This is a genomic window from Njordella aestuarii (assembly GCF_056494165.1).
In genome coordinates this window covers 3,056,583-3,114,253 of the sequence record NZ_CM151397.1, presented here as the reverse complement: position 1 = coordinate 3,114,253, position 57,671 = coordinate 3,056,583, and the positions used below count along the sequence as shown (strand labels likewise).

General features: G+C 51.1%; 42 protein-coding genes (2 of these 42 cut by a window edge). 17 read left to right on the top strand and 25 right to left on the bottom strand.

From position 1 onward, the window contains the following. Together SH451x_RS12185 and SH451x_RS12180 are read left to right on the top strand one after the other, a co-directional pair. Window positions 1–1,297, top strand: the 3' end of a protein-coding gene (locus SH451x_RS12185) for a transglutaminase family protein (protein ID WP_479362730.1). Its footprint begins 2,171 nt before the window's first position; 1,297 of the gene's 3,468 nt are visible here — the last part of the coding sequence; its start codon lies beyond the left edge, outside the window; the stop codon is at window positions 1,295–1,297. A gap of 305 nt (window positions 1,298–1,602) precedes the next feature. After that, a complete protein-coding gene (locus tag SH451x_RS12180) occupies window positions 1,603–2,418 on the top strand; it encodes a glycosyltransferase family 25 protein (RefSeq protein ID WP_479362729.1) in 816 nt (271 codons plus the stop codon). Between the two features lie 52 nt (window positions 2,419–2,470). On the opposite strand, the gene SH451x_RS12175 is transcribed toward SH451x_RS12180, so the two are convergent. Next, window positions 2,471–2,992, bottom strand: coding sequence for a hypothetical protein (locus SH451x_RS12175; RefSeq protein ID WP_479362728.1), 522 nt, complete (start codon window positions 2,990–2,992; stop codon window positions 2,471–2,473). A 427-nt stretch (window positions 2,993–3,419) separates the two neighbouring features. Here SH451x_RS12175 and SH451x_RS12170 point away from each other — a divergent pair, with 427 nt between their 5' ends. Beyond that, entirely contained in the window at window positions 3,420–6,524 is a 3,105-nt protein-coding gene (locus tag SH451x_RS12170; protein ID WP_479362727.1) for a S8 family peptidase, read from the top strand. 142 nt (window positions 6,525–6,666) lie between these two features. Beyond that, window positions 6,667–7,566 (top strand): 5'-nucleotidase, lipoprotein e(P4) family, encoded by a 900-nt coding sequence (locus tag SH451x_RS12165; protein WP_479362726.1) that lies wholly within the window; start codon window positions 6,667–6,669, stop codon window positions 7,564–7,566. A gap of 38 nt (window positions 7,567–7,604) precedes the next feature. On the opposite strand, the gene SH451x_RS12160 is transcribed toward SH451x_RS12165, so the two are convergent. After that, window positions 7,605–8,336, bottom strand: a complete 732-nt coding sequence (locus SH451x_RS12160) for a pyridoxine 5'-phosphate synthase (RefSeq protein WP_479362725.1) — start codon at window positions 8,334–8,336, stop codon at window positions 7,605–7,607. 190 nt (window positions 8,337–8,526) lie between these two features. Between SH451x_RS12160 and deoC the strand changes: the two genes are divergently transcribed. Together deoC and SH451x_RS12150 are read left to right on the top strand one after the other, a co-directional pair. After that, window positions 8,527–9,252: a deoxyribose-phosphate aldolase gene (gene deoC, locus SH451x_RS12155; protein ID WP_479362724.1), complete on the top strand. Its 726-nt coding sequence runs from the start codon at window positions 8,527–8,529 to the stop codon at window positions 9,250–9,252. Window positions 9,253–9,634: 382 nt separating this feature from the next. Beyond that, window positions 9,635–10,483, top strand: a complete 849-nt coding sequence (locus SH451x_RS12150; protein WP_479362723.1) for a hypothetical protein — start codon at window positions 9,635–9,637, stop codon at window positions 10,481–10,483. Between the two features lie 51 nt (window positions 10,484–10,534). Here SH451x_RS12150 and hydA read toward each other — a convergent pair whose 3' ends face one another. Continuing rightward, the gene (gene hydA / locus SH451x_RS12145; protein WP_479362722.1) at window positions 10,535–11,914 is read right to left on the bottom strand and encodes a dihydropyrimidinase; all 1,380 of its coding nucleotides are present in this window, start codon (window positions 11,912–11,914) and stop codon (window positions 10,535–10,537) included. A gap of 469 nt (window positions 11,915–12,383) precedes the next feature. Between hydA and SH451x_RS12140 the strand changes: the two genes are divergently transcribed. From SH451x_RS12140 to SH451x_RS12125, 4 genes are all read left to right on the top strand, one after another. Next, window positions 12,384–13,868: a DUF3375 domain-containing protein gene (locus tag SH451x_RS12140; RefSeq protein ID WP_479362721.1), complete on the top strand. Its 1,485-nt coding sequence runs from the start codon at window positions 12,384–12,386 to the stop codon at window positions 13,866–13,868. Further along, window positions 13,865–14,563, top strand: coding sequence for a DUF4194 domain-containing protein (locus SH451x_RS12135; protein ID WP_479362720.1), 699 nt, complete (start codon window positions 13,865–13,867; stop codon window positions 14,561–14,563). Before SH451x_RS12140 ends, SH451x_RS12135 begins: the two co-directional genes overlap by 4 nt. Further along, window positions 14,547–17,927, top strand: a complete 3,381-nt coding sequence (locus tag SH451x_RS12130; RefSeq protein WP_479362719.1) for an ATP-binding protein — start codon at window positions 14,547–14,549, stop codon at window positions 17,925–17,927. Before SH451x_RS12135 ends, SH451x_RS12130 begins: the two co-directional genes overlap by 17 nt. A 165-nt stretch (window positions 17,928–18,092) precedes the next feature. Next, complete coding sequence (locus SH451x_RS12125) at window positions 18,093–19,109, top strand: Gfo/Idh/MocA family protein (RefSeq protein WP_479362718.1); 1,017 nt, start codon at window positions 18,093–18,095, stop codon at window positions 19,107–19,109. Window positions 19,110–19,127: 18 nt separating this feature from the next. On the opposite strand, the gene SH451x_RS12120 is transcribed toward SH451x_RS12125, so the two are convergent. The 6 genes from SH451x_RS12120 to SH451x_RS12095 form a co-directional block, all read right to left on the bottom strand. Continuing rightward, the gene (locus SH451x_RS12120) at window positions 19,128–19,706 is read right to left on the bottom strand and encodes an ECF-type sigma factor (protein WP_479362717.1); all 579 of its coding nucleotides are present in this window, start codon (window positions 19,704–19,706) and stop codon (window positions 19,128–19,130) included. 330 nt (window positions 19,707–20,036) lie between these two features. After that, complete coding sequence (locus tag SH451x_RS12115; RefSeq protein WP_479362716.1) at window positions 20,037–21,608, bottom strand: alkaline phosphatase D family protein; 1,572 nt, start codon at window positions 21,606–21,608, stop codon at window positions 20,037–20,039. Window positions 21,609–21,859: 251 nt separating this feature from the next. Then, the gene (locus SH451x_RS12110) at window positions 21,860–22,222 is read right to left on the bottom strand and encodes a DUF3467 domain-containing protein (RefSeq protein WP_479362715.1); all 363 of its coding nucleotides are present in this window, start codon (window positions 22,220–22,222) and stop codon (window positions 21,860–21,862) included. Window positions 22,223–22,435: 213 nt separating this feature from the next. Beyond that, window positions 22,436–24,682, bottom strand: a complete 2,247-nt coding sequence (locus SH451x_RS12105) for a hemolysin D (protein ID WP_479362714.1) — start codon at window positions 24,680–24,682, stop codon at window positions 22,436–22,438. A 96-nt stretch (window positions 24,683–24,778) separates the two neighbouring features. Then, entirely contained in the window at window positions 24,779–26,080 is a 1,302-nt protein-coding gene (locus SH451x_RS12100; protein WP_479362713.1) for an efflux RND transporter periplasmic adaptor subunit, read from the bottom strand. Window positions 26,081–26,092: 12 nt separating this feature from the next. Continuing rightward, window positions 26,093–28,135 carry an efflux RND transporter periplasmic adaptor subunit gene (locus SH451x_RS12095; RefSeq protein ID WP_479362712.1) on the bottom strand — a complete coding sequence of 681 codons (2,043 nt, stop codon included), beginning with the start codon at window positions 28,133–28,135 and terminating at the stop codon, window positions 26,093–26,095. A gap of 324 nt (window positions 28,136–28,459) precedes the next feature. On the opposite strand from SH451x_RS12095, the gene SH451x_RS12090 reads away from it, so the two are divergent. Continuing rightward, entirely contained in the window at window positions 28,460–29,383 is a 924-nt protein-coding gene (locus SH451x_RS12090) for a hypothetical protein (protein WP_479362711.1), read from the top strand. Window positions 29,384–29,586: 203 nt separating this feature from the next. Beyond that, window positions 29,587–30,624, top strand: a complete 1,038-nt coding sequence (locus SH451x_RS12085) for an NAD(P)-dependent alcohol dehydrogenase (RefSeq protein WP_479362710.1) — start codon at window positions 29,587–29,589, stop codon at window positions 30,622–30,624. A 13-nt stretch (window positions 30,625–30,637) separates the two neighbouring features. Here the strand turns inward: SH451x_RS12085 and SH451x_RS12080 are convergent, their stop codons facing one another. Continuing rightward, window positions 30,638–32,053, bottom strand: a complete 1,416-nt coding sequence (locus tag SH451x_RS12080) for a c-type cytochrome domain-containing protein (protein WP_479362709.1) — start codon at window positions 32,051–32,053, stop codon at window positions 30,638–30,640. A 583-nt stretch (window positions 32,054–32,636) separates the two neighbouring features. On the opposite strand from SH451x_RS12080, the gene SH451x_RS12075 reads away from it, so the two are divergent. The 4 genes from SH451x_RS12075 to SH451x_RS12060 all read left to right on the top strand — a co-directional run bounded on the left by SH451x_RS12075 (window position 32,637) and on the right by SH451x_RS12060 (window position 41,281). Next, window positions 32,637–35,057 carry a DUF1553 domain-containing protein gene (locus SH451x_RS12075; protein WP_479362708.1) on the top strand — a complete coding sequence of 807 codons (2,421 nt, stop codon included), beginning with the start codon at window positions 32,637–32,639 and terminating at the stop codon, window positions 35,055–35,057. Between the two features lie 45 nt (window positions 35,058–35,102). Continuing rightward, window positions 35,103–36,488, top strand: a complete 1,386-nt coding sequence (locus tag SH451x_RS12070) for a DUF1501 domain-containing protein (RefSeq protein ID WP_479362707.1) — start codon at window positions 35,103–35,105, stop codon at window positions 36,486–36,488. Between the two features lie 96 nt (window positions 36,489–36,584). Further along, window positions 36,585–39,839, top strand: a complete 3,255-nt coding sequence (locus tag SH451x_RS12065) for a DUF1553 domain-containing protein (RefSeq protein ID WP_479362706.1) — start codon at window positions 36,585–36,587, stop codon at window positions 39,837–39,839. Window positions 39,840–39,847: 8 nt separating this feature from the next. Further along, window positions 39,848–41,281: a DUF1501 domain-containing protein gene (locus SH451x_RS12060; RefSeq protein WP_479362705.1), complete on the top strand. Its 1,434-nt coding sequence runs from the start codon at window positions 39,848–39,850 to the stop codon at window positions 41,279–41,281. On the opposite strand, the gene SH451x_RS12055 is transcribed toward SH451x_RS12060, so the two are convergent. From SH451x_RS12055 to SH451x_RS12040, 4 genes are all read right to left on the bottom strand, one after another. Beyond that, window positions 41,261–42,490, bottom strand: coding sequence for an ISL3 family transposase (locus SH451x_RS12055; RefSeq protein WP_479360537.1), 1,230 nt, complete (start codon window positions 42,488–42,490; stop codon window positions 41,261–41,263). The two genes, SH451x_RS12060 and SH451x_RS12055, sit on opposite strands and share 21 nt — an antisense overlap. An 80-nt stretch (window positions 42,491–42,570) precedes the next feature. Beyond that, the gene (gene surE, locus SH451x_RS12050) at window positions 42,571–43,362 is read right to left on the bottom strand and encodes a 5'/3'-nucleotidase SurE (protein WP_479362704.1); all 792 of its coding nucleotides are present in this window, start codon (window positions 43,360–43,362) and stop codon (window positions 42,571–42,573) included. A gap of 20 nt (window positions 43,363–43,382) precedes the next feature. Next, window positions 43,383–44,921: a phytoene desaturase family protein gene (gene crtI, locus SH451x_RS12045; protein ID WP_479362703.1), complete on the bottom strand. Its 1,539-nt coding sequence runs from the start codon at window positions 44,919–44,921 to the stop codon at window positions 43,383–43,385. 94 nt (window positions 44,922–45,015) lie between these two features. Then, complete coding sequence (locus SH451x_RS12040; RefSeq protein ID WP_479362702.1) at window positions 45,016–46,128, bottom strand: beta-ketoacyl-ACP synthase III; 1,113 nt, start codon at window positions 46,126–46,128, stop codon at window positions 45,016–45,018. Window positions 46,129–46,589: 461 nt separating this feature from the next. Here SH451x_RS12040 and SH451x_RS12035 point away from each other — a divergent pair, with 461 nt between their 5' ends. Continuing rightward, window positions 46,590–47,138, top strand: coding sequence for an NUDIX domain-containing protein (locus SH451x_RS12035; RefSeq protein WP_479362701.1), 549 nt, complete (start codon window positions 46,590–46,592; stop codon window positions 47,136–47,138). 34 nt (window positions 47,139–47,172) lie between these two features. On the opposite strand, the gene SH451x_RS12030 is transcribed toward SH451x_RS12035, so the two are convergent. From SH451x_RS12030 to SH451x_RS11980, 11 genes are all read right to left on the bottom strand, one after another. Next, window positions 47,173–48,621, bottom strand: coding sequence for a SpoIIE family protein phosphatase (locus tag SH451x_RS12030; protein WP_479362700.1), 1,449 nt, complete (start codon window positions 48,619–48,621; stop codon window positions 47,173–47,175). A 35-nt stretch (window positions 48,622–48,656) separates the two neighbouring features. Further along, window positions 48,657–49,730 (bottom strand): protein-glutamate methylesterase/protein-glutamine glutaminase, encoded by a 1,074-nt coding sequence (locus SH451x_RS12025; RefSeq protein ID WP_479362699.1) that lies wholly within the window; start codon window positions 49,728–49,730, stop codon window positions 48,657–48,659. Window positions 49,731–49,749: 19 nt separating this feature from the next. Beyond that, on the bottom strand, window positions 49,750–50,130 hold the full coding sequence (locus SH451x_RS12020) for a response regulator (protein WP_479362698.1): 381 nt from the start codon (window positions 50,128–50,130) through the stop codon (window positions 49,750–49,752). A gap of 8 nt (window positions 50,131–50,138) precedes the next feature. Further along, window positions 50,139–50,633 carry a chemotaxis protein CheD gene (locus SH451x_RS12015; RefSeq protein WP_479362697.1) on the bottom strand — a complete coding sequence of 165 codons (495 nt, stop codon included), beginning with the start codon at window positions 50,631–50,633 and terminating at the stop codon, window positions 50,139–50,141. Then, window positions 50,630–51,238 carry a hypothetical protein gene (locus SH451x_RS12010; RefSeq protein ID WP_479362696.1) on the bottom strand — a complete coding sequence of 203 codons (609 nt, stop codon included), beginning with the start codon at window positions 51,236–51,238 and terminating at the stop codon, window positions 50,630–50,632. The genes SH451x_RS12015 and SH451x_RS12010 overlap by 4 nt, the downstream gene beginning before the upstream one ends. 47 nt (window positions 51,239–51,285) lie before the next feature. Next, window positions 51,286–53,688 carry a chemotaxis protein CheA gene (locus SH451x_RS12005; protein WP_479362695.1) on the bottom strand — a complete coding sequence of 801 codons (2,403 nt, stop codon included), beginning with the start codon at window positions 53,686–53,688 and terminating at the stop codon, window positions 51,286–51,288. A 16-nt stretch (window positions 53,689–53,704) separates the two neighbouring features. Further along, entirely contained in the window at window positions 53,705–54,535 is an 831-nt protein-coding gene (locus tag SH451x_RS12000) for a CheR family methyltransferase (protein ID WP_479362694.1), read from the bottom strand. Window positions 54,536–54,612: 77 nt separating this feature from the next. After that, window positions 54,613–56,055, bottom strand: coding sequence for a methyl-accepting chemotaxis protein (locus tag SH451x_RS11995; RefSeq protein WP_479362693.1), 1,443 nt, complete (start codon window positions 56,053–56,055; stop codon window positions 54,613–54,615). An 80-nt stretch (window positions 56,056–56,135) separates the two neighbouring features. After that, window positions 56,136–56,627 (bottom strand): chemotaxis protein CheW, encoded by a 492-nt coding sequence (locus SH451x_RS11990; RefSeq protein ID WP_479362692.1) that lies wholly within the window; start codon window positions 56,625–56,627, stop codon window positions 56,136–56,138. A 342-nt stretch (window positions 56,628–56,969) separates the two neighbouring features. Next, entirely contained in the window at window positions 56,970–57,623 is a 654-nt protein-coding gene (locus tag SH451x_RS11985) for a CPBP family intramembrane glutamic endopeptidase (RefSeq protein WP_479362691.1), read from the bottom strand. Between the two features lie 12 nt (window positions 57,624–57,635). Further along, window positions 57,636–57,671: the end of a hypothetical protein gene (locus SH451x_RS11980; RefSeq protein WP_479362690.1), read on the bottom strand. Its footprint extends 522 nt past the window's final position; the window shows 36 of its 558 coding nt (coding positions 523–558); the start codon falls outside the window, past its right edge; its stop codon occupies window positions 57,636–57,638.

Genomic DNA, 57,671 nt, shown 5'->3' with positions numbered 1-57,671 from the left:
TGTTCAACCCGCATCGACTTGGGACGAACTGTGCGAAATTGTAAATGGGGTCTACGAAGACGCTCGACAATGCCGGCTTGGGACCGAAAAATTCGACTTGGACGGCAAGCATACTGGGACAGGTGGTGGAAATCATATCGTCATGGGCGGTGCAACTCCGTCCGACAGTCCATTCTTGCGTCGCCCTGATTTACTGCGCAGCATGATCGCTTATTGGATTAATCACCCATCATTATCGTACGTTTTTGGATCACGTTTTTGTGGCCCAACCAGCCAATCTCCCCGCGTCGATGAAGGTCGACGCGATGCGATCTACGAACTTCAGATTGCGCTTGAGACGCTGCCTGATCCGAATATGAACGTGCCGCACTGGTTGGTTGACCGCGTGTTGCGAAACTTGCTGATCGATTTAACAGGTAATACGCACCGGGCGGAAATCTGCATCGACAAACTATTTTCACCGGACAGCTCAGCTGGGCGATTGGGTTTGGTTGAATTGCGAGCCTTTGAAATGCCACCGCATGCTCAAATGAGCTTGACGATGCATTTGCTGTTGCGATCCCTGATGATCATGTTCTGGAAACGTCCTTACCGAGAGCGAGTAGTTGAATGGCGTGAGCAACTCCACGACCGTTTCATGTTGCCGCACTACCTGAGAGAAGATCTCTTTGCCGTTATCAACGATCTGCAACGAGATGGCTTGGCAGTCGATCCAACTTGGTTTGAACCACATTATGAGTTCCGCATGCCGATCATAGGAACTGTGACTTACGATGGCGTTCAGATCGAATTACGACAAGCGATCGAGCCGTGGTACGTGCTGGGCGAAGAGCCGACCGGTGGTGGAACCGTGCGCTATGTCGACTCGTCAGTTGAACGCTTGCAGGTAAAGGCAACTGGGCTCGATCCTTTGCGGCACCAGATTTTGGTCAACGGTTTTGTTTCACCGCTACAAAACACCTCGGTGCCTGGACAATATGTCTGCGGAGTTCGCTATCGAGCTTGGCAGCCACCAACTTGTTTGCATCCAACTATTCCAGTGCATACGCCATTAGTCGTCGATTTGTTGGATATCCGTTCGGGAACTTCGTTAGGTGGTTGTACATATCATGTCGCGCATCCGGCTGGTCGAAACTATAGTACGTTTCCGATTAATGGACTCGAGGCAGAGGCTCGCCGAGCGGCCAGGTTCAGTACGTTCGGGACACCCGTCCCAACGCTGGTGGGGCGTCTGCCGCGTCCCAACCCGGACTTTCCGATGACGATCGACTTGCGACGCGAGTGGTCCAGTCGCTAACGTCGCCGAGCTGTTATCGTTTCGGGTTCCAATCGCGTTCCGCGAGCGTCTGTCCCGCAGGAATTTTGGCTCGATGAGAACGATAGACCTTCATTTCGATGATGGCACTTCATTCTAATGCAAGATTCGAGCTGCAGCGAGCGGGGCAATAGCCTGGCTACTCGCTAGTCGGGAAAGTACGTTCGCAGCGTAAGTTTCAGAGATTCTGGTCTGTCTCCCGCCTGCCTAGCTTGCTAAGTTCTCGCCGTGAGGTGAGAAGGAGAGCGTTTAACTGCTCAGGGCTGTTCGCTAGCTAAAACAGACGCATGAAAACTTACATAATCAATTTGGATTCAGCCACCGCGCGTTGGGATCGTGTCGCCCGGTTGATGGACGCCACACAGCTACCATATGAACGCGTATCTGCGGTTGTTGGCCGCGAACTCTCGCTTCCCATCCCAGAATTTTCAGCGGGTCAGTATCGGCTATTCCACGGTAAACGACCAAATCTAGGTCAAATCGGTTGTTATTTAAGCCATATCAAAGTGTTACGTGCATTCCTTGAAACGGATGACGCACACGCCATGATCTGCGAAGACGACATCACGCCCGAGCCTCATCTCGCCAGTGTCATCAAGTCAGCTATGAAACATCAGGACCAGTGGGATATTTTGCGTTTGTGTGGTTTTCACAACGCACATCCATTGACGGTTGCCAAGCTGAATGGTGGATATTCGCTGGCGATCAATATTACACGTTTATGCGGAACTGGTTGTTACGTTGTAAGCCGCCGCGCCGCAGAAGTGCTAGTCGAACAGATGCTGCCCATGCGAGTCCCCATCGATCACGCACTTGATCGCGAGTGGTTCTACGGACTCCGCGCAGTCGCCGTAGATCCGTTGCCTGTCGAGCAGAATCCGCCAGATATCCCGACGTCACTGCCGGCTGCATCGAATGAGAAATTGCCCGTCTGGAGTAGGTACTGGGGAGTTTTCCCGTACCGTACTTTCAACGAGACCACGCGATTTACTTTTCGATTGCGCCAGTATCTTCGCACACGCCGAAATGTAGCCAAACAACGGCACGATGCCGAACACGCAGAAGGCGTTGAGTCGAACGGCGCCTACCCAAACGCAGCGTAATGGCCGCGTAGTTTTATTGTCGGCGGTGAGTTTCTTTGCGCAATGTCGATCGTTAAGCCGCGTGCCGCACTTGGCATGTCGAAGCTATCTCAAGAACTTCAAGCTTGCCGTTTAGAGCCGAGCGCTGAAAAACGACAGACTGTGGATGAATCAGGCGTGGTAGCCAAGTGTTTACTGCGACTGCGTCGGCTCCATTCTCTTCGCAAGTTGAATTCACGACGACCAAGTCGCTCGGCAGAATCGTGACGGCGGCGCGTGGCAAAGCGGATTTAAGTTCGCCGGGAATCAAGTGAGCTTTGACGCCTGCTTCTGCACACATGCGATGCGCGTCTTTGAGTCGCATGTGGCGACTGCTATCTGCGGCCGATTCGAATAAATCAATCGCGGCAAATCGCATCACAGCAAACTGATCCCCTTTTTGAGCCAGCTTGAGAATTGTTTGCGTTTGCACTCCGTCCGACACACCAAGTTGCAGGATGGAGCCGATCGGATTTTCGAGAAGGTAAGCCCACAGAGATCGATCTCCAGCAGGCTTTGACAGTTTTCGCCAGTAAAACTTTTGGAACCAGTTCATCGCAAGGCCGAAAGTTGAGCGGGAGTTGATGTTTAAAGATCGCTGGGTCGTCACCGTGCAGACGGATGATCTATGTAGCAACGACGCTGTTTTCTTACTTCGGCATATTCGATGCGATCAAATCATACGATTACTCCAACCCGAAAACCCTTGTGCTTATCACCTAAACCTCCACGCTTACCCAATTTTCAAGATCACGATGAGGCCTGATTGTTTGCAGTAAAACGATTCGCAGTTCGAGAAACTCGTTGAGTTTAAAGACTTGATGGGTTTTGCCGGTTGGCGCGGTTCTAACTAATGCGTGGTTTGTATGTTGTCCAGCGCAAGCGATCATCCGTTGGAGCTGCTATTTCGAAGCGCCTGGTGTCCGCCATAACCTAGCGTTCACATGTCGACTACAGTTTCAGCCTCGCTTCCGCAATAACACATGTCCGTTCGCCTCCACATACAGCAAATCGTTCGTTGGATCGCACCGGAAATTGTGCGGTCGAAGAGCATGGTGCAGATTTTCCGATGCGAACGTCGGCTTGCCTATTCTGCCGTGCCTTTATTGGACGGTCTGCAGGACTTAATCGAAGCCCACGGGGAAATCGACGCTAACCATTCGTCGCAAACTCCTACCAATTTTTGTGAGCCCGTGGCGGCTAGCCTGCTTGCACCATCCACCGCATATACCGACATCTATTCGCAGCAGATGCCGTTTCAGCACGTGGTCGATGAAGTGTACGCACAGTCGACCGCCGCTCACAATCTTACAGGCCTTACGCAAGCTCGACAAACTTTTGGGCTTACCGGAGCCGGCCAAACAATTGCGGTAATCGATAGTGGAATCGCTTACGATCATATCAATCTAGGCGGCGGCTACGGTCCGGGCTATCGCGTTGTTGGGGGATATGATTTTGCGGAGAATGACGCTAATCCTTACGACGATGCGCCCGCCGGCTATCATGGCACCGCCGTAGCAGGAGTAATCGGATCCGACAGTTCGCAGTATCCTGGCGTCGCCAGCGGCGTTGACCTAGTAGCACTGCGAGTGTTCAACGACATGGGCAGCGGTTCCTTGCAGTCGGTTGAGAATGCGCTTCGTTGGATACACGACAATCGCAATAGTTTTGAACATCCGATTACAACGGTCAACTTATCACTCGGAACAACTTGGAATTCGACGCTCGTACCTAACTGGGCGACTTTAGAAGACGAACTTCTTGCGCTTCAAAATGATGGAATCTTAGTCGTTGCGTCGGCCGGGAACTCCTTCAAAACATACCAAACGCCTGGCTTGTCCTATCCCGCTGCTAGCCCGTATGTTCTGCCAGTTGCCTCGGTAGACAATAACGGCCAACTATCTCATTTCAGTCAACGTAGCGACAGCGTGATTGCCGCGCCCGGACGCGCAGTAACCACGACCGTACCCGATAGTTTGTTAGGAGCCGACGGGCGTCATGACGATTATTCGACCGTCAGTGGGACAAGTTTTTCTTCACCATATGTTGCTGGCGCCACGGCGTTGATCCGCGAAGCTTTCCAAATAGTAGGCGTCAACACTGCTAGTCTGGATGCTATCAAGAACGTGTTGTTCGATACGGCCGACAGTGTCTACGACGCGGCGACGAATGCGTACTACGACCGGCTGAACATTTCTCGTGCCCTTGATTCGATCATTCCGGACGACGTTGTAGGCAACACGGCAGTCGCAGCTCAACCACTTACAAACTCGCAAACCAGCGGCAGTGTCGACGGTTTCGTAAACTTTCTGGGCGACCAGGACGTTTATAAATGGCAAGCCACGCAGAGTGGCACGCTCGAACTGGATTTAGAGTCATCGCGACTTTCCAATTCTCAGTGGCTGGTTTTTAACAACGATGTAGCGACGATCACTTCTGCCAGTGGCAATTTGACCTTCGAAGTCCAAGCAGGACAAACCTATTCGTTCGGAGTTACAAACGCCGCTCAAATAGGTGCATACTCCGTCAACTGGGCCTTCACCAGCAATGGCGAAGGCGAAGGCGGCAGCGTCTCCCCGGCTGATGCAGTAAACCTGGGCCTTGCCATGACTTCCTCGCTACCGGTGGACGGCAGTGATTTACACGCGGTCACGACAATCAATGAAGGTACACTTACTTTTCAGTTGGACCAAGTGAGTTCTAACGCGACGTTACGTGTCTTCAATTCGTCCGGTCAAGAAATCCAAGCTGATTCGACGGTTTCGAATGGACAGCTGCGAATTGATATAGACGTTCTCGCGGGTCAGACTTATCTCGTTCAGACCAACGTCGGGAGCAGCGTAGCAACGTTGAGCTATGCGAACGCGATTGATGTAGATGGATCATCCTTGAGCGTTCAAGGTTCCATTGCGACGGATCAATGGGAGATATCGCTGAGCAATGGAATTACGGTTGACCTCGGAACGATCGAATATTCATGGCCGCAGGGCACTATCACCAATGTAGATGTATATCAGTCGGGCGGGGCTGACTCGCTGGTCGTTCACGGCAGTCAGTCGACTGAGGTTGTTTACATGTGGGCGAGTCATGGATCGCTTTCCTCAAGTGGAGTTGCACTTGAGTGGACCGGCACGGAACGCGTCGAATATAGTGGTGGTGGCGGTTTCGATCGTGTCTACGCTTATGATACCGACGGTGACGACGAACTGACGATTCGGCCAAATGAGTTTAGGCTGAATGGTGCTGGCTATGAATTTATCGTGAGCAACGCAGATCGGTTGTACGTCGACGCGTCGCGCGGCGGTAATGACCGAGCCTACATGTACGATTCGGCAGGCGATGATCGGCTAAGCATACGGCCGCAGTTTTCTAGCATGTCGAGTTCCGGATACTTTAATTATGTTACTGGTTTCGAGCGAGTGTATGCATACGCAACATCCGGTGGCAATGATACTGCTTTGATCTATGATTCGGTTGGAAATGATACTTTCAGCACCAATGGTGATATCGCTTCGATTGTAGGAAGCGGCTACTACTCGTATACGCGATACTTTGAAACAGTAGAAGCCATTTCGTCGGCGGGTGGGAATGATACCGCTGCGATATATTCACCATCGAACGCGACGAACTTCGTCGGTTCAGATTTTGTAACATTCCGTCAGAACAATTGGTCGCGCACAGCACGCGGTTTTGACGCGACGACCACTACTTTAGTAGCTGCCAGCACTTCTTCGCCTATCCCGTTGTCGACTTCTGTTGAAGTCACAGCCTATGAAACGCTGGTGGCGCAGAATGCAAACGTCGATGACAAGGCAGTGGAACAGCAATACCTTTCAAGTCCAGTGCCTCCGGTCGCAACGAACTCCGCAGGATATTCAGTTTCAGCTGATCCGGTAGATTCAGGTCTGGGAAGAGGTACTCTCGAATCGGGATCAGACGCTTATCACCAGGCCTGGGTGAATGAGACCGACGAAAATTGGTCGAATCTTCAGCAAGTTGATCTGTTGACGATCGCCTTGATGGACGAGGATCGGGAACAATTCAGCCTCGAGCAGTTCTTCGGCGAACTCGGAGCGGACGAGACTTGATGAGTTTCGATCAGTTCAGCTCCGTTCATTGTGGACGCAGCGAATTTCGAGTCTTGTTAGCCGATTGCTTGTTACTATACTAACTTTCATCCTCTCGATTCCTCGGTTTTAAGAACTCCGACTGGCTTGGAACACATCTTTGATGAACAACCTGCGTGTATTTGGGCTAAAGTTTTGCCTTCCTGTTCTGGCTATCGCATATACGTCATCCTTATTCCCATCAGAGGTCCGCGCTCAGGATTCAGCCCAAGCGAGTGTGATTGCGGATGGACTGGCGGTGATGGACACAACCGACGAGCGTCTGGATGCGACGCTGTGGATTCAGGGATCGCTTGAGTATTCGTTTGCATGTCGGCAAGCGTACACGTTGGCCAAACTGTGTGTCGACGAGCGTCTGGAAGATACTCAACGCACAGCTGCCATTGAGCAGTCAGGAGATTTCTCGGAACTGCCACCGGCGATTATTATGGACGTTGACGAGACAGTGCTCAGCAACGCTCCGTTTCAGGCTCGATTGATTGAACGCGGAATTGAGTACAACGAAACCGCGTGGGCAGAATGGGTTTTGGAAGCGAAAGCGGAAGTTATGCCCGGCGCTTCGCAATTCATTCAGTACGTTCAGGAGCGCGGCATTAAGATTTTCTTTATAACGAATCGAACTGCCGATTTGGAAGAAGCGACTATCAAGAATCTCGCGTATGAACTGCGGATCCCGGTCAGCGAGGAAGTGGTCATGTGCAAAGGCGAACGTCCAGAATGGGGTTCAGACAAGAGTTCTCGCCGCGCATTAGTATGCGGGAGTCATCGCGTCGTCTGCATGATCGGCGATGAATTCAATGACTTTGCATTTATTGGCAAGCCAGCTAGCAGCGAGCGAGTACGGCTGGGAATGCATTTGACCGAACGTTTTGCAACCGCCTGGATACTCTTGCCGAACCCCTTGTACGGCGACTGGGAAAGATCGCTTTACAACTACGACTTTGAACTGTCGACTGACGAAAAGCGTTATCTGAAATACAAAGCATTGCAAACTGCAGAGTAGCATTCACGTCTTTGCATCTGTACCATTCGTACGCTGCCTTAGCAGCCGCGTGTTGCATCGAGCATTATGCGTTTCATTTCGGCAACAGCTTGTTGCATTCCAACCATTAACGCACGAGCGACGATGCTGTGTCCGATGTTCAGCTCCTGCATTTTAGGAAGCTGCGCGACCGGTATAACGTTCCTATAAGTCAGACCATGCCCCGCATGTAGCCGTAGTCCATGGTCATTGATCGCAGCCGAAGCCTCGCGCAGTCGCCGGAGTTGAATTTCTTGCTCGTCTCGCCCGGTTGCCAGGGCGTACTGCCCCGTATGAAGTTCAACAGCACAAACGCCCAATTTTGCGGCGGCGGCGATTTGCCTTAAATCTGGATCGAGGAACAAACTCACTTCGATTCCAGCCGCATGCAATTTGTCGATCGCGGCTCGAACGCGAGTGGAATCCAAAAGCAAATCAAGGCCGCCTTCGGTAGTGACTTCTTCGCGGCGTTCTGGCACCAAAGTCGCTTGTTGCGGCAATGTATCGCAGGCAATGTCGACAATTTCAGGTGCACAAGAGAGTTCAAAGTTGTACTTAACTACAACGGTTTCTTTCAAGACACGAATATCTCGATCTTGGATATGGCGGCGATCTTCGCGAAGATGAACCGTGATGCAATCGGCTCCGCCAAGCTCTGCGAGCATCGCGGCCGCCGCGGGATCGGGTTCGTACGTCCTTCTCGCTTGCCGAACTGTTGCGATATGGTCAATGTTGACGCCTAATTCAATCATTTTCAAGCTTTTCCCGCCCAGAGTGCCATCACAAAATGCGTTGTTCGTTATATCATGTCGGCTGAAATCCGAAAGTCACGCATGCATCTTGTTTAATTCAAACGCAGTGCTGTCGGAAATGAACGACGCGGAAAGGTCGAACCTTTCCTTTTACACTTTAACCTGCTTGCAAGCTCCCGAGGTATTATCGATGGCTTACGATTATCGTCGCATTTCGAAACTGATAGATCATTCTTTGCTCGTTCCGACGATGACTCAGCAGCAGATCGATGCGGGAATTGATCTTGCAATCGCATATGACGTTGCGAGCATCTGCATCATGCCAGCGTATCACAAGCACTGTGTAGAAAGACTCAAGGGAACCGATGTCGTGCCTAGCAGTACGGTGGGCTTTCCCCATGGTGCAAATCTTACGAAGACAAAACTGTTTGAAGCAGAGCAGCTGATTGAGGAAGGCTGTATCGAGCTGGATATGGTCGTTAATATCTCGGCGGTCTTGAGCGGCAATTACAAGTTAGTCGAATCAGAGATACGGCAAATCGTAGAAATGTCGCATGCAGCAAGTCGCAAAGTCAAAGTGATTTTCGAGAACTGCTACCTGCAGGATGAACATAAAATTCAACTTTGCAAGATCTGTTGTGATTGCGATGCCGATTGGGTAAAGACGAGCACTGGCTACGGAACGTCTGGTGCGACGATTCCCGACTTGCAGTTGATGCTGGACAATGTCAGTGCTCCGGTGCAAGTCAAGGCCGCCGGGGGCGTGCGGGACTATGAGACATTGGTGAAAGTGATGGAGATGGGTGTGACGCGTGTTGGAGCTTCGCGTACGGCTGAAATGCTCAATCCAGCACGCGAGCTCGCTGGACTTCCCGCCGTGACGGTGGGTGCGGCGTCGCCTGCAACCTCGTATTAGTCGACTATCCTTTCCAGTCAGTTCTTTCCAGTCAGTGCCTCAGACTTATTTGTTTGAGGCACTGCTTGCTCGGCAAGCGTGTAAGTGTCCATAACGAACATTCGCGGTTACCCTCAAGGCTGCGGCTGTCAAACTCTGGAACTTGAGTGTAATTAACGCTTCTCGCTGATTTTTTAAAAGGCGTACGTCGCGATCGTTTGAGCTGTGAATCGTTCGCGAATCAGCACCTTCTTGCGAGATGTAAAATCCTTCCAAATTAGCGATCTACTGCCAAAACGCTACTTAGGCTGCACTTTGGGGTATAATGAGATTGAAGTCTGTTGGCGGTTTTGTCGCGACCAGACCGTTCCATTGCCGCGAACAAGTCCTTTGCAGGTGCCTTATGAGGAAGAACTCAAGATTTCATTGTCTTAAGATTTTAGTGCTCTCCGGTTCACTATGTATGATCGGAAGCGCCGAATTGCTGGCCCAAGGTACGGGTGGTGGATTTGGCGGCGGCACTGGTGGTGGCACGGGCGGAGGCTTTGGCGGCGGGACTGGTGGCGGCACGGGGGGTGGTTTCGGCGGCGGCACGGGTGGCGGCTTTGGCGGAGGAACAGGCGGCGGAACAGGTAGTTTTGGCGGCGGCACCGGCAGCGGTTTCGGTGGCACGGGCGGCGGCCAAGGCGGAAATTCCGTCTTCCAACCTTCGACCAGCGGCTTTGTCGGCAGCGTCAGCCTTGGACGACTACCATTTGGCGCAACAAGCAACTTGCGTGGACCGACTTCGGGAGCGGGCGGGACGACAGGGTTTGGCACAAGCACTCGAGTTGGTGGCGTTGGCGGACTTGGTACCGGGCTCGGCGGTATTGGAGGCCTTGGCGGCTTGGGCGGAAACCGGCTTAACAACAACCGCATGAATCAAAATCAGACGGCGACCAATTCCCAAGTAAGGACCACGTTGAGTGCGACACAGTTAAGAGATGAGCTGTCGCTGAACACCGTTCCTGCTCCGCAATTGATGTCGCGGATCTCCAAGAGCCCGCGTGCTGACCTCTATCAAGCCACTCAGGTTTCGATGCAGGGCCGCATCGCCGTCGTTGAATCGAGCAATCTGCCAGTCGCTGATATCGCGAAGCTTAAGAGGTATCTTGCCCTTGAGCCGGGCGTGGATGATGTAGTTACTCGCGCGGAACTGCAAGCCATGATGACCGAGACAGTCCCGGCAATCCCGCGATCAACGGCCCCCTAGTGGCTTTTCAACCACTGCTCGTTTCCAGCGACTGGTTATAAAAACACATCATTAATGCGTCACGGGTCGTTGCAAAAATTTCCCGTGTTGTTGGTCGCCGACGAATTTGCCGTCACGAACTTGCACTTTTCCTCTTACCGTCACTGTATCAGCGCGTCCCTCGACAGCCCAACCTTCGAATGCGCTGTAGTCGGTCGCCATTTGATGCGTCTTGGCCGAAAGTTTACCGCGGTAGGTTGGGTCGTAGATGAGCAGGTCGGCATCGCTGCCGACCGCGATTGTGCCCTTGCGAGGGAATAGCCCGAACAGTTTTGCCGCCTGGGTGCTACCAATATCGACCATCCGATTTAGATCGATGAGTCCTTTGCAAACGCCGTAGCTATAGAGGACATCGATACGATTCTCTACGCTAGGAATCCCATTTGGAATAAGGGTAAAGTCGTCGCGGCCCATCTCTTTCTGACCTTTGAAGTCAAATGGCGCATGGTCCGTGGCAACCGTGTTCACTACTCCATTTTTTAACGCGTTCCAAAGATATACTTGGTTTTCAATCGATCTGATTGGAGGCGACATTACATACTTGGCACCTTCGAAATTCGGAAGTTGCGCGTAGGTGTCATCGAACACGAGGTAAGGCGCGACCGTTTCGATCCACACTCTCACGCCTTGCTCGCGAGCAGCCACTGCTTGCTCGACAGCTTCACGGCAACTGGTATGGACGACATAGACGCTGGCATCAGTCATTTTTGCAAAAGCCATCAGATGAGCGACGCCAGAAGCTTCCACCGAGGTTGGACGCGATGGCTCATGCCACTCTGGCCCCGTCATCCCAGCCGCTAATAATTCTTGTTGCCGACGAGCGATCAAAGTCTCATTTTCGCAATGCGCGGTGACAATTACGCCAAGCTCTTTTGCGAGTTTGAGCGTTTGATAGAGCTCATCGTCATCGACGCCGAAGAATCCCTTGTAAGCAAGAAAGACTTTGAAACTGGCAATCCCCCGCTTTACAATCTCCTTGAGGTCATCTGCGGTTTGCTGATCAAAACGCGAGACGCCCATATGGAAAGTGAAATCGCAAGCCGACTTACCTTGCGCTTTGCTGAGCCAGAGTTCGAAGGCCTCCAGCGAGTTCTCCGTTCGGCTGGGGCAACACATTTCGATCAAAGTAGTTGTGCCGCCGACTAAAGCAGCCCTGCTTGCCGATTCATAAGTATCTTTGGCGTAAGTGCCCATGAAAGGCAAGTAGATGTGAACATGTGGATCGATCAGCCCCGGCATGACGAACTTGCCGGTCGCGTCGATTGTTTCCGTTCCGGCGGGACAATCAAGTTCATTGCCAATTGCGACAATCGATTCGCCTTCGCAAAGGACATCGGCGACATAAGAGTCGGTGGCTGTAACGATTTGGCCATTCTTAATCAACAACGTCATCTATTTCTCTACGGCTGAAAGTGTGGTAGCTCGACCTGTCCGCCCTGCACTTTTATAACGCAAAGGCATACAAATTCGAAGCGGAAAATACTCAACCATAGCGCGAGTTCCGGTCACTGGCCAACCGATTCTCTCGCCAGCCCACAAGGGGAAACGTCGAAAATGCCGCTCGAGAACTAGTCCTGCTCTTTAAGAAAGGCGGCGGCGTGGGAAGGCCTGCGCGTCGGCCCATCTTGTATGCTAGCCGATTCGAGCGCGCCAACCCTCTGCAAAAACTGCCTCACTCGGACGCTTTCTCACGAGCTGTCGCGCATCGAGCAGAATGTTGCAGGTAAGCAAAAATGTCTGATTTCCATCGGTTTTCGAGGTTATTTTGCCTGTTTCTGTGGCAGAGACGGCTTGCGAGCCTTCGTTTTTGTGGCTCGGCAGCGATAATGGGCGTATGTCGAGACTCTCAGTACCCAAACCCATGCAACGAGAAAGCTTACGATCGTTTTTCGACGCTTCGCCCACCGCGCGCCTTCTTAGGTCAGACTACGCCCCACTGGTAGTTGAATTTCTCAATCATGTTTTCAAATCAGGAGAGTCGATCGCTGTCGGCTACCTTGAGCTGAAAACGCAGCTAGTAACCTATCAAGATGACTTGCACGCAACTGAGCCTGAGTTGTTGCCGGGAAATGCCGATCGATATCTAAATCAGTGGGTAGAGAATGGTTGGCTGACGCGTTTTTTAGAATCGAACAGTTCGGAACCGCAATTTCAACTGACGCGTTTTGCAGAAGACGCAATCCATTTTTTGGACGCCTCACTATCCAAGAGTACCGCTCTTGTAGGCACTGAGAGCAGACTTCGATTGGTGATCGATTCGCTTGAAGATCTCGTGCGCCGCGCGTCTGCAGACCCACAACAAAGACTCAACTATCTTCGGCAACAGCGAGACCTAATCAACGCCGAAATCTTTGCAATCGAGTCAGGTGACTCCGTGGAGGTCTATCAACCTGGACAAGTGCGTGAGCGTTTTCAGACTGCTGTTGATTTGCTCAAGGCGCTTCAGTCTGATTTTCGCGCGGTTGAAGAACGCTTTCAGGAGATCACGCGCGAGGTTCAGCAGCGGCAAGCCAAGGGAGACATGACTCGGGGTACGATTCTTGGTTATGCCCTAGACGCCGAAGATTTACTCAAAGAACAAGATGAAGGAGTTAGCTTTTTTGCCTTCGTGCGATTTTTGTTTTCTCCTGCTCAGCAAGCGGCACTACGCCGGACAATTCAGGATGTAAAACAGCTTTCAGCGCTTGCAACCGAAGACGAATCGATGCTTCGATTGCAACGGATGGTTCCAGCCTTGCTTGCTGAAGCGGACAAGGTGATGAAAACGACTGCCAGACTGTCCGCAACGCTTCGCAGGTTGCTAGATGCTCAATCGGCGGCTCATCGACAGCGACTCTCTTCAATCCTTCAGGATATAAAGAAAGCCGCCCTGCAGTTGCAAGGAACGGTCCCCGAGAATTGCGAGCTGCTTGTAGACACTGACCCGCAAATAGCATCGCCGTTTGCTCGAACGTTCTGGAAGCCGAGCGTGCACTTTGACTTAAGCGAACCGGCGCCGCACGTGGTGGATCTGGCTCAAGTGCAAAAGATGGCATCCTCGTTCGCCAAGCTGCAACGGCTCGATTTTCGAAAGCTTAGACGAACAATTAACGAAGCCACGTATCTTGGCGCATCGACAACGCTCGGTCAACTTGCCGAAGCAACACAATTCAGCGGTGGCGTAATCGACTTGTTAGGCTACATTCAAATCGCCCATGACGACGGCCATTTGATTGATTCCGACCAACAGGAGTTTATAACCATCTCCGAGCCACAGTGGAGTGGCGCTCCGATTGTTATCAAGATTCCCTACGTACGTTTTAGTCCAAAATCTAAATCGAGTTCCATAGGACGTCGCCCCAAATGAGCCCAGCCAAATTAGACTCCAGTGCGAGAGTCCATGCGTCATCGCATCAAGACGAAGATATTGTTGAATGGAGCGCAGTAGCCATCCGTTTGTTGCAGGGAGTTGTCTACAGCGATGACAATGCGGATCTTTGGGAGATTTTGTGCAGAAACGTTTCGCGACTGACGGATTACTTCGCCAAAATCGGCTTGCAGTTAATCACGAGTGAAGCAGACGGGATGGCGTACCTCAGGCAGGCGGAGGAAAACGAACTGACCTCCGAGCAAGAGGCACTGCCACGTCTCTTTCGCAGATCGCCACTATCTTACGATGCGACGCTCTTGAGTGTCTTGCTGCGTGATCAACTTCGGCAATTTGAAGAAGAAGATCTGCAGAACGAACGTCTAGTGATTTCTCAGGCAGAGTTTTTAGAAACATGGCAGGCTTTTTTTCCGAACGAGAAGGATGCCGTTCGACTCAATAAGTCATTGCTGGCTACGTTTCGTAAGTTAGAGGAACTCAAGTTTGTGCGACAATTCGAGAAGGACCCAGTCTCTTGGGAAGTTCGCCGGATTATCAAGGCTCGATTACCTTTGGAAGACCTTGAAACTTTGAGGGACAGCCTAGTTGCTGCCGCAGAACTAAATCGCCAGGCCGTTCCACTGGAAAATTCCATTGATGAAACTCGAGAGTTGACGGATGTTAAAACAGAATAAAGCGATGGACACAATCGATTTCGATGGTCACGAACGTCCGCCATTGCCCGGATTTCGCCTGCAAAAGCTCGAGGTATTTAATTGGGGTACTTTTGACGGAAAGGTATACTCTGTTTTGCCGCAGGGAGAAACTACACTTCTCGTAGGCGAAAATGGATCTGGCAAGTCCACGCTAGTCGATGCTCTGCTGACACTCTTGGTTAGGCCGAACACGCGCAATTACAACGTGGCCGCGGGTGCTACTAAAAATGAACGCGATGAGAAGACATATATTCGAGGCGCTTACGATCGCACAGTAGGCGAGGGTGGTCGCCCGCAAATCCAATACCTTCGCAGTGGGCAAGGGCATTATACTGCGTTGCTCGCTTGCTTCCAAAATGCAACGCTCGGCACTTCGTTTACCCTGAGCCAGATTCTATATTTGAACACGGATGGCTCGGTAGAAAAGGTCTATGCCTTTGCTGATGGCGAGCATGGAATCGTTCAAGATCTTGCCAAGTTAAAAGCGGCTAGCAATGTTGCGAAGCACCTTCGCAGCCAAGGCTATCAAACTACGAACAGCTATAAGCAATACTTGGCCTGGATTCAGCGTAAGGCTGGCTTTCGCGATAAGGCTATGGACGTTTTCAATCAAACGGTCGCGGTCAAAGATGTCCAACGACTTGATCTGTTTATCCGGCAACATATGCTCGAGATCAAACCGTGGAAGGACCGTGTCGACAGACTGCTTAACCACTTTACGGAGTTGAGCGAGGCTCACCGTAGCTTGACGCGTGTTCGACAGCAAGAAGAACTGTTGCGTCCCTTGGCAGAGACTGCGTTGCGTTATAGCGAGCGGCAGGCAGAACTGGCGAATGCGCAGCGACGGTTGGAGGCGAGTGAGCATTTCTTTGCCTATCAACGAGTTGAGTTGCTCAAGCCGCTGGTGGATCATTGGACTCTCCAAATCCAATCCTTAAATGATGAGATAGGCCGTATCGATGCGTTGCAAACAGAGCTGCGAAATTCGATTGCCCGTACGACGATCGACATTGAAGGAGCTGGCGGCGATCATCTGAAACAATTGCCACATTTAATCGCGCACGAAGAGGCACTGCAAAAAGTAAAGCTGGCTGCGTTTGAAAGATTCGAATCCCAACTCAACACCGCAGGACTGCGAATCAAGATTACCTCTCCAGACCAATATACAAAAGCGATTAGTGCCATTCGTGCGAAACGCGAAGAGTGGTCATCGCAACGTCAGAATCTTCGTCTCCAAGCTAGCTCACTCGACTTTGAAATTGGAACGCTCAAGCAACGCATCGCAGGTGAATCGGCCGAAGTGGCTGCTGCGCGTGATTGCAAGAGCAATTTGCCAGAGTCTTTGTTGTCGATGCGCGAGCACATTTGCAAACAGTTGGAACTGACGATCGAAGACCTGCCCTTCGCTGCCGAATTAATCGCAGTCGCTCAAGGAGAGAGCGACTGGGAAGCATCGATTGAACACGTTCTCTATGGTTTCGCCCGCAGTCTTCTCGTTCCAGACAAGCTTTACGCGCGCGTCGCTCGTTTCATTGATCAAACTCGTTTAAAAGATGCCCGAGGAAATGGGCAGCGGCTCGTATACCTCCGAGTTCTCCCAACCAACAATCGTTCAAGAATTGTTGCAAAAGGAAATACGCTCGCGAGCAAACTTTTGTACCGAACTGACCACTCGTTAAGTTCCTGGATACAAGAGGAGATTGAGCGTCGTTTCGACTACTCCGCCTGCGACACCATCGAAGAGTTCCAGCGGGTAAACGGGGCCGCGATGACGAAGCATCGGCACTTTAAATCAAACTTGAATCGCCATGAAAAAGACGATCGCAGCCGCGGTGATGATGCCCGTTACTACGTTTTAGGATGGGACAGGAAATCAAAAGAAGCTGCAGTCAGTGCGGGTGTGGACGGACTGATGGTTGAGCTTAACGGTCTTATGGCGAGATCCGAAGCTTTATCTTCCGAAATTGACCATGCGTCGGAAGCAATCGGGATGCTCGATCAGGCTCTTGCCGTCAAAGACTATGAAAGCATCGACTACTCGCGGCACGAATTTGAGGCTAGTCGGTTGCGACTGGAAAAGCAGCAATTGGAAGATTCGAGCGATTTGGTTGGTGACCTAAAGGGACGTCGGAAGAAGTTGGAAGCGGAGGTTCGTGGGTATACGCAAGATCGCGACGACCTAATCGCGCGGCGAACGACTTTAGCAACGGAGCTCAAATCCGGCAGCGTATTGCTAAAGAACTCGCAAAAGTTTATTGATAAGCACAGCGACTCTGACACTGCGAAAAGTGCACTGGCGCAGTTCGCTGAACTTGGCAAGATGTTGGGCAAGGGACTATCGATTGAAAACATTACTACCTTGCCATACGAGTTTGAAAGTAAGCTTCGCGATCAGCGGGACAAACTACAGTCCCGATTGGCTCCGATTTCTAGAGAGTTGACGAGTGGCATGACTCGCTTTCTTAAACGATTTCCCGATGAGCAGTCAGACTTGGATGCTGATGTCGCATCGCTCTCAAGTTTCATGGCTCTTTACGAACGCATCGCGAACGACGACCTACCGAAACACGAGCTTCGCTTTCGACAACGACTGAATGAAAAAGTTTTGCACGAAGTAGGCTTGCTGCATGGTTCGCTTGAAAATGATTGTGACGAAATACGGGGGAAGATTGACCAACTCAATTCGGCTCTGAGGATGCTCGAATGGAAGCCTGGAACTTTCATGCGTTTGGAGTTGAGCGACGTTGCAGATCGTGAAATCCAAGATTTTCGCCGCGAGATCGCAAGTTGCCTGAGCGGCACTTTGGACGGCATCGCAGAGGCAAATGAAGCGACGTTTGGAAGGCTAGAAAGGCTCGTTGCGAAACTGCGTGATGAAGGGAACGAACGGTGGCGTGCAAAAGTCGTTGACGTTCGGAACTGGTTTAACTTTGCGGCAAGGGAAATTGTAGAGGCAACAGGCGAAGCCCGAAGTCACTACGATGGTGGAACAGGTCAATCGGGTGGCGAAAAAGGTAAATTGGCTTTTCTGGTGCTCGTCGCAGCCATCGCATACCAATATGATTTGGATCCGCACGCGACCAACAGTGATAAATTCCACTTCGTTATGATCGACGAGATGTTCTCGCGTAGCGACGATCAACATGCCGAGTATGCGCTCGATCTATTCGAACGCTTTGGATTGCAGATTCTGATTGTCGCTCCACTTGACGCCAAGGCGCGAGTCACCGAACCGTATGTGGGAACATATTTGCACGTTGTCAAGAACAAGGAAACGCATCGCAGCGAACTCCTGTCAGTCACGGCGGAAGCTTTGATCCAAGAATCATCCGGTAAAACATAGTCTGCTGCGGGGTTTCATTGCTATTAGCGCGTTCCATTGACCTGTGGAAGTTGAAAAAAGTGGCACCTTGCAAAAAATCTAGCAATACCGTCGATTTCAAGCAGCGACAAAAATGCTAAACTGCTCCTGATATGCAGAGGGATCTATGCTTGTCGCCAAACATCTATGAAGCTTCGTATTGGATTAATCGGTCAAAGTCGCGATTGGAAGTCGCTCTACTATCCCATGCTATTGCAGATGCGGGATCGGTTCGAGATTCGATCTGTCTATAACTCGGTCAACGCACTTGCCGATCAAGTGGCTCATCAGTTTGACGCGACTAAAGAAGATAGTTTCCGATCGATGGTAAACCGCAGCGATCTGGATGCGATCATGATGTTCGAATCGGACTGGTACGGACACCTTCCGATCTATGCTGCTTGTGAAGCTGGCAAAGCAGTCTTTTGCGGTTCGGATGTCGAACTCGATGCAAACTCGATGGAAGTGATCAAAACGCGCGTACAGGCAACTGGGATCGCTTTTGTTACCGAACTACCGCGGCGGCATGCACCCGCTACAGTTCGCTTGAAGGAGTTAATCGCAACTAGATTGGGGCCACCGCGATTGCTCTTTTGCCATCGACGCTTGCAGAATGATTCTATCGAGGTCGAAAAGTCAGCTCGCACTTTGTCTCAACGCGCCGAACGAGAACTGGTTGAGCTTGTAGATTGGTGCCGCTATTTGGTTCACGATGAACCATCTTGGGTCCAAGCGATTCGTCATCCCTTCAAAGTAAACCCCACGGCGTCCGACTACCAAGTCGTATCCTTGGGTTTTGGCGATCCAGAGCGCGATACCGATTCGGTGTTGGCTCAAATTTCGTGTGGCGCCTACATTCCGGCTCAGTGGCACGAAGCGATCGCGTTTCGTCCACCGGCCGCGATCCAGGTTTGTTGCGAGAACGGTTTAGCCTTCATCGACTTGCCGACCAGTCTGGTATGGTTCGATTCAGCCGGCCGCCATCAAGAAAGCCTAGAGTACGAAACAACTGCTTGCGAGCGGATGCTTCAACAGTTCCATCGCAGTGTTACGAGCTTGGTGCAACGAGTCGAAAATCTCGAAGACACCTACAACGCATTGAATATCGTTGGCTTGGCCAAGCAAAGTATGATCGCAGCACAACGCATGCACATCCCAAAGTAAGCCTGTTCTTACCAAGCGTTACCAGCCATCTTTTTCGATCTGCTTGAGAAGGTAAACCTTGGCATACGCCCAATAGTTATTTGCCGTGCGTAAAGAAATCCCCATACAGTCAGCCGCTTCCCTGATTGTGAACCCGGCGAAATACCGGAGAGTTACCAACTCCGCGATGTCGGGACGTATACCTGCCAGACTAACCAAGGCATCATGTAGGGCAATTAAATCGAGCGATGCAATAGGGGAAGGCAATTCTTCAATTGCAATCTCTTGCCGAACTCTGCCCGAGTTTCGTTTCGCCGCCGATCGTCGTCGCGCTGCGTCGACCAGAATACGCCTCATCGATTCCGCAGCAGCATTAAAGAAATGTCGCTTGTTTTGAAAAGTGCATGGCTTGTCGCTCGAGATTAATCGAACGAAGGCTTCGTTGACCAAATCCGTCGTTTGGAACGAATGGTCTGACCGTTCACTTCGAAGCTTGGCCGCTGCCACGGCACGAAGTTCATGATAGACGGCGGGAAGTAATTTATCCCAGGCTTCTATTTGACCATCGTTAATCAGTTGAAGAAGATTGGTTACATCAGTCGCCAGAGCTGAATTCATTGACGTCTCCGGATTGAAAAGCTCAAAACCTACAGCAAGTTGTATGGGCGACGGCAGCCGCGCAAGACATAAGCGCACCTCGCTACGGCTTTTACTCTTCCTTCATCCTCATAGGTAACAATGTATTGCTACCAGAAGAGCCAAACAATAGTTTCAACCGGCACGATTGCGGCACGTTCGAATAATGGGTGACAACCCAAACGAATTCGCGATAGAAGTAATTCCCTGGCAGCCTTGTTTCGCCTTAATACAGAATGCGAATTTGGATAACAACGACTGGGCAATCCAGAGATTTTAGATTGATCAGAGTTTCTGAAATCGGTTGTTACGTCAGCTACTGCGGACTGCGCCGGGCTTGGCGTTCTCGACGACAAATTTTGCTCTTGAAAAGCACTCTGATTCAATCGATGTTACGCTCTTTACAACTCGATAGTCGGAATGCCACTCATTCTTGTCAATCTCGCAAGCAACGTAGCCACGATCACCATTGTAGAACTTAACAAACGAGTTGTCCCGATAAACGCCGTCCGCATCTTCGCGTCGATCAATGCCTTCTCCGCCGGAACTGATCGAAGTCCCGACGAATTCGGTGGCAACGGTCGATGCACTTTCGTCGTCGAAGTCAACTTTTAAATCATTTACCCAATTCGTATGAATGTCCCCGGTTAAAACGACTGGGTTACTTATTTTGTTGCTTTCCAGCCATTTCAGCAAACGCGTTCTAGGCTCGTGATAGCCTGCCCATTGGTCCATGCTCCACCGAATACCATCGCCAGGATCGCGATCAACACGGCCCATCATGATCTGCTGCGCGAGCACGTTCCACTGTGATTCGGACTTGCTCAACTGGCTCTGTAGCCAAGCTTCTTGCTCGGATCCAAGCAGCGTTGCGCTGGGATCAAATACTCCGTCGCAAGGCGGTTTGTTGTGGTCCCCACACGGCTGTGGAGTTCGATACTGACGAGTGTCCAGCACTTGGAATGACAGAAGCTTTCCGATGTTAACCGTTCGATAGAGCTGCAGGTTGGCACCGTGTGGAATCTGAGCTGCACGAAGTGGCATGTGCTCGTAGTAGGCTTGGTACGCACGCGCTCGACGCGCTAAAAATTCTACGGGGTCGACATCCGGCTCCTCGGAGTGATCCGCGGCGTAATTGTTATCGAACTCGTGGTCATCCCAAGTAACGATCCATGGACAATGGGCATGTGCAGCCTGCAAGTTCTCGTCTGATTTGTATATCGCAAATCGATCGCGATAGCTGGCGAGAGAATTCAGCTCTTTACCAGGAACTGAACGAACTTTACCCTGAGTCCCAGCGCCTTCGTATATGTAGTCGCCTAAATGAATAATCAAATCAAGATTCTGATTTAGCATGTCAGCATAAGCGTGGTAATATCCATGCTCGTAATGCTGGCAAGAAGCAAACGCAAAGCGAAATTTGTCGACGGCCTCGTCGATGTTTGGAAATGTTGCAGTTTTACCAACGGGACTGGTCGCATCGCCAGCATGAAAGCGATACCAGTACGGACGGTTGGCCTTGAGTCCCTGTGGTTCGACGTGAACCGAGTGCGCAAGATCGATCGTTGCTGTGGCCTCACCTTGCTGCACGATCTCGCGCATACCTTCGTCAGCTGCGACTTCCCAGCGAACGCGAATCGGCTCCGGCCCTAAACCGCCACCGCCCAATGGATCAGGAGCTAGACGCGTCCAAAGAACAAATCCATCCGGCGTAGGATCACCGGATGCTACCCCGAGGGTAAACGGATTTTGTTTAAACACCGGGTTTGTCTGGAATCCGTATCCACGCCGCAAAGCCAGAGTCGAGAAAGAGAATAATGATGCCGCCCGGATAAAATCACGGCGGCTCAATCGTCTGAGTATTTGGTGTGCAGACAGTTTCATGGATCGAACTCTTTATCGAGAACAACGAAAGCTAGACCAGATTCAGATTTCGTTGTACCGCACGAACAGGTCTAAAAGAAGGACTCCACGATTTTGATCGCGCATTTTTAACAATGTGCGGCGAGAAAAAATGTCGCTGGTCAATAAAAAACGGCACTCGCGATTATCGCAAATGCCGCACTGTTCAAAATCTGTTGATGTAGCCCTGCCCCCACGAGCGAAGCGATCAACTGGCGCAATACGTCAGCTGTCTAGCCGTTCTGTTGTTGAACTCGCAGACGCTTGTTGATGTCTGTTTCAAGAACGCCGAAGACAGCTTCATGACGCTGAACGGACATCTGAAGCGCAGCCAACAGCCGCTTCGCAGTGAAAAAGTTTAGAATAATCCGTTGCTTGACGTGGATCGGATCTTTGGGGACGCCAACTGGCTGTGGGTTCAAACCAAAATCGATAATTAGCTCTTCTGGTGAGCCAGTTACGCGGCAGAAGTTTGCGTACAAAGCAAGCGCTTCGTCGTCCTTCACCTGTACTTGTACGGTTTGTTGTGCGGCGCGTTGTGGTTCGACTGCTGCACCCTTTTCTTCATCTTGCGTCTTAGACTCGTCGCTTGCCATCCAAAAACTCCTTGTGCCTCGCCTGAGGCAGCTGAAAAACTACTACTCGAAAATTCGGTCAACTATCCGCTCAGGATTCATCGGAAACTACATGCCCGATGCTAACTTCTAGAATGAGTTGCAATTTATGTTGTAGCATGAAAAGCAACTGCATCCCAGGTCGGATAGTGAACAACAATAAAACTTCACAACAAATCGGACCGGAGAATCGATTTAAAAGTCAAACTTAAATGTTTTCGTAACCAATCGTGCCAGTCGCCAGCCCAGCGAACGCCAATGAACATGTATTTTTGCCTGCCCCCGATAACCAGTTCGCAACGGTATATGTGACTCGTTGATCGGAACCTGAGCTTGGTAGGACGTGCTGATAGGCCTTAATCGCCCAGACGCATCTGCGATTGCATCCAACCCTCCACCTGACTGAGCAGCTAGCGATTGCGGAGCTTCTCGGATCTCTGACTGTGAAATTTTGGCGATTTTACCGTGGATACTGTTAAGCCTGGCTGAATCGAGCATCATCTCGACATCATCTTTACCGTCCTTGTCCAGGAGATCGATATCTGCCTGATCGATAATCAAAACTGCCTCCATCGCGGTCGGATCAGCGATATAGCACAAGAGATCGGCTTTGGAGAAGAAAGCTTGTTTGTTAGCTGGTTTGAAAGGCGATCCATACCAGCCTGGCAACTGATTGTCGCCGGCTTTCTTCGATTCATCAGGCTTGGCAGGGGGCTCAATAACGACTCCATCACGACGGGCTACTAATTGAAGTTTGCTTCGATTGGCTCGCGCCTTTTCCGCTTGGTTTATACTAGTCTGCAGCAGATCTCGCTGAGCAGGAATGGACGCGCCCGCTTTTGGATCAACAGCCGCCTGCATCTCTAAATGCTTAAGCTGCACTTCAGCGTGTTCTCGCGAACTCTCGGCATCTGCCAGTCGCAAATCAAGTTCTAGATTTTGAAGCTGTGCGATCGGCTCTCCTGCGCGAACATAGTCGCCTGGCTGTTTGTATAAGGTCAACAGCGCACCTGGTTCGATGACTCGGACCTGATGGGCATCCTGCGGCTGAATCTCAAAGGCACAATTTACGTGGTACGGCAGCGGCACAAAACAGACGAAACCAATGATAGCCGACGCAACCGCCAGCGTCGTTAATACATGCTTGGGCTTCATTTTTGCAGCCTTTCCAGGTGTCTTAAAAAACTTATACGTTTGAATTACAGGCTGCGCGAACATGCCGATCACTCCAGCCATTGCGATAGTTCGGCCAAGGGTTTCCAGGCCGTAAGGCTTGAGGACCTGATTTAAAAACCAAATGATTCCAAATACAACGACCCATCGATATACCGACGCTACTATCGTAAAGAGAGCAAACCACGCTTTCTTGCGATGTGGTAGGAAAGGATTGTCTTGAAGCTCCAGACCGAGACAGGTTTGTTGAAACCATCGCTTTAGCGTTTCGGTGCTCTTCTGCCGAAGGTTCGGGATCTCCAGGATATCCATCAAGATATAATAACCGTCAAAACGTAACAACGGATTGCCGTTGAAAACGACGGTTGATACCGAACAGATAAACATCACCGACAGGCACAGGAAGTTAAACATACCCGGTTCGCTGTACCACCACAAAAACGTCGCGCATGACGCAAGGATCAGCTCAACGTACATTCCTGCCGCGCCAATGAATACGCGCTGCCACTTGTTAGGCAACATCCAGGAGTCAGAAACGTTGCAATACAAGCAAGGCGTAAACACAAGCAGCATAACGCCCATCTCGTGACACTCGCCACCAAACTTTTTACAAGACAAACCGTGGCCGAATTCATGAAGAATCTTGACGATCCCCATCGTTAGACCAAGCCACAGCCAGTTGTCGGCAGCGAAAAATTGCTCAAAGGTCGGAAGTTTGGTCTTAAACGTCTGCCATTGCACAAACACGAGCAACAACGCACACAAACCGAATGTCAACGCACCAATCAAAGCGCCCGGCGTAAATAGCCAGCCAAAAATGGGCAACAGTCTGTTTAGAATTTTTTCCGGATCAATCCCTCGAAATCGTAACGCAAAGACATTGGCGAGTTTGCCAAGTCGCTCTTTTCTTTTCTTTTTATCGCCGCGTCGTCGAAGCTCGCGACCTTGCCCGGTAGCATTGCTGATCACCAAACCGCTGCGATGCAGCATCCCAACAAACTGCTGGAGCTCTTGCAGCGATATTCGTTGCGGTGCAAACTTCGCCTGAAACTGTTCGCGGATCGACTCAAGCGAACGATGTCCATCCAACCAGTTAAGGATGGCGAACTCTTCCTCGTGAAAGCGAAAATAGTTTAAACCTACAGGCTCTTTGATTACCCAATAGGCTCGCCCGTGATATTGATGCCGGCGCGCGTCCAAGTCCGGACGCTTCCGCAATTGTAGCGGTCGCTGCGCACTGTTTACTAGCGAGTCAGCCAGAGTAGTCATGCAATGATTAAATTTTACGAACTTAGCGTCCGCAGTTCTTTAGCAACTAGCAAATACAAATTGTACAGCTAGGGGGTGGTTAGAATTCGGGCGAGGCTACTGGGCATCAATGGTAATCGTGGACATCATGCCTTCACGAAATAGCCACTGTCCGTCCACTTCTTTGTTGGGGATTTCGATCCAAAGCTTGTACGATTTGGATGATTCCATAACGGGTGACACGAAACCTACACGTCCTTGCACTTCTTCCGAGGCACCTGGGTACAAACGAATGTTAATCGTCGCCGGCGCACCTAGCAACCGGTGCGGTGGTGCTTGCAGGTCAGATACGTTCACCGAACCGATGACTCGCAATTTCTCGAGTGAAACCAAGCGCATAATCACGTCACCCGCACGAACCCAGTCATGCAGGTCTTTCTTCCGTTCCGCCACAATGCCGTCAAACGGCGATCGAATCGTTCGCAACTCGAGCTGGTTTTCAGCCATGCGCTTCTTTGCTTCACTAACGCCAACAGCAGCCATATCCTGGTTGTTTTTAAGTTTCGCAACGGTAATCGCCAGTGCCGCTCGACGCGCCTCAAGCCACTTTTTCCGGTAATCCTGGTCAGTTTCGGCGTTCTTCGCCTTCAGTTCTTTGGACGTTTCAAACTCAAGTTGTGCGACATTGTTAGCAGCTTCGGAGTAATCGATTTCCGACTTGTCTTTCGCCTTCTCGGCCGCTGCTTCCAACTCTTTCGTCGCGACGTCAAGTTCTGCCGCCGCCATCCTCGCGTCAACTTGAATCAACTCGGCATCGGCAGCAATCAAATCCCCTTCGCCAGCTTGCAACATTGTGATCTTGCCATCCGACTGGGCGGCAATCTCCAAGTCATCGACGAACTTCAAGTGTGCATTCGTGATTACAATCTTGCCGTCGGTGCGTGTGCTATAAGTGCTATCTTGCTCATTCGACAGAGGACGACTGTTCGCTATTGATCGTCCCTCTTCAGGAAGCGATTGCGAAAACGAGTCTGGCTCAGCGTCGATCTGAGCGAACTTCATTCGCGAGCCATCTTGTTCGGTTAAGTATCCATCGGTGTAACCATTCGGCTGCTGCGAAGCGGTACGCAAGTGGGAAATCTGCTGCGTCACCGGCCCCCCATAATTCGAACTTGTAAACTCACCATTGGCAAAAGAAGCACCGGTTGAGTCTGAAGTCCCGTCCATAGCAAGTGGTTCGCCTGGAGTAACTTCAGCAAGTTCACCCGACGGCCTGCCCGTGGGACCGACCGCTTTAATAGCGACGGTTTCTACTGATCGCTTACCGGTTAGCGATTCAGGCATATAGTCACAACCCGCAAGGCAGGTGAATGCGACAACGGCAGATAAAGTCGACCAGTTTTGAATGGAGATTTTCATATATCGCTTAAATTAAAAAATTACGTTCGCGCGAATCCATTCGGGGATTTCGTGGAACCAAGCATAACCGGCGGCAGCTTTACCGCATTTAACATCCACTGTTACTTCGGATCCCGGCAGTCGCGAAATCCCTTCCATCGAATCAGGTACAATCCTGACGCGGACGGCCGTTCCATCATCGGCGTTCAACTCGGCTTGTTGGTGCACAGCATGCCGATATAGTTTTCCTGTATGCACTTTGGCAGGGTTCGATTTTAAAATAAAATCGCAGGGCAAAAATTCGGCATCCGTTTTTGCAAACGCTTCGTCAAGATGCTTCATTCGCTTTTCGGGCATCAAGACTTCAAGCTCCCAGTCTGCGCCATAGTCCGCAATATTCAACAGAACTTGCCCCGTAACAACAGGTCGCGCACGAAGTGTCTTTTCGACATCCCAAGTGGTAACGACACCATCGATCGGACTCGTGCGACGCAGCTGCCTTTGCCGTTCTTCGAGAATCTTGTATTGCGTTTCAAGCGATTTGAGGACTTGCTGCGTTTCGGCAATCTTGGCGTCGACCTGCACCTTTTCAACTTCAGTCATATTCTGGACGTTCTTGGTGTAGCCCAGCGAAGCCTGTTCTGACAACTTCTGTTGGTATTCACCGCGGACCTTTTCGAGCTCAGCGTCCAAACTCGCGTTCTCAAGAATAACGAGCTCATCCCCTGCCTTGACCACATCACCAGTTTTGACTTTAACTTCGCTGACTTCGCCATCGATATGTGCAAACACATTGTGTTCGACAGCGGGCACTAAATTCCCTTTGCCCTTCAAGTCAAAATCAATTTGCACAAACGTAAGAGCGGCAATTGCCCCTGCCACCAGTGCTAACACTAACATGGTCTTAGGAAAGGCCGAACCGCGGAAAAGCCATGTCAATCGATCGAGCAGCTTCCATAGGGGCATCAGGAAAAGGTTACTGTGAGTCTGTGAATTTGCGATAGCGCGGCATGCATGTTCGTAGACCAAATCAACGCGGCCCTCGAGTTCTTCGCGGCTTAACTGCGTTTCGATTTGCTCCACAATCATAGCGCCGATGATACGGCGATGATGCTTTCGCTGATCAATCGTTTCACGATCCGCCAGCACGTCGCCGGCGATCGCTTTCTCAGGTTCAAATATTGGAAGTACCGCAACCGTACGACCATGCGAAAGATCGACGTAGTCCTCTACCGCTTCTTCGATCTGTGGCGGAAGTTCCTCTGTCGAACCATCGTACCAAAGCGCTTCGCCCGATCGGATAACACGTGTCGCTAGATTATTAAGCGACTGAACTTCGTTAGATCGGCTTTCGATCGTATCCTGGCCACTCATCGCAATGACCTTCGTGTTACGACCACGCATCGTAGCAACGCTCACGCGGTCGCACTCAATCAAACGCCGACCTTCATTCGCAATCGTGAATGCAGTATCGCGAAGATCGAGACTGTTGTGCACTAGTCTCGCAAATTCGTCGGCTTGTTGCCAAAGTTGCTGACGCGACGAAACTTCCTGAAAGGCATGTCCCTTCAGCCAGTCACCGATCAGCTTGAGTACGTGCTCGAGGAAACGAAGGTAGCCGCGCTGAGCTTCAATTTGACCGTCTGGTCGCTGGAAAATTTCGATCATACCGACCGCACGCTTGTCAGCCGCCATAGGCCCCAACACGAGCAAGTACGATGTGGGATTCGCCAACTCTTGATTGTCACCGAACGTGCTATTAGGAGGAATTAGCTCAGGTCGTCCTTGTTGCAAGACCTGCCCCAACAAGCGATTGTGCCGCACAGCATCTTCGCTCTCTGTGCCCAACACTTCCGGTTGAGCCTGAATCTGGTAAGCACGCTTGAGGGTATTTCCTTCCAACAACCAGACAGCGCCGCCCGGCGCCGCAAGCGCCGCAACAATCCGTTGCAACACTGCCGGATAATACTCGTTAGCCGAGCATTCCGTTTTCGATAAATCCGCGATCTCAGTGACTAACGTCCTTATCTGACGCTTAGTCTGCTCGACGCTCTCTTCAGTGGGTGCACTCGACATCTGGCAGAAGGGTTGGGTTTGGCTCGAACAGCAACGGAATTAATTGGTAAAGTTGGAGGTTAAGTAGTCAGCTATCTCATTGAAAGTGCGATTTGCAAAACCATGCCGGCTTTCAGGAAAGGGATAGCCGCACACGACGGATACGCAAATCACGACGCGCAAACGATCTACGACGATTATTCCCTTTGCAACGAATGCTTTCACATTAACGCTGCTGCCTCACAAGTCAGCGGATTCCTGAAAGTTGCACTTTCCACATGCTCACCGACGAATTAGCATGGTTTATACCACACGTATAAACGAGATTGCAAGAGATTTTAGTTTGTGTCAGAACAATTATCCGAATTGAATCGCTTAAGCGGAATCGAACGGCTCGAGATCTTTGAATCCGATTTTCGTGAACTGTTGGCGCAGGCAGCGGAATTCACAAGCGACATGGATCTTCGATTTGCGGCGCAAACCACGCCACCAAAGCAACTTACGTCACTGCTGCGACGTGTTTGGGGGGCGGCGTCCGTGCAAACCTGGCTGGTCATGGAGAACGGCAAGTCCCTGTTGGCAGCTGTCGATGACGCTCAGGAAAGACCGCTGAACGATGCGTTGCTGCCATCCGGTGCGGCCGATGAAGCAACGCTACGGCTTCTTGAAATTGCCGCCGACCGTGGAAGCATTATGTGGATCGACGCAAATCTCGAGCACTTGAACCGCATGCTGGGCGCGTTTTTGGTTTCGAACCACGGAACAATTGTCGTTATGCTCTGTTTCGACGCTTTGCTGCCGCTGCATCGCGACGCATTGCTGAATGGATTTGCTAGCTCGCTTGAGATACTCAACCGTTACAGCCAGTCGCTTTGGCAGCCGAGTCAGAACTTGCCGAATCGTTCGCACCTGAACGTCGACATACTAGCGTTCGATTTGATGAAGCAGCGACGGATACTTCGCGATTCGATTGGCAGGCGATTGGAAACGCTGGTCGGCACGCGACTGGACAGCTTGGCAGCAAATCAAAGTCTGGCCCGTTCGATTCAGCAAATGCTGGACGAGAACGGGTTGCGACTCGAATGCCCGACCTGCGGATATCCCGCTGTCTTGCGATGCCTAAAGACAGGGAATAGTGCGAGCGGGTCTTTCGTCTTTGACCATCGCATTGATGGCCGACGCACGATGCATGGTGGTAAGAGCGAGCTTCCGCGCCTTGTCGTCGTTGACAAGACAAGCGGGCAGGCCAAAACCGCCGTCGCTAAGTAGCCGTCGCTATCTAACTGGTCCGTAGCGACGAATGTAATTGGGTTCAGGCATTGCATTTGCTTTAGCATGAATAGAACCGTTCGCAGCTAGAACGCACGCACCTGAGTCGTGCACAATCAAGTGCGTCCATGGCCCGAGAAAGAGTCCACGGGTATTGCATCAGACTACACGCTGCTTGCCATAACAGAACGAAAAGGCCCCCAATGTTACAACCATCCGAAGCACAAGAATTCCAGCCGAATGAATCTCGTTCGGAAAGTCCTCTCCGGCAAAATCACATTCCTGTCACCATGCGTGCCGTGGTCTATAAAGACTACGGAGATGCCTCGGTACTGACGCCGACCCACGTAAACACGCCGACTCCCAACGACCGACAATTGTTGATACGCGTCAGTCACGCTAGTATCAACCCGATTGACTACCGGGTCCGCAAGGGCGAAATGCGGCACTTGTTGATTGGCGGATTTCCCCGAATCCCAGGGTTCGATATCGCGGGTGAAGTCGTATCTTCGCCCGCGCCCAATGAGTTCCGGCCCGGAGATCGTGTCATGGCGTACTTGGATAGCATCTACGGTGGCGGCTACGCAGAATTCGCCGTGTGCAGCCCCAAAGTCGTGGCCAAGATTCCCGACAGTATGTCTTTCGCGGAAGCTGCCGCGATTCCGCTGGCTGCAACAACAGCGGTACAGTGCCTGCGAGAGATAGGCAAAATCAAGCCAGGCTCACGCGTACTCATCAATGGTGCTAGCGGCGGTGTCGGTACTTTCGCCGTTCAGATAGCGTGCAGCTTTGGCGCTCACGTAACCGCTGTTGCTAGCGGCAGCAAAGAGCAATACGTCCGCGATTTGGGCGCAAACGAGTTTATTGATTATCACAAGCAAAGCTTTGAAGACATGCACCGAAAATGGGACATCGTGTTTGATGTCGCCGGGAAGAGCTCCTATCAAGCTTCGCGTAAGGTGCTCTCCGCCCAGGGCGTTTATGTATCGACTGAACCATCGCTTAAGAGTATCGCAACATCGCTTTTAACGCTTGCGCTCCCTAAAAAGGGCCGAGCTATGCTGGCCCGTCCAGATGCCGCCGTACTTCGTCTGCTTGTCAGACTCTACGAAGAGAAAAAGCTGCGCGTTGTGATAGATCAAACGCTTCCCCTTGAACAAGCGGCCCAAGCTCACCGAGTACTTGAGAACGGCGTTGACAAAGGCAAGGTCGTACTCAGCATGGCTCAAACTTCGGATTAGATGCGCGGTTTCCTTAAGGCATTGCTAGAAAGTGCGATACAGGCGTATTTGGATCGGATTTCCTCCAAACCATGACTGTTCCATCACTTAGCCCTGCGCCGATTAGTACTCCGTCATCCGAGCCTACCATTGCTAGACTCAAGGGCAATTGACCGACAGGCAGCTTGATCTTTTCCGCTTCCTTAAAACTATTTCGCCACTTCTTCTTCGGCTTGCCTTCGTCGTCGGTGCCATCGTCGACCTCTTCAGAAAACTCCGAGAACTGTCGCACGGCACCTATTGCTGGCACCAAAAAGTATTTGGAATCACCCACCATTTTTGCGACTCGCGGTTCGACGCTATCGTTCCGAGCGTTTGCGTGCGTGTTGACTGAGTCAGTCCACCAATTGCGCAAGCGCCCCGTTTCTTCGTAAGTCACCGCGCCTTGCGATGCAGGTACGATCCCACCGACAACGCGCTCGTGCTCCGTAAAACTTGCTGTGACAACGCCGTCGGAACCTCGATAAACTTTCGCCATGCGATCCCTTGACGAAGAATAGAATTTCTCGGAATCTGCCGACCACGCCAGTGAAGTTATAGCGGCCGCATGCGAGTTCACGGTGTACGCTTCTTCGCCTGACTCACAGCGTACGACTTGAACGGCGCCCGTCGATAAGCCAATCAGGATTGACTCATTGTTCGGGCTAATTGCAATATCGATGGGAAGATCTTTGGTCTTAATTGTCCACTTTGGTGCCCACTGGTCATTCTCTTTGTTAAGCTGAAAAGCTTCTACCGTGCCGCGTAGTCCAGGATTTCCAGACGCGCACACGAGCCACTCTTGATTGGTGGAGAGATCTAGGTCGCTGATCCGCGTTCCATGGACTGGGAGGCGTTTTGAGAGGCTGCCTTCGACAGCGTTCCAAATTAGTATTTCGCCGTAACCAGAAGTATAAACTTTGCTTCCATCGCCTGACAACGCGAGGGACGAAATCGGTAGCGGTCGTGGATAATGTTCAGGGATCGCGACATGGCTCATGGGCTCGACGGCAAAGTCGATGATCGGTTCCGATTCCGCATGATCGCACAAGGCTCCTTGCTCGATCCATGTTCGTATGGAAACGATTTTTGATTCGTCCAGCCGCGGGCCGCCTTCGGGCATGAGTTCCGATTCATCATGCGTCGTGAGACGGCGAAATAGTTCACTCTGCTGCGGATCTTGGGAGGTAATTGGTGCTAGGCCACTATCGCCCGGCGTCTTCAGTCCCGCAAACGTATCAAGCGAGTATCCGCCCTCCGCCTGCGAACCTCCATGACACTCTATGCAATGTTGCACCATGATTGGCGCGACATCAGCTGAAAACCGAAGCGTTGCCTGCGGTTGGCCGTCGGTAACTTCAGAAGCTGTCTCCTCGGCCATGGCCGCCCCAACCAGGAAAACACTTAACAAAGTTATTCCGAATGCTCGAAGGACTGACGATAGAACGTTTGTTCTAAGAGTTCTACCGATCAATCGAAGTCTAAGCCGGGAGGGACGGGCGTTCGATTGCATCGCGCGCGTCAGGACAATTCGGAGAGTGTCGCAGAAGGTTATCATGATTTGGCAAAAGGTAGGGCAACTTGAAGTTCAAATATTGCTGATACCAGCAAATTAGAGGGGCAACTTGTTGCGAAGCCGGCTAGGGGTGGGGTATACTTAGCGAATGACGAATGCAATAACTAGAATTGTAGACTCGTCTCCCGCCCCACTATCCTACCAACAAAATCTGCGACCTACAAACATCCTGCGATATGTTCGTAGCGTGCCGCAGTCATCGGCGTTGCTTATGTTGAAAAATGCTATGCCAAATCCATGTACGGACTCTACGGAAAGAACCCGCGTCCCAAGTGCAGTATGCAGAGCGCATAATCATAGGCTCGGCTCTTGCCTTCGCATGTGTTGTGCTGCACTGCTGACTTTCTTCTTTGCTTTCTCTGGACGGGCAGAGTCTGCTGACGATTGTTCGCGCTGCGGGAATGAGGAATTCCTGGTTGTGCCGCCCCAGCTATTGGCAACGGCCGACTATCCGGCGAGGTACGCGGTTTTTCAGCGACAGAGCGATGGCTCTCTGGTAGACATAACAACCAGCGAAGCAGTTGTCGCCTCAATTGAAAAAGATTCACTTGCTCAAGCCGCTGCGAATGGCACAATCGTCGCTAAACAAGTCGGCAACACAAACATTCAGTTCTTAGTCCGTCAGGAGTCGCGGGAAGTGCGACTGGCGTTACCACTAGAAACGACGTCGGACATGGAAACCTCGTTCGACCGCGAGGTGTGTGCAACGCTTGGCAAAGCAGGTTGCAACCTAGGCGCTTGTCATGGGAATCTGCATGGTAAAGGCGGCTTCCGCATGAGCCTCCGCGGCGACGACGCACGCTTTGATTTCGATCGTATTACCAACGAGTACGGCGGACGCCGAATCGATGTGTTCGAGCCTACGTCGAGCCTGCTACTCAAGAAGGCTACGAACCAGATCGCTCATCAAGGCGGACAACGATTTGAAGTCGACTCCCTCGAGTTCACAACCATGTTGCGCTGGATCGAAAAAGGCGCTAAGTGGACTGATTCAGCAAGCTTGGAAACTCTCGAAGTATTTCCGAAGGACATTCGTGTCGCTTATCCAAACCGGAACTCTCGATTAATCGTCATCGCTTCTTTTTCTGACGGTTCATTCCGCGATGTAACGCGTTGGGCCAGGATCGAGCCAAGTATTCCTAGTGGCGTCGAGGTAAACGACGACGGCATTATCACTGTCGAGAAACCGATTGATGTCTCATTTAATGTTTCGTACCTGAATGGTAGAGCAGCCGCGCGGGTTACTTTCCTGGGAGCAAGCGAGGCACCAGCAGCGGAACAGCTCGTGGCAGCCAATCCAATTGACACATTGATTGATCAACAACTTACGCAACTACATTTAACTGCCAAGCCGTTGGCGAGTGATTCTGCGTTTGTTCGTCGCGCGTTCCTCGTAACTATCGGACGACTGCCCACTTCAAGCGAAGCTCGAGATTACCTTTCAGATACGCGCTCCGACAAGCGGGACTTGTTGATCGAACGTCTATTAGCTGATCCAGGTTTCGATTTAATGTGGGCGATGCGATGGAGCGACTTGCTGCGGAATGAAGACAAGGTAATGAGTGCGGTCGGCGCCCAAAAGTTGCACAATTGGCTACGCGATCAGACTGCAACCGATCGTTCGCTACAAGCCACCGTACGCGACCTTGTAAGTTCCGTAGGGAGCACCTACGACAACCCTCCCGCTTCCTTTCATCGAACGCACCGAGATCCGTCCACAGCAGCTGAATCAGTCGCTCAAGTATTTTTAGGTGCCAGAATTGCCTGTGCGAAATGCCATAACCATCCGTTTGACTCGTGGCGTCAAGACGACTACTACGGTCTAGCCGCATACTTTACCACCATTGAACGTCAGCAAATCGACAACAAACCGAAGGATGGTTTGGACAAACATGTCATTACAGGTGATGAGATCATAACGCTCGCCGAAAGATCACCCGAGATTATGCACCCGGGGATTTCTAAAATGGTGAGCCCCACACCGCTCAAATCCAAGCTTCACCTCGTAAGCAATGTCGCTGCCGTCGAAGTCCACACGCAGTCACCTCTTGAGCAGTTGGCTGGTTGGTTGACCGAAGACAACCCTATGTTCGATCAGAATATGGCTAATCGAATTTGGTATCAATATTTTGGGCGAGGTATTGTCGATCCGCCCGATGATTTCCGAGACTCTAATCCGCCTAGCAATCCGCCCTTGTTGCACTTCTTGGCAGATGAACTTGTGCGTAGCGACTATTCTGTTCGCCAGCTCGCTCGATTGATCTTGACCAGCAATACATTTGCGCGAGAGAGTGCGGAAGATTTTGCGGGTCCGGAAAGCTTGCCGGCAGCCCCGTATTTCGCTGGTTATCCCATTCGACGAATGCCTGCCGAAATACTCCTAGACGCCATCGCAGATTCGACTGCGGTGCCAAATCGCTTTCGATCTGGACGCGGCGAAGACGATGAACTCGTGGTCGTAAATAAAGCAATGGAAATGCCAGGTGTGCCACGCAAAGCCGGATTCTTGACTACTTTTGGCAAGCCTAACAGATTGTTGGACTGTGAATGCGAACGGACCAACCAAGTCTCTCTCGGCCAATCGCTTGCACTTCTAAATGGCGTGGAAGTGCGCGAAAAAGTGGTTGAACATAACAATATTATCGATACGTTTGCGGAATCGAATAATGACCAAGAGATCCTCGAAGAGTTGTACCTGCGAACCCTCACTCGATACCCGAGCGAAGTTGAGTTGAAGGTAATGACCGAATACATCGCACAAGAGAAGAATCGTCGTCGTGCGATTGAAGATGTTTTGTGGTCGCTTATCAATAGCAAAGAATTCATCATGCTACGCTAAGCAATCGATCGCAGGACGAACACGAACAAACACGAGAATAGAATTATGAGCAACGGATGTAAAGAGTTTCGGCAAAGCATGCTGCATCGTCGGTCAGTTCTGGAGATGGGAGCTTTCGGGCTGGCTGGCCTGTTATCGGGCGGCAAGGCTTTGGCATCGCCCGGCGCTGGCTCAAACCGTCCGCGGGCAAAAGCGAAGAGCGTTATCTATTTGCATCAATATGGTGGGCCGAGTCATATCGACACGTTCGATATGAAGCCCGAAGCGCCTGATGGAATTCGCGGCGAATTTAAAACGATATCCTCTTCCGTTCCAGGCTCGCCGGTGTGCGAGTATTTGCCGCGATGGGCTGGGCAAATGAACGAGTGGGCGCAGATTCGTTCGGTGCACCACGATATGAAAAACCACAATCCGGCCTGCTACTATTCGCTGACAGGGAAACGGCCGCCGACTGATGATATACGATTGCGTGATACGCTGGAGTTGTACCCTGCGTTTGGTTCTTCCGCAGCCAAATTCATCGACGACAACGGCAGCGATATACCTTCATTCATTGCCTATCCGCATATTCTGCGCGATGGTGCAATTTCGCCTGGCCAGCACGCGAGCTTCTTAGGAAAACGTTTTGATCCTTACTTTTTCCAGGCAGATCCGAATGCGATCGATTTCGGCTTGCCTGAACTGCAATTGCCGAGCAACATTGATTTGGCTCGCTTAGAACGTCGGCGAGATCTTTTGCAGATGGTCGACAATCAAGCTCGCTTAATTGAAAAATCGAGAGAAGCCCGCGGTTTAGATCAACTTCAAGAGCAAGCGCTTTCAATTCTATCTTCGCCGGGGCTTCGCGATGCAATCGATATATCTCAAGAAGACCCCATGCTTCGGGATGCTTACGGCCGCACGACGTATGGGCAATCGTGCTTGCTTGCCCGTCGATTGGTTGAAGCAGGTGCACGCTTTGTCACCGTATATTTTTCGGATGGCATCGGCGGCGCTGGAAGCCAAGGCTGGGATACGCATCAGGAAAACTTCAAGGACTTGCGCGAACGGTTGCTTCCCCAAACCGACGTGACTGTTCCAACCCTGATTGAAGACCTCAAGTCGCGTGGGTTGCTCGATGACACGCTTGTGTTGTGGATGGGTGAATTCGGTCGCGGCCCTCAGATCGGCGACAGAGATGGTAAGGGGCGAAATCATTGGCCCGATTGCTATACCGTCATGATGGCCGGAGGCGGAATTACCGGCGGCGCAGTTTACGGACGGAGCGATGACCGCGGCGCGTTCCCGGCTCTCGATCCGGTCGGACCCGAAGATATCGCCGCGACACTCTTTTGGGCTTTGGGTATCGACCCTGCCAGCGAAGTTCATGATACACTTGGACGTCCGCTGCCAATTTCAACTGGTAGCCCGATAGAAAAGCTGTTCAGCTAAACGAACGTGTCCGCGTTGACGCTGCTCTGTCAAATTTTTAAAAGTGAGCTAACGCGCATAATTGTAACTCGGGCGTCAACGTCAGGATTCAGGGAAATGTTCGAACGCAACCCTTATCAATACGCATTCGCAAACTTCGCAGTCCTTGTATTGACGTTCTCGCTCATCCAGTTCTCTTCATCGCTGTGTTATGCACAAACACTAGACAACGTTGAATCCGAGACGGCGTCAAATCAAACTCCCAGTATCGAACAGCAGCATGTGTTTTTTGAAATGCACGTGCGACCGCTGTTGGCAGAAAAATGCGTCTCATGCCACGGAAGCAAAAAGCAAGAAGGCGAGCTTCGGCTTGACACCCGCGAAGCCTTGGTGGCAGGTGGAGATTCGGGATCCGCAATTGATTTAGAACGGCATGCAGAAAGTTTGCTCCTAGCCGCAGTGCGATTCGAAGGGCCCGAGATGCCACCAACGGGGCAACTTCCTCAAGACAAAATCGCTGTGCTTGAAAAGTGGATCTCGTGGGGGGCGCCGTGGCCGAACGACGGGGAACATGCTCTACGAATCACATCAGACGCCGAGATCTCCGACGAAGATCGCGCGTGGTGGGCCTTTCAACAAGTTAAACGACCTTCGCTTACAACCACGGACGAAAAGATCTCCCCGGTCGACTGGTATGTACAACAGGAGATGAATCAGCGGGATCTAACGCCGGCGCCGGAAGCTTCCCGCTTAGAGCAACTCCGACGCCTCAAATTCGTGTTACATGGCCTTCCGCCGTCGATCGAAGAGATCGACTCGTTCCTGAATGACAAACGCTCGGATGCTTACGAGCATTTAGTGGACAGATTGCTGCAGGAATCGGCGTTCGGCGAGCAATGGGCTCGTTTCTGGCTAGACCTGGTTAGGTACGCTGACTCCGACGGTTACAGAGCTGACCACTATCGCGCTAACATGTGGCACTATCGGGACTACGTGATCAAATCCTTTAATGAAGATAAGCCTTACGATCGATTTGTCCAAGAACAGATCGCTGGAGACGAGCTCTTCCCTGACAACCTTGACGCGCAGACGGCGACAGGGTATTTGCGGCATTGGATATATGAATACAACAGCCGCGACGCCGTGACGCAGCGAAACTTGATTCTACAAGACTTGGTAGATACAACCGGAGACGTTTTTCTAGGTGTGGGTTATCAGTGCGCACGATGCCATGACCATAAGTACGATCCGGTCTTGCAACGAGACTACTTCCGACTTCAAGCTTTTTTTGAGCCGATTTTACCTCGGGAACAAACGCTTGCTACGGTAGAGTCACAGCAGAAGTACGAGTCCGAACTCAATGCGTGGGAGGAGCAACAGGCAGCCATTATCGACGAAATCGCGACGATCGAAGCACCCTTTCGAAAAGCGGCGCGTGCTTACGCAATTGGTCGATTCCCTGACGACATTCAAGCCTTGTATCACCAGCCGGAAGCAGAAAAATCGGCTTTTGACAAACAGATCTCGTACCTAATTGATCAACAGGTGCTGTACGAATATACGACGATTGACAACAAAATTAAGGGCGAAGAAAAAGATCGCTTGTTCGCTTTACGCAAGCAGCTAACCGAGAGCGTGCAGGCAAAGCCGGCTGCGCTCCAAATTGCGAGTACCGTGTGTGATGCGGACGCCATAGCGCCGCCTACCTTAATACCCAATTCGGACGGCCAGTCCATCGAACCAGGTTTTTTGACCGTACTCGACGGGTCCGACGCTAGCTACGATCCCATAAGCGATCGTTCTACTGGTCGCAGAACGGCACTAGCGCACTGGTTGACTTCGCGAGAAAACCCTCTCGTGCCGCGCGTCATTGCGAACCGAATCTGGCAACAACTGATGGGACAGGGCTTGGCCGTTAACCCGAGCGACTTTGGGCGACTTGGCGGTGCTCCTTCGCATCCTGATTTACTGGACTATCTTGCATCGAGTCTCGTCGATAACGATTGGAGCATGAAGTCGCTCGTGCGTGAAATTGTGTTATCCAAAACCTTCCGTCAATCGACTTACCATCCAGAGTACGCTCGATGCACGACAATCGATCCGCAAAATCAGTTCTATTGGCGTGCCACAGCTCGTCGCTTGTCAGCCGAACAAATTCGCGACTCCATGCTGTTCGTTTCAGAGCAGTTGGAAAATAAGTTTGGCGGCGAAGGTGTCCAAAGCGACGTGGGGCGACGAAGTGTTTACACCAGAATTATGCGTAACTCTCGAGATCCATTACTGGATGTCTTTGACTTACCTCAGTTTTTTAGCAGCGAATCGTCTAGGAACACAACAACCACTCCTATCCAATCGCTGCTGATGATCAACAGTTCGGAAATGTTGCGTCATGCGTCAGCCCTCGCGGGTTCCCTTTCCGATGATAAAGATCCCGCAGCAAGAATCGATTTCCTCTGGAGAAAGCTCTACACTAGACCACCAACTTCGGAGGAATCTGAATCTGCACTTACGTTTCTTAACAATCAAGTTAGCCTGATCTCAAAATCTCAGTCGATTGAGCTTCGTCCCGAAAACATCACGGGCAGAATGCCTTATCGCGATGGGCACAGTGTTGCAATCATGGAAAGCGATAAGACGCCTGCATTGGCTGTTCAACCTGATGCGTTGATGGCTGCAAGCGAATTTACGATTGAAGGTTTCTTTCAGCTGCGATCGGTTTTCGACACAGGGAGTGTTCGAGTTTTAGCGGGAAAATGGTCCGGGAACAATAAAAAACCTGGCTGGACGTTTGGTATCACCGGCCAAGGCTCACGGCGAAAACCTCAAACACTTGTTTTGCTCATCCATGGTACCAAGCTAGACGGCAGTTTTGCCGAAGCCGCGGTGTTTTCCGATCAACAGATTGCGCTGAACAAGCCATATTTTGCAGCAGCAGCTTTCAAACCAGCATCAGATATCGACGGCAGTGTCACATTTTATCTGAAAGACCTTTCCAACGACGATGAACCGATTCAATCCATTACCGTCGCACATCAGATACATTCAATTGCTCAAGACGAATCACCATTTACCATTGGTGGATTGAGCGGAAATGCGAAGCACCAGTTCGATGGCTTGATCGACGATATAAAATTTACTGCCAAAGCGCTCTCAGAAGTCGAACTTGGTCTAGTTGAACAACCCGCTCGGGCTGAAACAGTCGGCTTTTGGCGATTTGAACCTGATCCTGGGTTATTAGCAGATTCGTCACCCAATAATCGTTCGATTTTACCAACAGCAGCAGTGCGAAATGAGAACACGGCCGAGGAACTTGCTTGGATTGACCTGTGCCATGCGCTCTTGAACACCAACGAATTTTTATACTTCGAATAGGCAATCATATGTTTGGTCACATCTCGATTCCTAAAACACGACGTGAATTTCTTCTGAGAAGTGGAGCGGGCTGTGGTTCGCTGGCACTCGCGGCCATGTTGGAAAATAGCTTGGCGGCTCAAGATCAAGCTGCTACTGCAGGTTTACAAACACTTGCTCCTAAGGCCAAACGAGCTATCTTTCTTTTCATGGAGGGCGGGGCGAGTCATATCGATTTGTTCGATCCAAAGCCATTGATCAACGAACTAGCTGGTAAGCCGCTTCCCGAGAGCTTTGGTAAAGTAATCTTGGCAATGGGCGAGGCTCATGCTCCCATCCTCGCATCACCGCGAACGTGGAAGCAACACGGCCAGTCCGGCACATGGGTTTCCGAGTGGCTCCCGAATATTGCTGAGTGTGTTGACGACTTGGCCGTAATCCGATCTTGTTGGAGCGAAGGGATCAATCATTCCGCGGGCGTATGCCAAATGAACTCGTGCTCAATTATTGGCGGACGTCCGTCGCTTGGCAGCTGGGTTAGCTATGGGCTAGGGACTGAAAACCAGAATCTCCCAGCCTTCGTTGTGATGCAGGACAATCGCTCTTCCGTCGTTAACGGTCCCCGAAACTGGGGAGCGGGGTTCATGCCTGCTCTCTATCAAGGAGTGCGCTTCCAGGAGGGCTCGGAAACGATTCCCAATCTTATTGCACCCGAGGGAGTCGGTCATGAGCGACAACTCAGCAAGCTTGACTTTATCAATCGAGCAAACCAAAGATATGCGGACAATCATCCCGAGCAATCGGAACTGGAAGCTCGGATCGCAAGCTACGAACTCGCCTTTCGTATGCAAGTTGAAGCGCCTGACGTGGTCGATATCGCAACCGAGACGCAAGACACACTTGATCTTTATGGCATGAATGATCCAGAATGCGAACCGTTCGGAAAACTCTGCCTGCTGGGTCGAAGAATGTCAGAACGCGGTGTTCGATTTGTCCAACTCTATCATGGTGCTGGTAGCAAATGGGATTCGCATTCGGCGATCGAAGCGAACCATTCCAAGCTCTGTCGGCAAATGGATAAGCCGGTTGCTGGCTTGTTGAAGGATCTCAAGCAACGCGGCTTGCTCGACGAAACGCTCGTCATCTGGGGAGGCGAGTTTGGCCGAACTCCGATGTCGGAACAGGGCAACGGTCGTGACCACAATCCGACTGGATTCACCATGTGGATGGCAGGTGGCGGCGTCAAAGGCGGGCAGACTATAGGCTCGACAGACGAACTTGGCTTACGGGCGGTCGAGCAACGGGCTCACGTTCGCGATATTCACGCATCGATCCTCCACCTAATGGGGATCGACAATATGAATCTGACTTACCTTCATAAGGGCCGGCCAGAACGACCGACCATCAACGAAGGCTCGCTGATAAAAGGGGTCCATCCGGGATTATCGTGGGTAGAGATCTAATCCGCCGCAGTGGAAGTAAACTGCAATCTTGAAGTTCTCTACGTTGCGATACCCGCCTACTCGCCTTTTGATCGACATGATCTTACTGTTCATCCCTTCGGCCACTGCGTTCGTGATCCGATGCGTACAGTAACTGACTACGTTGCCCAGGCGTTCTTTGATCGTCCGGGCTACGGACTTCATCGGCTCAAGTTTCGTATGGATCACGCTGCGATACCACTTGTTAAAATACTGCGTCGCTGTGCTCGCATCGCACTGGTCCCAAAGTCCTCGAAGAATCTCTTTGGAGCACCAAGCTTTCGCTGTTTGCATCGTACCATGATAAATCGAGGCGAACGTTTCGCTTTGTGCTTCGCTCAAACTCTCTTCGCCTTTGAGCCACAAGTATTTTGTCTTGCTAAGACGATCATCTCCCAACGACAGCAACGAGCGATGCTCTTGCCGACGCACCTTATCAACCGCCTTATTCGCTAACTGCATCACATGAAATCGATCATGCACGATCTTCTCTTCAGCAAGGGGAATTGTTTCTTTGGTGGCTCGCACAAAGCTCGGGCTCATATCCATAGCGATCGCTTGTACTGAAGCGATTTGATCCTCAGAAAGCTGAGAAAAACAGGCTTTTGCACTCTCGACATCATGCCCTTCACTTATAGCTTCGACCGTACTGTTTTGCAGATCGTAGAGCATGGTCACATAGCTATGACCTTTGCGAAAAGCTTTTTCGTCGATACCAACGTGCGGGATTGGTTTGGCTTGCTTGCGAGCTTGGCCACGCTCGACAGCACGCTGCAGGATGTTCCAGGCTTGGTCCCATTTAATGTCTAAGATGTTCATGGCTCCTTTGACCGTTTGCGTTGCTCGCAGCACGTCGATTGCCAAACGTTCGAAGAGCAAGGTGAACCGGCTATGCTTTTCTGCCCAAGGCACCGCGACATTCTTGATACCATGCGTGGGACATTGGACGCGCGGAACACGTGCCACAAGGATTGTTTTAAATTGACACGAATCCAAATGCCGCCAGCGTCGCTCTTCGGCATGATCATAGCATGCGCCAGTGTGAGCACACTGCGAGCATGAGAATGTTGCTTGATCTGGGTGGTTTACTCGAACGACAATCTCTTTGGCTACTTGATCCAGAACGACTTCTTGAACAAACCAAGGATTGTTGAGTCCAAGGATGTGTTGGTACAATTCTTTGTCTTGCATGGCTGATTTCCTCCAGCCCAGATTCTACCAACTTCACGAAATTACCGGATGGACCATAAAAGGCCTGATCAGCTAGAACGCTAGGACTTAGTTGGCTTGATATTTAACGGCAACTGTTGGATGCGTTCAACGCTTTCATAGTCAGTCAGGTTAAAATTCAGCGGCGTGACAGTAACGGCGCCGTGCCAGAGCGCTTCTACGTCCGTCTCCATCGCCGTCGGTGGCGGTGGAACGTCATTATTCGCCCAATAGTAATCGCGTCCCTTCGGATCCTGGCGCTTGATATACCGTTCGTTGTAGCGGCTTATTCCCATCGGAACTACGTGCACATCAATCTGCTTGCCATCTCGTAACATCTGAGTGGCTGCGATCGGAATATTGATATTTATCAGATGCTCACGAGCCGCCTTCTCCACTAACAATTGCGGGATCAGGTCGACAGCGATTTGCGCTGCGGCTTCGAAATCTGCATGAGGATCAAATTCCAAGGAGACTGCAATGCTCGGCTTTCGAAAGAACGCACCTTCGATGGCTGCTGCAACGGTTCCCGAGTACAACACGTTGATTCCAGCGTTCAATCCGCCGTTAATTCCACTTACAACCAAATCGATTTCCGATTCGATCAGTTCGCAAATTCCAAGCTTTACGCAGTCGGCGGGCGAGCCGTCAACGGCCCAACCGCGAAACCGATCGCCCTCGTAGACTTTCTTGCAAGTCAGCGGGGTTAGATAAGTGATCGAGTGCCCCACTCCGCTTTGCTCCGTCGCAGGTGCCACGACGGTGACGTTCGCAATTTCGCGAAGCTTCTTTTCCATCGCCGCCAAGCCTGGAGCGTAGATTCCATCATCATTTGCAAGTAAGACGTTAAGCATTAAACTCTCGAAATGTACGACTAAACATTGGTCGGTTCTGCATAAGTCTTCGGATCATACATGGTTGCAGAAGATATGCCCAACCGCGGTAGCAATTTTTTGCAAGTTATTCGCGACGATTCGTAGATCACAGGCAAACCGCTGCCCGGATGCGTCCCGCCGCCTACCAAATATACATCGTCCAATTCTTCAAATTTATTATGAGGTCGCAAGTGGAGCATTTGCCCTAAGTTGTGCGCCAAATTGAACGTTGCCCCGCGATAAATATTGTACGTTTCGCACCAGTCACGGGGCGTCACGATCTTCTCAAAGCGTATCCGTTCGCGCAAGCCCGCCATCCCCAACTTTTCCAATCGACTGAGCGTCAACTCGCGAAACGCCGCGGTTTCAACCTCATCCCAACTCGTCTTCTCCGTCAAATGCGGCACTGGGACCAACACATAAATGGCACTGTGCCCGGGAGGCGCCATGGTAGAATCGATGATACTCGGGTTGTGCACATAAATGGAAGGATCATCGGGGAGTATGAAATCGCGCTCGATCTGATGTAAGTTTCGCTCGTAGTTTGCGGAAATGTGAATCGTGTGATGCGCGATCTCTGGATATTGGCCCTCGACACCCAAGTACATCATAAACGTACTGCATGAGAAACGCTTGCCCTTGAGCTTTTTATCGGACCAGCGACTACGCATGGAATCAGGAACAAGCTTGCTCATTGCGTTCGAGAAGTCGGCGTTAATCACCGTCGCATCGGTCACATAACGGCCAGTGTCGGTGCACACGGCGGAGACGCGTTTGCCTTCGAACTCGAGTTTCGTGACCGGCTCATTTAGCCGAATGGTCGCTCCTAGATCGGTGGCGATCTGAGCCATCTTTTCGTTGACTCGATTGCATCCTCCGTACGGATGAAATACACCGTACTCGTACTCGAGGAACGAGAGGATCGAAAAGAGGCTTGGGCAGTTGAACGGAGACATGCCAAGATATTTCGATTGGAATGAAAACGCCAAAACCAATCGCGGATCTTTGAAATACCTGCACAGCTCTTGTCCAAGCGTACGCCATGGCTTAACGAGCGGCGCTGCACCCATCAGGGACGGTCGAAGCAAATCGAGGGGACTATCAAAAGGCGACTCTAAAATGGGACGGAACTTTTCAAGCTTGCGGCGGTTATCCCGCATGTAACGCGTCAAAGCACCGGCGTCGCGTGGGGAAAACTCCGCGACCTGTTTCTCCATCTGATCAAGAACGCTTGTGCAGTTCAAAATACCGCCAGCACCGAAGACTAGCCGATACTGCGGGTCAAGGCGGTGCATTGGAACTTCATCGAAAAGCTCATAACCGACCGACCGAAAAATCTCCTGCAGCACTCGCGGGTAGAGAAAAAACGTTGGCCCTGTGTCAAAACGATAGCCATCATGCTCGATCGAAGCAGAACGTCCGCCGACGCGATCCATCTTTTCGAGAACTGTGACGGAGGCGCCGGCCTTTGCCAACTGCATCGCCGCTGCAAGTCCGCCAGGGCCCGCTCCAATTACAACAACGTTCGGTTTAGCCATTTAGATTCATTCTACGGTAAAGCTTGTACTCTGCTTTATAGCAATCAAGTCAAGACTCTGCACCGTTCAAGTTATCCTGAGCAGTTCTGACAGTTTACCAACGAAGTATCGCTGTTCCCCACGTCAGTCCCGCTCCAAATCCACACAACATTACAAGATCGTCGCTCTCGATTTTTCCGTCGAGATACGCATCATGGAGCGCCAGCGGAACACTAGCCGCCGACGTATTTCCTAAACGATCGAGATTGATGATCAAGCGATCAGGTGGAATCGTAAACTCCTCAACGGCCGCGTCGATGATCCGAATGTTCGCCTGGTGCAACACCCAAGACGCGATCTGTTCAACTTCAAGCCCTGTTGCCTGAAGCACATCACGGCAGCTTTCACGGATGACTCGCACAGCCCATTTAAAGACCGAGCGACCATCCATTTCCAAGAATTGTTGCCCAGCACAAATGGACTCAGGCGTTAATGGTTGTCGTGAACCGCCACCTGGTATCAACAGTTGTGGTCCGCCGATTCCTTCCGATCCCAACGAGTAAGCTACCAAGCCTCCCATTTCTTCGGTTGGCACTTTCGATTTGTCTGGTTGCAGCAGAACCGCTCCAGCCCCGTCACCAAACAAAGGATATGTCTTCTTATCATCTGGGTTCACTGTTCGGCTCATCACTTCAGCGCCTACGACTAACGCGTTGCTGGCGGCCCCGTTGGCGACGAACTGCGCTGCTGTGCTGAGTGCGTAGACGAAACCGGAACAAGCCGCGTTCAGATCAAACGCAGGCGCTATGCATCCCAAACGATGTTGCAAGATACATGCGGTCGAAGGAGTAAAATGATCGGGCGTAATCGTAGCAACGATGACGAGATCGACTTCGTGGGGATCGATCTTTGCTCGCTGCAGACAATCCATCGCAGCATTGTAAGCGAGATCGCTGGTTGCCTGCGAGTCAGCCGCCCTACGACGTTCAAGAATTCCCGTGCGTTGATGAATCCACTCACTATCGCAGCCCAGGCGAGCGAGGTCTTCGTTCGTAACGATCTCCTCAGGCAAGTAGCTCCCGGTCGCCGCCACACGAAAGCCCAGACAGGATGAAACACGCGCCCGACCGCTAGCGGCCATCGCCACCCGCTTCTTGGGCGCATCCTCGTAATATTCGCTCGAACGCATCTTATCTTCCAAGGCGAAACGCATTTCATCTCTATGCATTTTTGCGAGATCGCTTCCAGTGTGTAGATGAGCCTTATCTAATCGTGGCGATTCGGATTCCGCGCTTGAACGCTCGGACGCTCCGGACTGATCAGAGATTTCACGATTCTGGGCTGAAGTTAATGGGGTGTTCAATCTTTAGGAACTTCCAACAATGCAAAAAACCACCATTTGGCGATTGAAATTTTACTCAAATGTACCCGAACACGCCTTTTATGCCACATCAGCTAGCACGCAATGGTTTTTTTACGCGGAAAGGCTCCCGCTTTCGCAGACAAGGTAAACTTTAATGGTCATCAGCGGCGTTTCATAGCGCCTTGCGAGGGCTCACAAAAAAATCGTGGTTATTGTGCCCATTTCGCGGTGGTAATCCGATTGCAGCCAAGGGCGTAACTGTGCAAACTAGCGTAAATTAGTCACTAAAACACACCTTATCGACTTTCCCTCGAAACGCTCGTTTTATGGTTGAATATGGACCTTGGAAGATTGTCGAGTCGTGCGAGGTCTATCGCGATCCATGGATTGCAGTCCGCCGCGACGAAGTTATCCGGCCCGATGGCAACCCAGGCAGCTATGCGACGGTAAAGATCAAACACGGCGTCTCGGTGCTCGCGCTCGACCAAGACGGTTCAGTCTATCTGACGTCCGAGTTTCACTATGCCGTTGGGAAAGTCACCCTTGAAGTTGTCAGTGGTGGTATCGACGAAGGTGAAACCAAAATCGAAGCGGCGCGCCGCGAACTGGCAGAAGAACTAGGAATTCGAGCAACGGAATTGATTGACCTGGGTTACGTCGATCCCTTCACCGCCTCCATTAATTCCCCGACACAGCTGTTTGTTGCACGAGGTTTGACTTTTGGCGAAACGTCCCACGAAGCCACCGAGCAAATCACACCCGTCAAAATGACGCTCACCGAAGCCATTGAAGCAGTCATGGACAGTCGCATCTCGCACGCCCCTTCTTGTGCTGTGATCTTGAAAGCGGCTCGACGATTCGCAGAATTCGTTTAATCATCTTTATCAAGACCTTTGCTTGGCGGCCCTACTAAGGTATCTCGACCGCAAGCAGGGAAATATCGTCTCGCGGACCGTTTGGCTGACACCACTTCAACACGTGGTCAAGAACTTGTTGTGACTGTTCGTCCAAACCGAGAGATCGATGATCTTCGAACAGTTCCAACATCTTTTTATCAGTCAGCACGGACATCTCAGCGTCCATCGCTTCGGGAATACCATCGGAATACAAGAACAAGCGATCACCTTTTTTCAACTGCAGTACCTCTTCATCGAACTCTGCATCAGGAACCCAACCTACTGCCAGTCCGGCACCGTCAATCATCTTTGCCGGTTCCCCTGAGGTTTGGAGTACGGGGGCTGGATGGCCTGCACAGACGTAACGGAATCGATAATCGCGCAGATCAAGCACGCCATAACAAATAGTAAAATGCAATTCGCCTTGCGATTCCATGGGGAACCGCCGATTCAGTTCTTCGACGACCGTCTTAGGCGACGTAACGCTTGGCTTTCCCGAAAATGGATCTGACCTGACTAACAGCGACGTGGCAGTTGCTTGCGGAGCCAACACGCGGCCGACAGCGACCGCGAGCAGCGACGAAGCGGCTCCATGACCGCTAACGTCAACCACGTACAAAGCGACATGATGCTCATCCAATCTGGCGTAATTAAGGAAATCACCGGCGAGCTCTTCACAGGGTACGAATCGCCAACCAATCGTAAGCCCTGGAATCTCTTCCGCATCGTTTGGCAAAAGCGATTTTTGGATTCGAGCCGCTGCTTGCAAATCGTGGCTCATACGATCGTTTAGCCGTTGGAGTTGCGTATTCAGCGACTCAAGCTTAGAGTTCCATTGGGAGAGTTTTTCTTTCGCGATAATAAGTTGCTCGTTGCTCCGGTGCAGCTCTCGATTCTTTTCTACTGCGTTTTCAAAGGTAGAGATAAGGAGATTCAGCGTCTGGTGCCGACCTGATTTGATACGATAGGTCTGTCCGTTTAAAGTAACCGGAATCTCGACGCTACTTGTTTTATCGTCTTCATCGTCGACGATGGGCGTCTTAAGGAGAGCCTCTACCCGGGATAATAGAAAACTCGGATCGTAGGGCTTTGTCACATAGTTATCAGCTCCTGCATCCAGCCCGCGAATGATATCTTCTGCGTCGGCCAAAGTAGAAAGCAACAGGACTGGAATGTGCTTCAAACTTGGGTCTGCTTTGATTGCTGCGCACAGTTGGTAGCCGTTCATGTTCGGCATTTCAATGTCGGAGATTACAATGTCCGGCTTTTGCTGCCTTACCAGCTCGAGCGCAAGAGCCCCGTCCTCGCCGATAAATGCTTCATATCCGGCTTTCGTAAGACGCTGCTGCAAGACCTTTCCCTGAATGCGACTATCCTCTGCAACCACCGCAGTTGGTCGCTTTGTCGGAGGTGATTTTTCAGGCTGCAGGTCACAGGCCGGTGTCGATATCGATTTATTCATGACTAGTCTCAAACCGCGTTCTATCGCGAAACAACTCACTTGGCAATTCGGCTTCTGCTCAACTCGCGAACGATCCACGCTGCAATTTTATCCAGCGGTACAACTCGATCCACCAACTGCTGCTCTACAACGACTTTTGGCATTCCGTAAACTACACAACCATCCGGATGTTGGGCAATGACGAATCCACCCAAGCGTTTGATCTCGCGGCAGCCTTCGGTGCCATCACGCCCCATGCCCGTCAACACGACAGCTAGCACACGTCCGTTGTAAAAGTTTGCCGCTGACCGAAACAGATAGTCAACGGAAGGTCGACAATTATGCTCAGGAGGTTCATCCGTAGTTTGAAGTATCGGTTTAAAGGTAGTGCCAGAAAGTTTAAGGTGTGCACCGCCGGGAGCAATGTACACCTTGTTCGGTTCAACTCTCATTCCATCTTGAGCTTCAAGCACCGTCAACTCGCACATCTCATTAACACGTTCCGCCAACGACTGTGTGTAATATTTCGGCATGTGTTGCACTACAAAGACCGGGACACCGAGGTCGCGTGGCAGTTTCGGCAACACTTCACGCAGCGCGACTGGGCCCCCCGTGGAAGTACCGATTACCACGGCTTCATATGCTTGGCAGGTACTGGACGAGCTGATCGCGGGAATCGCAATCTCAGCGGCAACTTTTGCCGTACGCCGCGGGAGCGAGACGCCGACACTTTCACGGAACGCTTCAATCTTTTCGCTAAGCTCGCGATGCAGAATTTGGCGATTGCTCTCAGCATCGCTGCTGTTAGGTTTATGAATGAAGTCAAAGGCGCCAGCCAACAACGAATCCGCTGTGATCTTAGCGCCATTTTTAGTTAAACTGCTTAACATGACGGCCTTCGCTCTCGAACGCCGTTTTTTCATCTCCCGTAAAACGTCGAGTCCCGAAAGTTCAGGCATCTCCACATCTAAAGTCAACAGATCAGGCCCAAGCTCGTCAAGTTTCTGTAACGCGTCGGATCCAGATGTGGCAACGCCCACCACCTCTACACCGTCTATCGTGCGTAGCACATTTCGCACAAGCTGACGGTAAAGCGCGGAGTCGTCGACCACTAAGATTCTTACAAGCATGGCATTGTTGATATACGGGTTACGAGTCCAGTTCTGCGGCGCGCAACTGCTTCTGAAGCAAATCGCGAAGACGCTCTTGGTCAAACGGTTTCACCACAAAATCGATTGCTCCTAAACGAAAACATTCCGCAAGTTTTTCTTTCTGATTCACGGCACTCACCATACACACCTTTGCTCGCGAGTCGATTATACGCAATTGCCGCAGCGTTTCTACACCATCTTGAATCGGCATGACTATGTCCAGCGTGACTAAGTTTGGTTTCTCACTTTGGAATTTTTCAACCGCATCAACACCATTGACTGCCTCGGCAACAACAAGCCAGCCTGATTCCAAAGCGATTTCCTTGATTCGCATCCGCATGATCAGAGCATCGTCGACTATCATCAAACGATTGGACACTTGTAACCTCATATAATCAAAGGGGGAGAGCCTAGCATTTCAATCTGCACAACTGCCGTGGCAACGTCGACAAACATTCGTCGCCCCCGAGTTCCTCCGCAATGTTGGGCAGTGATGGCAATATTTGCTTTTGTCAGGGCTAGCTGGACGGCTGCGAGATTACTTTCTCCAATTCTCCCAACCGCAGAACTCACAGTCGTGGGAAACATGTTCGAACCGCCAGCCACCTTTGCTTTCAGCCTTAAAGGACGGCGACCTGTAAGCCGCGTCATCATGCGAACCAGTTCCGGTACCGCCGTATCAGCATACTTGCCCAGACAATCTTGCCTACCCAACGAGTCAGGCATAACAATATGCCCCAGCCCCGCTACCTTCAGCTCTGGGTCGTACAACAATATACCAATGCAGGACCCCAGCAAGGTACGCAACGAGCCCTCCGACTTGGCAACAGCTAATTGCCCCATTGCGACCAAGATTTCACTTTCTCTCGGCACCGGCTTCATCGCAAAGCCTCTTGCAGCGAAGCAAAACATTCTAATTCTGGCACCAGCAACAGCTTCCAAATTACTGGGGCACCGTCGATGCGAAACTGAGTGTGCGTAAAGATCAAGGTGTCGGAAACCATGGCTTGGCCCATCACCAATCCCTGGATAAGCGACGCTCCATAGTCCCGCAAAAACTGAGGCGGTGATGGTAGTAAAGCTTGATCGCCATGCTGATCTGGCAGGTATTGTGAAAGTGTACCGAGGTACGCGCAACCTACAATGTTCGCAGTTTCTAACGCCGCTGATCGCGCAAGGTCCGTCCACTCTTTCAGATCAGCACACTGCTTTGGTACTAAAAGTTCAGCCAACGAAAATCCGCTTTGATCGCTGAAAGCGAGAATTAGCTGACCTTTGAAACGCCCTTCCACCGACATGACGCACATAACAATAGGTTCATCAGAAAAACCAAGCAATGGGGCGGCCTCAGAAACTGAGATTTGTTCAATCGTACCAAACGCAAGGTGTGCCGGCCTGCCTAACCATTGTGATAGAACCCGAGATGCTTCGTCAGCACTTCGCTTGAAAAGGATTCCGAGCTGTTGAAGTTCCGCGTCGTTTAACAATCTACTTCCCTTTAAAGGTTGCACATATATCCTTCTTCGCAAGACTGCTAACTGAGCACGCGTTTTCGCAATCTTTCATGAGCTAACCCAATCGCAGCGGCCACATCAAGCAGCAGACTTACGCTACCGTCGCCCAGGATGCTTGCACCGGAGAGACCGCGAATATGCACGAAGTTTTCAGCCAGCGATTTGATTACTATATCTTGTCCGCCACGCAGTTCACATACTCGCAAGCCTACCGTTCTGCCGTTTGCGTGTAACACCACAACCTCGACTTCCCTGCGGAATTCTGCTTCCCCCAGCGACGCCGTTAACCGATGAAAATATTCCGTCTCGTGCCAATCAAAGACGTCATCAATGTCAATCAACGGAATGATCTCACCACGGACATCAATAACCTCCTTAGATTGTATCGTTATGATTTCCTTACAGGGAACTGATACAATTTCACGAATGTTCTCGATTGGCGCTGCAAAAACACCGTACTTTAAACGAAACAACAAGCAGCGAATGATGGCCAACGTGAGCGGCAATCTGATGATAAACGTTGTGCCCTGCCCCGCGCGACTTTCAACTTCCACCATGCCATTCAGCTCGCCAATCCGAGTCTTGACGATATCCATGCCGACTCCACGACCAGATATGTCGGAGACTTTTTCAGCCGTACTAAACCCCGGATGCCAGATAAACTGCGCAAGTTCGCGGTCCGACATATCCCGAGCTGCCGACGCGGAGACTAGACCACGCTCAATCGCGCGCGCGCGCACCTTATCTGCATTGATTCCTGCACCGTCGTCGCGGACATGAATTAGCACGTTATTGCCACTGTGTACAGCCTCCAAACTGAGCGTTCCAACGGCGGACTTGCCTCGTTTTCGCCTCACATCCTCAGGTTCTAACCCATGGTCTATCGCATTGCGAACCAAGTGAATCAATGGATCACCAAGCTCGTCTATCATCCGCTTGTCAAGTTCAGTCTTCTCACCACGAAGTTCCAGATTGACTTGCTTACCCCGCTCCTGCGCAATATCGCGAACAACTCGTTTAAACCGATTAAAAAGCGGACTGACAGGCACCATTCGAGTGTCCAAAACGCCTCGTTGCAATCCATTAGACACTCGCGTTAGTTGATCAATGGCTTCCGTCAACTGATCAAAACTACGACGGCTTTGCTCGAGCGTTACCATTTGCTCTTCCACACCTTTAAGGAAATCGTTGATCTCGCGCCGACTCTCCGATGTCAATCCTTCATTTTGATAACCAACATGGCGTTCGACTTCTTCAAGCGTGTGCCTCAAGCCGTCACAAAGACTTCTCAAGCGGCGCGTAACACCAGATTTTCGAAACGTTTGGTTCAGAGTTCTCGATAGCTGCACAAATCTCGCGCGATTGACCACCAGTTCGCCAGTAAGATTCATCAACCTATCTAAGCGATCGATATCGACCCGCACAGTCTCAACAACTTTGGACTTACCTTCTTTGGCGGAAGCCGGCTCTTCAACACTTGATGCAGGCTTCGACGCTGGTTCTGGTTCAACTGATTGATTGCTTGGTTCCTCGGGCCGATCTTCTTTCACTTCCTGCGTGTTCTCATCGGCAGGTGCCCTGTAGTCCTCAATCTCGGCGACTTCATGGGCTTCGACAAGATCGATTTCCAGCATATCGACCCCCGCTACGTCCGCTGCCACTCGAATCTGCGAATCTACAGCATCCGTCCGCACCCAAACCTGCAATGTGCCAAGATCAGCGACGTGCTCCAAAAGCGTTCTTTCTGGACTGACTCGCAAAATCTCCGCTAGATCACTCAGCCTCGTCAACAACAGCTCAGCCTTCAGTTCCGGTAATTCCAGGCCTCGAGCAAAGTAAGCGACGATCCTAAAGACTTGCAGAGAAACTGCCGCGATTGGTCCTGGATCGTCCGCAACATCAGAGGTCGCAGTGACCGAATCGACTTTCTCGGGTTCACTGGAAGTGGGACTAGCCTTTGATTTGGGAAGTTCCGCCACTGCTTGGCTGCTCGTCAAATCACCGTTTGCGTCGGTTAATCTTGTCAGCTCCTCGAGCAACTCGGGAACACTATTGAGCGGCAATCCTTCTCGGAGCCTTTCGATGGACTCACGCAGGAAATCAATGCACCTCAAGATTAAGTCCATCATGGGTCGGTCAAGCGATCGAAGTCCAGATCGCAACCGCTCGAAATGGTTTTCAAGGTGATGCGTCAGGACCGTGATGCTGTCCAAACCCATCATCGCCGCGGAACCTTTGATCGAATGAATCAACCGAAATGACTCATTTAGATTCTTTTGACTCGAGGAGTCTATCTCCAGTTCAAGCAGGACCTCCACGAGCGCATCCAATTGTTCGGCAGTTTCGTCAACGAACATTTGAAGATATTCCGACATCTCGTCGGACGGCATTCCTGTGGAATAATCGAAGTCGTCGTCGCTCACAGCGGTATACTCAGGTTCATGGTATCTTGCGGTATAAAAAAGTCGAAATCTTCTGCAACGGTGCCAGCATGTCGTAAACGCCTTCCGAAGGCCCAATAACTAAGTATCCTCCGGCGACCAAACTGCGTTGAAGATGGTCGATCACGACTTGTTTAGATGCCTTGTCAAAATATATTAAAACATTGCGTAGAAAGATGCAGTCAAACGGCGGGCCGCTCATCGGCTCCATTAGGTTATGGTGCTTGAAACTCACTATCTCGCGGACATTTTTTTTGATCTGCCAATGGGATTTGTTTTCAAGCTGGGTAAAAAAACGCTTCCTGCATGACTCATCGACTCCTTCCATTGCTCGTGGACCGTAGATCCCCGCCCTCGCTAGCTTCAACACTTGTTCGCTGATGTCAGTGCCAACAATTTGTAAACTAATGTTCAAAGTCTTCTGCGACGCCTTTCGCAAACAAATCGCCAGCGAATACGCTTCCTCGCCCGTGCTACAGGCGGCAGACCAAATTCGCAACGACTTTGGCTTGCCTTCACTCAACTCATGTCCCGCTATTTCGTCAAGAAAATCTCCTCGAAACCAATCGAAATGAGTTGATGTTCGGAAAAACGATGTCTCGTTGGTCGTGATAGCGTCAATAAAATGTTCTAGTTCGCTGGCCCCATCTTTTGAGGTCAATAGTTTGTAATAGCTGTCGAAGTCATCTATCTTGCATGCACGCAGTCGTCTACGAATTCGATTGCTAACGAGTGTTACCTTAGAATCATCAATCCTGATACCGCTCACGCGATATATGAACGTCTGAAACAGCTTCAGTTGTTTCGACGTTAATCGTTCAGGTTCCATTGAAACTAAAGTTCCTTTGACGCTTCCCGCCTTTGGACTGTGATTGACTAACTTTTGCTTTCGTCTTGATGGGGTTCTCAGACGCGGAATTTAGCTACCAGATCTCTTAAACTTTGCGCCTGAGCCCCCAGTTCTTCTGCGCTGGCCGCCATTTCTTCTGCTGCTGCGGCATTCGACTCTGTCGTTTCAGACACACTTCGAATCGCAAGCTTCACTTGCTGCGCACTTTCGACTTGCGATTCTGTCGAGGCGGAAATTTGTGAGATCCCTTCCGCTGTCTGATCAACCGCGTTTACAATGTTTCGAAGGGCAGCACCGACTTTCTCTGACAGCATCGCACCTTCTTCAACACGGCGTGACGACTCTTTGATTAACTGCGTAATCTCTTTGGCCGCTTCGCTAGAACGCTCTGCTAATTTTCTCACTTCGTCGGCAACAACTGCAAAGCCAAGTCCGTGCTCGCCCGCTCGAGCAGCTTCTATGGCTGCGTTTAGCGCCAAGAGATTTGTTTGACTCGCAATCTCACTGATGACTTGGATAATGTCATTGATTTGCTCGCTGGATTTTTGAATCATTTTCATGGCGTTCACGGCTTCTTCTACCGCAGAACCACCACCTTTAGCTAAACAAAGAGTTTGTCCAGCTTGAGACTTGGCTAAACGTGTGTTTTTTGAAATAATGTCGATAGAATCAAGCAACTGTTCCAAAGACGATGTTACCTGCTCGACGGAGGCGGCCTGCGTCTGAGCGCCTTCGCTTAAGTTGGCACTGCTTTCCGCAATAGTTCGAGCGCCTTCGTTTTGTTGCTGCGCTGCTTCCACGACTTCATTGATCAAATTCCGCAGGTCGCATAACATTTTTCGCATGCTGGACGCCAGACGTCCAAGATCATCATCGCCTTTGATTGAAATCTCACGCGTAAGATCGCCTTGCGCTGCTGCAACGACCGAATGCATCAGTGACTCAACCTTTTCTTCCGTTTCAATCGCCTCCTGCTCACGACGTGCTTTTAAGTCTTGCTCCTGGGCTTTTGACTTTTCTATTTCTGTAATCACATCCCATGTGACCATCGGACCAAGATACGCACCGTTGCTGTCCCGCAATGCTGTAACGTTGAGATCCAAAATCTCATCGCCCAAAGTGATCTTGGCGCGGTGAGGCAAGTTGTTCGGATCCGAGACCATAGCTCGTTGATGTTCAGGACGTGAGTGAAAAATATCAAAAGACTGCCCAACAATTTCTTCGACACGGCAAGGCAGCAGATGTTGCAGCCGCTGCAAGGCGCGAATCGAAGCTGGGTTCATATATCGAATGATGAAACTTCGATCCGAGACGATGATTCTCGTCGGCACGTTCTCAATGATCTGAGCAAACGTACCGAGAGCAAGACCAGCATGCGTCGTCGCCGCCTTCGTCGACGAAGGCACTCGTCGCCGCGTTGCCTTCGCACGTTTCGGAGCTTCGTTGGATAACGTTTCAGTCGTATCGCTTTTACCAGGTCTTGATGCTCGCTTAGCCATGATCGGCTCCCGTATTCTTTCCAAGCTGTAGTGCTAGATGAGTGAATGTTCTTGTTTTTCTAAATCGGCCCGAAACGCAACTATGATTTGGGAAACGCGATCATTCCCACTTGAGCAACCTGTTCAAGTTTTTCAGGTGAAAGCAGTTCATCAATCTCTAGTATGATTACGAGCAAGCCACTAACTCGAGCAAAACCCGAAATGTAGTGTGCTCCGTGACTGGTTACTGTTTCCGGGGCAGCTTGAATCGTATCATCAGGAATCCGAACAACCTGCGACACGGTATCAACGGTGCAGCCAATTGTTCGTGACCCAACGTTGACTACGATGGTGCGAGTATCAGCGTCAAACTCTTTCTGTGGCATCCGAAAAAGTCGGCGCAGATTAATGATCGGAATGATTGAGCCGCGCAGATTCGTGACCCCTTCCACATAATCTGGCACTTGTGGAGTCTTCGTCACCTGATCAAGGATGACGATCTCCTGAATCTGTTCGATTCGAAAAGCATAATCCTGGCCGGCTAGCCGAAATGCGACAAACTGCGAAACATGTCGCGACAACTTTTCAGCCATTACGTCACCTGAAGACTGCACAGCACTCACACATCAACTTTCACTCGCCAAGATAAACAAAAGACGCTTTCGATTATATTTACTGCGAAAAATCCCACAATGAATTAGTGTCCAGTTCGGGCAAGCGACAGTCGTTCAAGCAATTTTCTCCAACTTTTTCATCAATTCGATTCGATTTCAGCTCCAGATCGACACAGAGGCGAGCTGCTCGGAAAGAACCTCGCCGCCTTGATCGCGTCCCACGAGCTCCGTTTTAGTACCAACCAACCCTTCATCTCCGCGATCGCACTTTTGTATGTCGTTTACGCGAAGCGACTTTTAATCGCGATTGTGCCACTTATATCATACGAAGTGATAGGTAAAAATCACACTGTTGTAGAGCAAGTGGCTGATAATCAATGGCCAGATGCGACGTCGCCTTAGGAAGTATGTCCCCAACAAAAGACTGACGAAAAATGCCCCAACTCCGTCCTTCCAGCCTTGATGCAGATAATAACAGCTAAAAAGTAACGCAGAAACGACGACAGCCATTGCACCTGAGCCAAAGAGCGTCTCGAGACGTGGAATCAAAAAGACACGCATGGCGATCTCCTCTGCAAAACTGTTAAACAAGATCGCTGCCAACGCAAGAAACATCAAGCTTCCACCAGTTCCATAAAAATTGCCAGCGTTCGATGGCCCAGTTGAATCTTCGACACTTGCTTCGTCGACGATTGTGTCTGCGGCAGAACCGATAGCAGCTTCGTCTTCATAGCTCGATGCGGGCGACTGGCTGACGACATCTAACGCCAATGGAACTGATACGCTGATAAGAAACACCATCAAAACGAGCGCACATCCAGCAACCAGATCTAACTTCGGAGTGATGGGAACAATGCCAAGCTGCTTCCAAGACGTCGACGTAATGACAACAATGACAAGAACACCGAACAGAACAATTAGCGACTTGACGATGAAATAATAAAGATCGTCCGCATCCCAATAGTCTTGATACATGATCAAGTCGTTCTATCGAGCTCCAGCGCCAACCAGTGGCCACCACGC

Coding starts and splice junctions, on each gene's coding strand:
- SH451x_RS12160 (WP_479362725.1), bottom strand. CDS start 8,336: ATGATTGAATTAGGCGTCAACATTGACCATATCGCAACAGTTCGGCAA.
- SH451x_RS12040 (WP_479362702.1), bottom strand. CDS start 46,128: ATGCATAGAGATGAAATGCGTTTCGCCTTGGAAGATAAGATGCGTTCG.
- SH451x_RS12060 (WP_479362705.1), top strand. CDS start 39,848: ATGTTTGGTCACATCTCGATTCCTAAAACACGACGTGAATTTCTTCTG.
- SH451x_RS12130 (WP_479362719.1), top strand. CDS start 14,547: ATGTTAAAACAGAATAAAGCGATGGACACAATCGATTTCGATGGTCAC.
- SH451x_RS12110 (WP_479362715.1), bottom strand. CDS start 22,222: ATGGCAAGCGACGAGTCTAAGACGCAAGATGAAGAAAAGGGTGCAGCA.
- crtI (WP_479362703.1), bottom strand. CDS start 44,921: ATGGCTAAACCGAACGTTGTTGTAATTGGAGCGGGCCCTGGCGGACTT.
- deoC (WP_479362724.1), top strand. CDS start 8,527: ATGGCTTACGATTATCGTCGCATTTCGAAACTGATAGATCATTCTTTG.
- SH451x_RS12150 (WP_479362723.1), top strand. CDS start 9,635: ATGAGGAAGAACTCAAGATTTCATTGTCTTAAGATTTTAGTGCTCTCC.
- SH451x_RS12165 (WP_479362726.1), top strand. CDS start 6,667: ATGAACAACCTGCGTGTATTTGGGCTAAAGTTTTGCCTTCCTGTTCTG.
- SH451x_RS11985 (WP_479362691.1), bottom strand. CDS start 57,623: ATGTATCAAGACTATTGGGATGCGGACGATCTTTATTATTTCATCGTC.
- SH451x_RS12135 (WP_479362720.1), top strand. CDS start 13,865: ATGAGCCCAGCCAAATTAGACTCCAGTGCGAGAGTCCATGCGTCATCG.
- SH451x_RS12025 (WP_479362699.1), bottom strand. CDS start 49,730: ATGCTTGTAAGAATCTTAGTGGTCGACGACTCCGCGCTTTACCGTCAG.
- SH451x_RS12035 (WP_479362701.1), top strand. CDS start 46,590: ATGGTTGAATATGGACCTTGGAAGATTGTCGAGTCGTGCGAGGTCTAT.
- SH451x_RS12030 (WP_479362700.1), bottom strand. CDS start 48,621: ATGAATAAATCGATATCGACACCGGCCTGTGACCTGCAGCCTGAAAAA.
- SH451x_RS12125 (WP_479362718.1), top strand. CDS start 18,093: ATGAAGCTTCGTATTGGATTAATCGGTCAAAGTCGCGATTGGAAGTCG.
- SH451x_RS12100 (WP_479362713.1), bottom strand. CDS start 26,080: ATGAAAATCTCCATTCAAAACTGGTCGACTTTATCTGCCGTTGTCGCA.
- SH451x_RS12120 (WP_479362717.1), bottom strand. CDS start 19,706: ATGAATTCAGCTCTGGCGACTGATGTAACCAATCTTCTTCAACTGATT.
- SH451x_RS12055 (WP_479360537.1), bottom strand. CDS start 42,490: ATGCAAGACAAAGAATTGTACCAACACATCCTTGGACTCAACAATCCT.
- SH451x_RS12070 (WP_479362707.1), top strand. CDS start 35,103: ATGAGCAACGGATGTAAAGAGTTTCGGCAAAGCATGCTGCATCGTCGG.
- hydA (WP_479362722.1), bottom strand. CDS start 11,914: ATGACGTTGTTGATTAAGAATGGCCAAATCGTTACAGCCACCGACTCT.
- SH451x_RS12105 (WP_479362714.1), bottom strand. CDS start 24,682: ATGACTACTCTGGCTGACTCGCTAGTAAACAGTGCGCAGCGACCGCTA.
- SH451x_RS12065 (WP_479362706.1), top strand. CDS start 36,585: ATGTTCGAACGCAACCCTTATCAATACGCATTCGCAAACTTCGCAGTC.
- SH451x_RS12015 (WP_479362697.1), bottom strand. CDS start 50,633: ATGAAGCCGGTGCCGAGAGAAAGTGAAATCTTGGTCGCAATGGGGCAA.
- SH451x_RS12085 (WP_479362710.1), top strand. CDS start 29,587: ATGTTACAACCATCCGAAGCACAAGAATTCCAGCCGAATGAATCTCGT.
- surE (WP_479362704.1), bottom strand. CDS start 43,362: ATGCTTAACGTCTTACTTGCAAATGATGATGGAATCTACGCTCCAGGC.
- SH451x_RS12170 (WP_479362727.1), top strand. CDS start 3,420: ATGTCCGTTCGCCTCCACATACAGCAAATCGTTCGTTGGATCGCACCG.
- SH451x_RS12095 (WP_479362712.1), bottom strand. CDS start 28,135: ATGTCGAGTGCACCCACTGAAGAGAGCGTCGAGCAGACTAAGCGTCAG.
- SH451x_RS12180 (WP_479362729.1), top strand. CDS start 1,603: ATGAAAACTTACATAATCAATTTGGATTCAGCCACCGCGCGTTGGGAT.
- SH451x_RS12115 (WP_479362716.1), bottom strand. CDS start 21,608: ATGAAACTGTCTGCACACCAAATACTCAGACGATTGAGCCGCCGTGAT.
- SH451x_RS12140 (WP_479362721.1), top strand. CDS start 12,384: ATGCAACGAGAAAGCTTACGATCGTTTTTCGACGCTTCGCCCACCGCG.
- SH451x_RS11995 (WP_479362693.1), bottom strand. CDS start 56,055: ATGGCTAAGCGAGCATCAAGACCTGGTAAAAGCGATACGACTGAAACG.
- SH451x_RS11990 (WP_479362692.1), bottom strand. CDS start 56,627: ATGGCTGAAAAGTTGTCGCGACATGTTTCGCAGTTTGTCGCATTTCGG.
- SH451x_RS12000 (WP_479362694.1), bottom strand. CDS start 54,535: ATGGAACCTGAACGATTAACGTCGAAACAACTGAAGCTGTTTCAGACG.
- SH451x_RS12175 (WP_479362728.1), bottom strand. CDS start 2,992: ATGAACTGGTTCCAAAAGTTTTACTGGCGAAAACTGTCAAAGCCTGCT.